Source organism: Nonomuraea sp. NPDC050536, from assembly GCF_044457685.1.
In the GTDB taxonomy this organism is placed as follows: domain Bacteria; phylum Actinomycetota; class Actinomycetes; order Streptosporangiales; family Streptosporangiaceae; genus Nonomuraea.
Genome location: NZ_JBITHD010000015.1, coordinates 1 through 54607, shown reverse-complemented (window position 1 = coordinate 54607; position 54607 = coordinate 1). Strand labels below are relative to the sequence as shown.

At 68.9% G+C, this 54607-nt stretch carries 59 protein-coding genes (1 of these 59 cut by a window edge); 33 read left to right on the top strand and 26 right to left on the bottom strand.

The genetic code is table 11. The annotated features are described in order from the left end of the window. Positions 1-976 carry the 3' portion of a helix-turn-helix transcriptional regulator gene (locus ACIBHX_RS34800; RefSeq protein WP_397071665.1) on the top strand. Its footprint begins 44 nt before the window's first position, so 976 of the gene's 1020 nt are visible here — the last part of the coding sequence; its start codon lies beyond the left edge, outside the window; it ends in the stop codon at positions 974-976. A gap of 4 nt (positions 977-980) precedes the next feature. On the opposite strand, the gene ACIBHX_RS34795 is transcribed toward ACIBHX_RS34800, so the two are convergent. Further along, positions 981-1589 carry a hypothetical protein gene (locus tag ACIBHX_RS34795; RefSeq protein WP_397071664.1) on the bottom strand — a complete coding sequence of 203 codons (609 nt, stop codon included), beginning with the start codon at positions 1587-1589 and terminating at the stop codon, positions 981-983. Between the two features lie 104 nt (positions 1590-1693). Further along, a complete protein-coding gene (locus tag ACIBHX_RS34790; RefSeq protein ID WP_397071663.1) occupies positions 1694-3571 on the bottom strand; it encodes a potassium transporter TrkA in 1878 nt (625 codons plus the stop codon). Between the two features lie 190 nt (positions 3572-3761). Here ACIBHX_RS34790 and ACIBHX_RS34785 point away from each other — a divergent pair, with 190 nt between their 5' ends. The 3 genes from ACIBHX_RS34785 (at position 3762) to ACIBHX_RS34775 (ending at position 5289) form a co-directional block, all read left to right on the top strand. Continuing rightward, the gene (locus ACIBHX_RS34785; protein ID WP_397071662.1) at positions 3762-3992 is read left to right on the top strand and encodes a hypothetical protein; all 231 of its coding nucleotides are present in this window, start codon (positions 3762-3764) and stop codon (positions 3990-3992) included. 174 nt (positions 3993-4166) lie between these two features. After that, positions 4167-4922 carry a hypothetical protein gene (locus tag ACIBHX_RS34780; protein WP_397071661.1) on the top strand — a complete coding sequence of 252 codons (756 nt, stop codon included), beginning with the start codon at positions 4167-4169 and terminating at the stop codon, positions 4920-4922. 166 nt (positions 4923-5088) lie between these two features. Continuing rightward, the gene (locus ACIBHX_RS34775; RefSeq protein WP_397071660.1) at positions 5089-5289 is read left to right on the top strand and encodes a hypothetical protein; all 201 of its coding nucleotides are present in this window, start codon (positions 5089-5091) and stop codon (positions 5287-5289) included. 63 nt (positions 5290-5352) lie between these two features. On the opposite strand, the gene ACIBHX_RS34770 is transcribed toward ACIBHX_RS34775, so the two are convergent. Together ACIBHX_RS34770 and ACIBHX_RS34765 are read right to left on the bottom strand one after the other, a co-directional pair. Beyond that, positions 5353-6300 (bottom strand): alpha/beta fold hydrolase, encoded by a 948-nt coding sequence (locus ACIBHX_RS34770; RefSeq protein ID WP_397071659.1) that lies wholly within the window; start codon positions 6298-6300, stop codon positions 5353-5355. A 202-nt stretch (positions 6301-6502) separates the two neighbouring features. After that, positions 6503-7021 carry an ROK family protein gene (locus ACIBHX_RS34765; protein WP_397071658.1) on the bottom strand — a complete coding sequence of 173 codons (519 nt, stop codon included), beginning with the start codon at positions 7019-7021 and terminating at the stop codon, positions 6503-6505. A gap of 22 nt (positions 7022-7043) precedes the next feature. On the opposite strand from ACIBHX_RS34765, the gene ACIBHX_RS34760 reads away from it, so the two are divergent. The 7 genes from ACIBHX_RS34760 to ACIBHX_RS34730 are packed head-to-tail and all read left to right on the top strand — an operon-like array spanning position 7044 to position 10384. Then, positions 7044-7583: a substrate-binding domain-containing protein gene (locus ACIBHX_RS34760; protein ID WP_397071657.1), complete on the top strand. Its 540-nt coding sequence runs from the start codon at positions 7044-7046 to the stop codon at positions 7581-7583. A gap of 55 nt (positions 7584-7638) precedes the next feature. After that, on the top strand, positions 7639-8613 hold the full coding sequence (locus tag ACIBHX_RS34755) for an ABC transporter permease (RefSeq protein WP_397071656.1): 975 nt from the start codon (positions 7639-7641) through the stop codon (positions 8611-8613). Next, positions 8610-8891, top strand: coding sequence for an ATP-binding cassette domain-containing protein (locus ACIBHX_RS34750; protein ID WP_397071655.1), 282 nt, complete (start codon positions 8610-8612; stop codon positions 8889-8891). The genes ACIBHX_RS34755 and ACIBHX_RS34750 overlap by 4 nt, the downstream gene beginning before the upstream one ends. Further along, positions 8822-9328: a TIM barrel protein gene (locus ACIBHX_RS34745; RefSeq protein WP_397071653.1), complete on the top strand. Its 507-nt coding sequence runs from the start codon at positions 8822-8824 to the stop codon at positions 9326-9328. Before ACIBHX_RS34750 ends, ACIBHX_RS34745 begins: the two co-directional genes overlap by 70 nt. Then, complete coding sequence (locus tag ACIBHX_RS34740) at positions 9325-10014, top strand: nucleoside/nucleotide kinase family protein (protein ID WP_397071652.1); 690 nt, start codon at positions 9325-9327, stop codon at positions 10012-10014. Before ACIBHX_RS34745 ends, ACIBHX_RS34740 begins: the two co-directional genes overlap by 4 nt. 17 nt (positions 10015-10031) lie before the next feature. Then, a complete protein-coding gene (locus tag ACIBHX_RS34735) occupies positions 10032-10199 on the top strand; it encodes a hypothetical protein (RefSeq protein WP_397071651.1) in 168 nt (55 codons plus the stop codon). Next, complete coding sequence (locus tag ACIBHX_RS34730; RefSeq protein WP_397071650.1) at positions 10196-10384, top strand: hypothetical protein; 189 nt, start codon at positions 10196-10198, stop codon at positions 10382-10384. The genes ACIBHX_RS34735 and ACIBHX_RS34730 overlap by 4 nt, the downstream gene beginning before the upstream one ends. Here ACIBHX_RS34730 and ACIBHX_RS34725 read toward each other — a convergent pair. Further along, positions 10351-10917, bottom strand: a complete 567-nt coding sequence (locus tag ACIBHX_RS34725; RefSeq protein ID WP_397071649.1) for a hypothetical protein — start codon at positions 10915-10917, stop codon at positions 10351-10353. The genes ACIBHX_RS34730 and ACIBHX_RS34725 overlap by 34 nt on opposite strands. Before the next feature lie 168 nt (positions 10918-11085). Between ACIBHX_RS34725 and ACIBHX_RS34720 the strand changes: the two genes are divergently transcribed. After that, positions 11086-11628: a LuxR C-terminal-related transcriptional regulator gene (locus ACIBHX_RS34720; protein WP_397071647.1), complete on the top strand. Its 543-nt coding sequence runs from the start codon at positions 11086-11088 to the stop codon at positions 11626-11628. Positions 11629-11701: 73 nt separating this feature from the next. Here the strand turns inward: ACIBHX_RS34720 and ACIBHX_RS34715 are convergent, their stop codons facing one another. After that, entirely contained in the window at positions 11702-13195 is a 1494-nt protein-coding gene (locus tag ACIBHX_RS34715) for an MFS transporter (protein WP_397071646.1), read from the bottom strand. Beyond that, on the bottom strand, positions 13192-13869 hold the full coding sequence (locus ACIBHX_RS34710) for a dihydrofolate reductase family protein (RefSeq protein WP_397071644.1): 678 nt from the start codon (positions 13867-13869) through the stop codon (positions 13192-13194). The genes ACIBHX_RS34715 and ACIBHX_RS34710 overlap by 4 nt, the downstream gene beginning before the upstream one ends. A 212-nt stretch (positions 13870-14081) precedes the next feature. Between ACIBHX_RS34710 and ACIBHX_RS34705 the strand changes: the two genes are divergently transcribed. Continuing rightward, positions 14082-14342, top strand: coding sequence for a response regulator transcription factor (locus tag ACIBHX_RS34705; RefSeq protein WP_397071643.1), 261 nt, complete (start codon positions 14082-14084; stop codon positions 14340-14342). Positions 14343-15041: 699 nt separating this feature from the next. Then, on the top strand, positions 15042-15773 hold the full coding sequence (locus tag ACIBHX_RS34700; protein WP_397071641.1) for a class I SAM-dependent methyltransferase: 732 nt from the start codon (positions 15042-15044) through the stop codon (positions 15771-15773). 20 nt (positions 15774-15793) lie between these two features. Here the strand turns inward: ACIBHX_RS34700 and ACIBHX_RS34695 are convergent, their stop codons facing one another. After that, positions 15794-17266 carry a flavin monoamine oxidase family protein gene (locus ACIBHX_RS34695; protein WP_397071640.1) on the bottom strand — a complete coding sequence of 491 codons (1473 nt, stop codon included), beginning with the start codon at positions 17264-17266 and terminating at the stop codon, positions 15794-15796. Positions 17267-17351: 85 nt separating this feature from the next. Between ACIBHX_RS34695 and ACIBHX_RS34690 the strand changes: the two genes are divergently transcribed. Next, positions 17352-18368: a LacI family DNA-binding transcriptional regulator gene (locus ACIBHX_RS34690; RefSeq protein ID WP_397071639.1), complete on the top strand. Its 1017-nt coding sequence runs from the start codon at positions 17352-17354 to the stop codon at positions 18366-18368. Here ACIBHX_RS34690 and ACIBHX_RS34685 read toward each other — a convergent pair. Next, complete coding sequence (locus ACIBHX_RS34685; RefSeq protein WP_397071638.1) at positions 18325-19020, bottom strand: TetR/AcrR family transcriptional regulator; 696 nt, start codon at positions 19018-19020, stop codon at positions 18325-18327. The two genes, ACIBHX_RS34690 and ACIBHX_RS34685, sit on opposite strands and share 44 nt — an antisense overlap. 113 nt (positions 19021-19133) lie before the next feature. Between ACIBHX_RS34685 and ACIBHX_RS34680 the strand changes: the two genes are divergently transcribed. From ACIBHX_RS34680 to ACIBHX_RS34655, 6 genes are read left to right on the top strand one after another with little or no spacing between them, the layout of a single operon-like run. Then, positions 19134-20777 carry an amidohydrolase gene (locus tag ACIBHX_RS34680; RefSeq protein ID WP_397071637.1) on the top strand — a complete coding sequence of 548 codons (1644 nt, stop codon included), beginning with the start codon at positions 19134-19136 and terminating at the stop codon, positions 20775-20777. Positions 20778-20794: 17 nt separating this feature from the next. Then, positions 20795-22399 carry an ABC transporter substrate-binding protein gene (locus ACIBHX_RS34675; protein ID WP_397071636.1) on the top strand — a complete coding sequence of 535 codons (1605 nt, stop codon included), beginning with the start codon at positions 20795-20797 and terminating at the stop codon, positions 22397-22399. Continuing rightward, complete coding sequence (locus ACIBHX_RS34670; protein WP_397071635.1) at positions 22399-23355, top strand: ABC transporter permease; 957 nt, start codon at positions 22399-22401, stop codon at positions 23353-23355. Before ACIBHX_RS34675 ends, ACIBHX_RS34670 begins: the two co-directional genes overlap by 1 nt. Next, positions 23352-24194, top strand: coding sequence for an ABC transporter permease (locus ACIBHX_RS34665; RefSeq protein ID WP_397071634.1), 843 nt, complete (start codon positions 23352-23354; stop codon positions 24192-24194). The genes ACIBHX_RS34670 and ACIBHX_RS34665 overlap by 4 nt, the downstream gene beginning before the upstream one ends. Continuing rightward, positions 24194-25195, top strand: coding sequence for an ABC transporter ATP-binding protein (locus ACIBHX_RS34660; protein WP_397071633.1), 1002 nt, complete (start codon positions 24194-24196; stop codon positions 25193-25195). Before ACIBHX_RS34665 ends, ACIBHX_RS34660 begins: the two co-directional genes overlap by 1 nt. Then, positions 25192-25965, top strand: a complete 774-nt coding sequence (locus tag ACIBHX_RS34655) for an ABC transporter ATP-binding protein (protein ID WP_397071632.1) — start codon at positions 25192-25194, stop codon at positions 25963-25965. The genes ACIBHX_RS34660 and ACIBHX_RS34655 overlap by 4 nt, the downstream gene beginning before the upstream one ends. A gap of 171 nt (positions 25966-26136) precedes the next feature. On the opposite strand, the gene ACIBHX_RS34650 is transcribed toward ACIBHX_RS34655, so the two are convergent. The 3 genes from ACIBHX_RS34650 to ACIBHX_RS34640 form a co-directional block, all read right to left on the bottom strand. Further along, entirely contained in the window at positions 26137-26769 is a 633-nt protein-coding gene (locus ACIBHX_RS34650; protein WP_397071631.1) for a hypothetical protein, read from the bottom strand. Positions 26770-27051: 282 nt separating this feature from the next. Beyond that, positions 27052-27681 carry a response regulator gene (locus ACIBHX_RS34645; protein WP_397071630.1) on the bottom strand — a complete coding sequence of 210 codons (630 nt, stop codon included), beginning with the start codon at positions 27679-27681 and terminating at the stop codon, positions 27052-27054. Then, a complete protein-coding gene (locus ACIBHX_RS34640) occupies positions 27681-28829 on the bottom strand; it encodes a sensor histidine kinase (RefSeq protein WP_397071629.1) in 1149 nt (382 codons plus the stop codon). The genes ACIBHX_RS34645 and ACIBHX_RS34640 overlap by 1 nt, the downstream gene beginning before the upstream one ends. A 148-nt stretch (positions 28830-28977) precedes the next feature. Here ACIBHX_RS34640 and ACIBHX_RS34635 point away from each other — a divergent pair, with 148 nt between their 5' ends. From ACIBHX_RS34635 to ACIBHX_RS34620, 4 genes are all read left to right on the top strand, one after another. Next, positions 28978-30024 (top strand): FtsX-like permease family protein, encoded by a 1047-nt coding sequence (locus tag ACIBHX_RS34635; protein WP_397071628.1) that lies wholly within the window; start codon positions 28978-28980, stop codon positions 30022-30024. Further along, positions 30021-30689, top strand: coding sequence for an ABC transporter ATP-binding protein (locus tag ACIBHX_RS34630; protein ID WP_397071627.1), 669 nt, complete (start codon positions 30021-30023; stop codon positions 30687-30689). Before ACIBHX_RS34635 ends, ACIBHX_RS34630 begins: the two co-directional genes overlap by 4 nt. A 276-nt stretch (positions 30690-30965) precedes the next feature. Beyond that, positions 30966-31301: an Lsr2 family protein gene (locus tag ACIBHX_RS34625; RefSeq protein ID WP_397071626.1), complete on the top strand. Its 336-nt coding sequence runs from the start codon at positions 30966-30968 to the stop codon at positions 31299-31301. A gap of 481 nt (positions 31302-31782) precedes the next feature. Continuing rightward, the gene (locus ACIBHX_RS34620) at positions 31783-33093 is read left to right on the top strand and encodes an aspartyl protease family protein (protein WP_397071625.1); all 1311 of its coding nucleotides are present in this window, start codon (positions 31783-31785) and stop codon (positions 33091-33093) included. A 43-nt stretch (positions 33094-33136) separates the two neighbouring features. Here ACIBHX_RS34620 and ACIBHX_RS34615 read toward each other — a convergent pair whose 3' ends face one another. The 5 genes from ACIBHX_RS34615 to ACIBHX_RS34595 form a co-directional block, all read right to left on the bottom strand. Continuing rightward, on the bottom strand, positions 33137-33538 hold the full coding sequence (locus tag ACIBHX_RS34615; RefSeq protein ID WP_397071867.1) for a DUF6463 family protein: 402 nt from the start codon (positions 33536-33538) through the stop codon (positions 33137-33139). Positions 33539-33700: 162 nt separating this feature from the next. Beyond that, positions 33701-34876 (bottom strand): globin domain-containing protein, encoded by a 1176-nt coding sequence (locus tag ACIBHX_RS34610; RefSeq protein ID WP_397071624.1) that lies wholly within the window; start codon positions 34874-34876, stop codon positions 33701-33703. A gap of 100 nt (positions 34877-34976) precedes the next feature. Continuing rightward, a complete protein-coding gene (locus ACIBHX_RS34605) occupies positions 34977-35414 on the bottom strand; it encodes an RrF2 family transcriptional regulator (RefSeq protein ID WP_397071623.1) in 438 nt (145 codons plus the stop codon). Continuing rightward, positions 35405-36985 carry a WGR domain-containing protein gene (locus tag ACIBHX_RS34600; RefSeq protein WP_397071622.1) on the bottom strand — a complete coding sequence of 527 codons (1581 nt, stop codon included), beginning with the start codon at positions 36983-36985 and terminating at the stop codon, positions 35405-35407. The genes ACIBHX_RS34605 and ACIBHX_RS34600 overlap by 10 nt, the downstream gene beginning before the upstream one ends. 153 nt (positions 36986-37138) lie before the next feature. Beyond that, positions 37139-37525, bottom strand: a complete 387-nt coding sequence (locus ACIBHX_RS34595) for a TraR/DksA family transcriptional regulator (RefSeq protein ID WP_397071621.1) — start codon at positions 37523-37525, stop codon at positions 37139-37141. A 230-nt stretch (positions 37526-37755) separates the two neighbouring features. On the opposite strand from ACIBHX_RS34595, the gene ACIBHX_RS34590 reads away from it, so the two are divergent. From ACIBHX_RS34590 to asnB, 3 genes are all read left to right on the top strand, one after another. After that, positions 37756-38391, top strand: coding sequence for a TetR/AcrR family transcriptional regulator (locus ACIBHX_RS34590; protein WP_397071620.1), 636 nt, complete (start codon positions 37756-37758; stop codon positions 38389-38391). Between the two features lie 78 nt (positions 38392-38469). Next, on the top strand, positions 38470-39681 hold the full coding sequence (locus tag ACIBHX_RS34585) for a cytochrome P450 (protein WP_397071619.1): 1212 nt from the start codon (positions 38470-38472) through the stop codon (positions 39679-39681). A 141-nt stretch (positions 39682-39822) separates the two neighbouring features. After that, the gene (gene asnB, locus ACIBHX_RS34580; RefSeq protein WP_397071618.1) at positions 39823-41661 is read left to right on the top strand and encodes an asparagine synthase (glutamine-hydrolyzing); all 1839 of its coding nucleotides are present in this window, start codon (positions 39823-39825) and stop codon (positions 41659-41661) included. 95 nt (positions 41662-41756) lie between these two features. Here asnB and ACIBHX_RS34575 read toward each other — a convergent pair whose 3' ends face one another. The 3 genes from ACIBHX_RS34575 to ACIBHX_RS34565 all read right to left on the bottom strand — a co-directional run bounded on the left by ACIBHX_RS34575 (position 41757) and on the right by ACIBHX_RS34565 (position 43645). Further along, the gene (locus ACIBHX_RS34575; RefSeq protein WP_397071617.1) at positions 41757-42185 is read right to left on the bottom strand and encodes a cupin domain-containing protein; all 429 of its coding nucleotides are present in this window, start codon (positions 42183-42185) and stop codon (positions 41757-41759) included. A 32-nt stretch (positions 42186-42217) separates the two neighbouring features. After that, positions 42218-42973, bottom strand: coding sequence for an SDR family oxidoreductase (locus ACIBHX_RS34570; protein WP_397071616.1), 756 nt, complete (start codon positions 42971-42973; stop codon positions 42218-42220). A gap of 273 nt (positions 42974-43246) precedes the next feature. Beyond that, complete coding sequence (locus ACIBHX_RS34565) at positions 43247-43645, bottom strand: VOC family protein (RefSeq protein WP_397071615.1); 399 nt, start codon at positions 43643-43645, stop codon at positions 43247-43249. Positions 43646-43737: 92 nt separating this feature from the next. On the opposite strand from ACIBHX_RS34565, the gene ACIBHX_RS34560 reads away from it, so the two are divergent. Then, positions 43738-44739: a helix-turn-helix transcriptional regulator gene (locus ACIBHX_RS34560; protein ID WP_397071614.1), complete on the top strand. Its 1002-nt coding sequence runs from the start codon at positions 43738-43740 to the stop codon at positions 44737-44739. A gap of 76 nt (positions 44740-44815) precedes the next feature. Here ACIBHX_RS34560 and ACIBHX_RS34555 read toward each other — a convergent pair whose 3' ends face one another. The 5 genes from ACIBHX_RS34555 to ACIBHX_RS34535 all read right to left on the bottom strand — a co-directional run bounded on the left by ACIBHX_RS34555 (position 44816) and on the right by ACIBHX_RS34535 (position 50069). Next, positions 44816-47200: a cellulase family glycosylhydrolase gene (locus ACIBHX_RS34555; protein ID WP_397071613.1), complete on the bottom strand. Its 2385-nt coding sequence runs from the start codon at positions 47198-47200 to the stop codon at positions 44816-44818. A 176-nt stretch (positions 47201-47376) separates the two neighbouring features. After that, positions 47377-47865, bottom strand: coding sequence for a hypothetical protein (locus tag ACIBHX_RS34550; protein ID WP_397071612.1), 489 nt, complete (start codon positions 47863-47865; stop codon positions 47377-47379). A gap of 384 nt (positions 47866-48249) precedes the next feature. After that, complete coding sequence (locus ACIBHX_RS34545; protein WP_397071611.1) at positions 48250-48558, bottom strand: hypothetical protein; 309 nt, start codon at positions 48556-48558, stop codon at positions 48250-48252. Between the two features lie 290 nt (positions 48559-48848). Further along, positions 48849-49289: a hypothetical protein gene (locus ACIBHX_RS34540; protein WP_397071610.1), complete on the bottom strand. Its 441-nt coding sequence runs from the start codon at positions 49287-49289 to the stop codon at positions 48849-48851. Between the two features lie 327 nt (positions 49290-49616). Further along, a complete protein-coding gene (locus ACIBHX_RS34535; RefSeq protein ID WP_346114098.1) occupies positions 49617-50069 on the bottom strand; it encodes a VOC family protein in 453 nt (150 codons plus the stop codon). Positions 50070-50563: 494 nt separating this feature from the next. Here ACIBHX_RS34535 and ACIBHX_RS34530 point away from each other — a divergent pair, with 494 nt between their 5' ends. The 3 genes from ACIBHX_RS34530 (at position 50564) to ACIBHX_RS34520 (ending at position 53072) form a co-directional block, all read left to right on the top strand. Then, entirely contained in the window at positions 50564-51184 is a 621-nt protein-coding gene (locus ACIBHX_RS34530) for a transposase (RefSeq protein ID WP_397071609.1), read from the top strand. Between the two features lie 374 nt (positions 51185-51558). Further along, a protein-coding gene (locus tag ACIBHX_RS34525; RefSeq protein WP_397071608.1) for an IS5 family transposase occupies positions 51559-52381 on the top strand; the annotation gives its coding sequence in 2 pieces (ribosomal slippage) (positions 51559-52142 and positions 52141-52381; 825 coding nt in all). 85 nt (positions 52382-52466) lie between these two features. Further along, entirely contained in the window at positions 52467-53072 is a 606-nt protein-coding gene (locus tag ACIBHX_RS34520; RefSeq protein WP_397071607.1) for a hypothetical protein, read from the top strand. 366 nt (positions 53073-53438) lie between these two features. On the opposite strand, the gene ACIBHX_RS34515 is transcribed toward ACIBHX_RS34520, so the two are convergent. Further along, on the bottom strand, positions 53439-53861 hold the full coding sequence (locus ACIBHX_RS34515; RefSeq protein WP_397071606.1) for a nuclear transport factor 2 family protein: 423 nt from the start codon (positions 53859-53861) through the stop codon (positions 53439-53441). Between the two features lie 382 nt (positions 53862-54243). Here ACIBHX_RS34515 and ACIBHX_RS34510 point away from each other — a divergent pair, with 382 nt between their 5' ends. Beyond that, on the top strand, positions 54244-54423 hold the full coding sequence (locus ACIBHX_RS34510) for a hypothetical protein (RefSeq protein WP_397071605.1): 180 nt from the start codon (positions 54244-54246) through the stop codon (positions 54421-54423). Positions 54424-54607 lie beyond the last annotated feature (184 nt).

Sequence of the window (54607 nt, the reverse complement as noted above, 5' to 3'; positions counted from 1 at the left end):
AGAGGCCATCTCCCGGATCATCGGACGCCTCGTGCCGCACGACGCGCTCCGCCTGGTCGGCCTGAATCCGGCGGCCGGAGTCGGCCTGGGCGTCTTCAGCTTCTGGCACGAATACCAGCAAACGCTCATCAGCGATCTGGTGCTCAACCGGTACCTGCACGGAGACCCGTGCCCGCCACCGGCGCTCGCCCTGCTCAGCGAGCCGGTCGCGGTCGTGGGGGCAGGAGGCTGCGGCAACAACGGCATGCGGCGGCTGCTGTCCTCCCACGGCGTGGGGAGCGAGCTCCGGCTGCTGATCAGGGACAAGCACGGGCCATGGGGCCTGCTCGGCCTGCTGCGCGCGGAGGGCGCCAGGCCCTTCCGCGTGGAGGAGAGCAGGCAGGCGCAGCGGCTCGTCCCCGCGTTGGTGACGGCACTGCGCGGCTACGTCACCGCCGGCCCGCTGACACCCACCGTCCCCACCCTGCCGACCGGTGTCATCACGGTCGGGCCCGACCATTCCGTCAGGTCGATCTCGCCCCAGGCGCGGGCCTGGATGCAGCAGATGTGGCCGGGCGCGGGGAGCGGCGTGCCGGACTGGATCGCCAACGCCTTCTGGATGGGCCTGTCCCTGCACGCGCGCGCCCACGCCCGCGACCCCCGCGCCTGGCCGCCGCTGCTCTGCGCACCGGCGGCCAACTTCGGGCGCTGGGTCCTCATCCACGGCCAGCCGCTGGACGAGAACGGCGACAGCGACGTCGCCATCCTCATCCAGGCGGCCGGCGGCAGCCTGCTGCTGCCGTCATTCTGCGACTGGTACGGCATCACGGCACGCGAGCGCCGCATCCTCGAGCTCCTGTACGGCGGCGCCGCCCCGAAGCAGATCGCCCGAGCCCTGGACCTGTCCACCTACACCGTCAACGACCATCTGAAGTCGCTTTACGGCAAGACTGGCGCCCAGGGCAGGGACGAGCTCATCGCGGCCATCTCCGGCTGACATCTCAGACGAAGACCTTGACGACATTGCCGATCGCCTGCCCAGCGGCGACCAGCTTGATGATGTCGTCGAGGAAGGGCACGAAGTCGGCGTTGACCCTGGCCTCCCAGTGCCAGGACCAGCTGCGGTACAGGTCGCCCCAGTGGTCGTGCATGAAGGTGTTGATCTGGGACTGGCCCCAGTCGTCATCCCGCGAACCGGACTCGAAGGTGCCGTGCACCCGCCCGGTGTGCCCGAAGGTGTAGAGGTTGCCGACGGCGTCCTTGACCACCCAGACCATGGCCGTGTCGTAGCTGATCGCGCCGGACACGTGGAAGTGCCCGCTGAAGTTCCACGAGCCGGTGTCGCTCAGGCCCAGGTTGGCCCAGCCGCCCACGGCCACGCCGTCCTTGAACCCGATGCTGGCGTTCCAGGGGCCGAGCATCTGGGCATCCATCGCCACCGGCAGCCCGATCCCGGACGCGGCGGCGACGCGCTGGCCGAGCCCGCCCTTCACGGGTGACTCCGGCATGTGCAGCGAGGCTCCGACGGAGGCGCGCACCTGTGACGCGGTATCCCAGTCGTGAAGGGCGGCGGCCAGACCATTTGCCTCTTCGGCGGTGAATTGTGACATTTGAGATTTCCTCTCCGAGTTTCCGCGCGCGGCCATTCCGCGGCCATTTCAGGATCGGAAATCGAGCGGGTCAGAGAAATCCCCAACCTTGGGGATGGCCGGTGTCAGTCTTCGGCGAGGACGATGACCAGGTCGCGGCGGCCGAGTGTGACCGGTTCGGATTTGCCGGGGTTGAGGACGACGCCGTAGTTGGGCGGGGCCGTGGATTCGGCCTGCAGGCGGTAACCGATGGCGGTCTCACCGCGCATCCGGGCCGAGGCGACGAGGGTGGCGAAGCTGACCGTGACCCCGGGCTGCACGTAGTCGGTGGCGGGCTTGAGGTAGATCTCCGAGCCGTCGGAGTCGAACAGGTAGCGGAACACCGCGCCCAGCTGCGGGTTCTCCGAGAGCTGCGTCATCAGCAGGCTGATCAGCTTGTCGCTGACCACGAAGTCGTCGGCCTTGGTCACCTGGGCCAGGCGGCGGTTGCGGTCGTCGTTCATCTCGCTGACGATCGGGAAGCGCTGCCCTGTGCGCGAGGCGATGTCGCGCAGGTGCAGCAGCGTCACCAGCGTCCGCGAGTCAGCGTGCTGCGCGTCCAGCCGGTCGTCGGCCAGCACGATGATGTGGTCGAACACACCCGGATCCAGCGCCTCCAGCGTGAACCGGGCGGTGGTGTCGCACTCCTTGACGTTGACGGCGAGGTTGCGCAGGCCGACCGTCAGCCGCTCCAGGTGGTCGCCGTCCTCGATGGAGCCGGCCGCGATGTTCAGCGTGGAGCCCGGCGCCACATACTGGTCGATCTCAGCGACGATCTTCGGGGCTCGGCTGTTCCAGCCGACCAGCAGCGTGCGCTCAGGAGGTGCCGGCTGGCGGGTGGGGTGAGCGATCGCCTGTTCGACGACGGGTGGGAAGCTGCGTACCAGCCGGATCGTGGAGTCGTCCTCGGCCACGACGATCATCTCGTCGCCCTGCTGGATCTCGGTGTCCATCGGCGGGTTCAGCACCACGGACCCGTCCGCGCGCCGGATCCCGATCAGGCAGGCGGTCTCGTAGGCGAACAGCGCCTCCCCGTACGGGAATCCGGCCAGCTTCGGCTCGGTGCGCATGTAGATCTCGTCGCCGCCGAAATCCAGCAGGTCGGTGCACACCACCGACAGCCCCGACTGGCGGGAGGTCTGCACGATGAGCCGCGAGGCGATGTCGTCGGTGTCGACGACCTGCGCGTACCCGCCCCCGGCCAGTTCGGCGGCCTCCAGGTTGTTGGTGTCGGTGACCGAGGCGATGATCGGCGGGCGCCGCCTGCGCCAGTTCCGGTTGGTCAGCCCCAGCAGCGTCTTGATGACATGCGCGTCCGGATCCTCACCCTGCGGGGACAGCACGATGATGGAGCGGGCGGTATCCAGGCTGAGCAGGTCGAGATCGGTCGGCTCGATGGGGCTGCCGCTTCGCACGACCACGCGGGTCTTGCCGGTATCCCCGACCCGGGTGCGCAGTTCCTCCTCCATCTCCAGCATGTCGCGATCGCCCAGGATGACGATGCAGGATTTGGCCTCGCTCGCGTTCGCCTCGACCAGCTCGGGGATGATGGTGAAGATCTGGTCCGACCAGCCGATCAGGGCGGTGTGCCCGACCTCCACGACGCGCGAGCGGCCCTTGCGCAGCTCGGTCAGCTTGTTGTCCAGGCCGGTGGTGAGCACGCCGACCAGGCTGGAGACGATGAGCAGGCCGCCGATCGTGACGGCGAATCCGAGGACGGTGAAGATCCCGCTGCCCTCGTTGTCGCCCGCCACGGCACCCGGGTCCATGGCCCGCATGAGGCTGCCCCACAGCGCGTTGTACCAGCTGTCGTGCACGTCCTTGTCCGCGAAGGCCATGGACAGGACCCCGAACGCCACGACCATGACGACGGTGGCCAGCGCGAGCCAGCCGATGAGAGCGGGCGTGCCTCTCGACATGCTTTTGTCGAACCAGTAGCGCAGACGTTCTCGTCGTGTGGCCATGACAACCCTGTCCTGTTGGCCCGGCCACTGCGGATCTGCTCGGCGCACAGCTGGACGTGAGAGCTGTGGAGGTGACCAGGGGGCCACAAATATTAGCAGTTGCAACAATTGTCGCCTTGGTACTTTCCCGTCCATCACGAAGAGATCACGACGTGTGGGCGATCGAGGCTCGCATGGGACGTTTGTCCGCATGAGCCAGGCCCCGCTTGCCTTCAACGCCGCCCAGCTGAAGAACGCCCGCCTGAACGCCGACGAGGTGAGCGAGCGGCTGGAGCGTCTCACATCCCTGGACCTCCAGCTGGAGCCGCTCGGTCTGGGACTGGTCGGATACTTCGCCGCGGTCAAGCACAACGAGATCGCCCGATCGTTCACCGACGGGCTCGGCGTGAGCGCGGCCTCCGCCGGGGAGATCGCGGAGTAGATCAAGGGCACCGCCGACCGCTACATCCAGGCCGACAACGCCAGCGTCCAGGCACTGCTCGCACTCGCCGGACGCGCCCCCTCACAGGACGACCCGATCCTCCAGGCGGGGCTGCGCGAGGACCTGCGGGGCACCCTCAAAGCCGACTTCCCGCCCAGGTGGGCCTCGTCCGGGATGCTGCCCGGCCTCGGCTATGCGGCCAGCTCTTGGTACCGGCTGGACAAGGACCAGCAGGCCGTCAAGGGCGTGCTGAAGCTGCTCGACGAACGGGACACGCGCCTGGTCGGCAGGGTCTCCGGCCAGATCGGACGCCGGACGTACTTGATGGACGGCACCAGGGCGGACGGCTCCCCGGTGCCGAAAGCGGAGTTGGTGACCGACCTGGAGCGCCTGAGCGCACGCACCACGACGCTGTTGAAGATCGCCAGCGGGGCGTGCGTCGCCGTGGGCATGTCCTACCTGCTGTGGCTCACCACCTATGTGCCCAGCGACGCCGCGGTCGACAAGGTCATCCATGGCTGGGCCGACGCGGCTCTCGAACTCAGCGCGCTGTTCGGCGCCGGCGACCCGATGGGGAGGCAGGCGCTGGCCGCCGCCTGGGACAGCGACGTCAGGGACGCGGCGGACAGGAAGATCAGGGACTTCATCACCTCCGGCATCCACACTGCCGACGAGGCCGCCAGCTGGGCGATCGCCCTGGTCAACGCGGTCAAGACAATGGAACGCCTGCAGAAGCTCGCCTTCGCCATGACCGTCGCGGAGCTGGTGGTGCTCCTGATGCTGGCGGGCCTCGCCAAGATCAACCCCCAGGCCTGGACTCTCACGCAGGTCATCGGCCAGCGGATCAACATCTTCATCATCGGCATGCACACCACCATGACGGTCCTCACCGGGTCGCTCATGCGCGAGATGCTGGGACGGACTTCCTGAGGTTCCTGCCCGAGGCGCCCCCCGGCCGGGGGCGCCCCGATTCCCGCGCGGTCGCTAGAACTGCGAGACCGTCAGCACCACCGCGTAGTGCGAGGACGCCGTCGACCCGAACCGCCGGTTGTTGACCACGGCGCCGTATCCCGCACCGCTGGCCCAGTTGAGGCACATGACCGGTGGCCGGGAGCCGAAGTCCACCCGGCCGATCATCTCGGTGAACGCGCTGGACTTCCGCAATGCTGACGACGAGTTCGAATGGCAAGGCACCGTGCGAGACCTGCGCGGCCGCCTCGGGCCCGTGGCCTTCGACGCCCAGTGGTCCTCAGGCCAAGCCGCGACCACCGCCGAAGCCCTCCGCTGCTGCGGCTAGCGAACGGCGCCTCCGCCGCCTCCCGCGCCAAGACCACCCGACCTCTCAGTGCCGCCCGGCTCTTCACCCTCTGATCTCGGCGGCTACCTCCTGGATCGCGTTCACGACGAGCCGCGGGCGGGCGTAGTGGACGTAGTGGTCATCGGTGTCGGCCACCACGTGCCTGCCTCGGCTGGACAGGGCGGCGAGCTTGGCGTGGAGGGCCTCGGTGGCGGGAGGCTGCCCACTGGCGGAGATCACCGTGACGGGCCGTGCACCCCAGGGCGTGCCGTCGCCGGGCAACGCGCGTACCTGCGCGGCGCTTTCCATGATCGACATGGACTCGGCACGTGCCGCGGTCATGCTGGCCGCGCCGTACAGGACGGGAGCCTGGCGGCGCAGCTCGGCGGGGGCGTCGGCCGGGAGCAGCGCGCCGGAGAAGGCCCGCACGATCCCGACTCTGGCCGCCCACTCGTACGCCGCGAACTGTGCGATCAGGATCGGCCGGCCGACGCTGTCGGCCTGGTCCTCGACGCTGGGGTCGACCAGGACCAGCCCTGCCGTCTCGCCCGGCCACCGAGCCGCGAAAAGCCGCGTGATGTGCGCGCCGTAGGAGTGGCCCACCAGCAGGTACGGCCCCGCCTCGCCGGCCGCCCGCAGCAGCGTGTGCAGCTCGTCGGCGGCCCGCTGAGCGGTGTGCGGCCCGTCCGACGGCTCGCTCCAGGCGTAGCCCGCCCGGTCGTAGGTGCAGGCCCGCGCCGACCGGGCCAGTTCCTCTCGCACCGCGGACCAGCTCGCGCCGGGCTCCCCGATGCCCGCCTCGAAGACGATCGTCGGGCTCCCCGACCCGGTGCAGTCCAGGTGCAGCCGATGGCCGCCGACATCCACCAGCCGACCCGGCATGGGAATCCGCCGTGCGTCATCCCGCTCGGCGAACGCCTCGTAGCCGAACCCGGCAACCGAGAGCAGCACGAGCACCGCGAGGAAGCCGATCAGGATCCGGCCGAGCCAGCGGCGTTTGTTCTTGGTCACGGTGCAAAGCTAGAGAAAGACCCGGTGGCCCTTCATCGGCATCACGGACGAATCCCCCGTAGGGGCGCAGTCCCAGCCCACCTCCTCCCCACGGAGGACCCGATGCGCGACCTGCCCACCTGGACATCCGCGGCTCGACCGGCGAAACGATCACGCGTTAGTCCGCTGGGGGCGGTCCAGTTCCCGGTCGCGGAGCGCGGGCCTAGACCACCGCTCCGTCGATGAGTTCCTGGACGCGCTCCGGGGTGTAGATCCCGTCCACGAGGAGCTGCGCGAGCCCGAGGATCCCCGCGTGGGGGTCGAGGTCGCTGCGCGCGATCTGCAGGTTGCGGGTCGCGAGCGGCAGGGACCGCCGGTAGACGATCTCGCGGATGCCGGCGAAGAGTTGCTCGTCCGTGTGGGCGAGCTGGCCGCCGATCGCGATGACGCGCGGGTTGAACAGGTTGACCGTGTCGGCGATCGCGCCGCCGAGGATGCGGGCGGCGCGCCTGGCGAGCCGTACCGCGACGAGGTCACCACCGCGGATCAGGCGTACGGCGTCGTTCACGGTGGCGACGTCGCGGCCCGCCTCGCGCAGGTCGCGCACCAGGGCCCAGCCGCCGGCGTAGGCCTCGACGCAGCCGGAGTTGCCGCACCGGCAGGCGGGCGCCTCGCTGACGTCCTCGACGGTGACCTGGGTGTGGCCGACGTCGCCTGCCGCGCCGTCGGCGCCGCGGTGCACCTGCCCGCTCGCGATCAGGCCGGTGCCGACACCGGTGCCGGGCGACGTCGCCGTGATCGGCGGTATCGCCGGAGATGTCACCAGCGACGCCCGGATCAACGGATTCCAGCAAGGGATCGGCCGCAAGCTCAAGGTCGTGCAGACCGTCGCCGCCGACTGGGACCGCCAGACCGCGCTTACCGCCGCGACGGACATCATGCGGTCCAACCCCAACCTCAAGGGCTTCTTCGCCGCCAACGACGACATGGGTTTGGGCGTGGCACGGGCCATCGCCAACAACAACAAGACCGGCCAGATCAAGGTGATCAGCGTCGACGGCATCAAGGACGCGCTGCAGGCGGTCCAGGCGGGGATGCTGGACGGCACCGTCTCGCAGTACCCGTACGCCATCGGGCAGATGGGCATCGAGGCCTGCCAGGCCACCACGGGCGGCAAGACTGTCCCGCCGAGCGTGAAGGCACCGGTCGCGATGATCACCAAGGACAACGCCGCGAAGGCGCTGGCCACCACGCCCAAGCCGTTCGAACCCTACGACGACCCGTTCAAGAACCTCATCCAGTAGCAGTACTCACCGTCGCGGCGTGCCGCAGGGCATGGCGCGACCAGAAGGACATCCCATGGCAAACGCAACCCTCGCGGCACCCGAGCGCGAGACCTGGTCCGCGAGGCTGAAGGATGCCGGCTTCTGGGCCGACTGGGCGGCCCTGGTCGGGCTGCTGGTGCTCGTCGTCGTCTTCCAGATACTGAACCCGACGTTCCTGAGCGCGGGGAACATCGCCTCCATGCTGGTCGCCGCGGCGATCCTGCTCATCCTCGCGGTGGGCCAGACCTTCGTCATCGCCACCGCGGGCATCGACCTGTCGATCGCCTCCGTCATGACCCTGGGCGCGGTCGCCTTCGGCCAGTCCTACGCGGCGGGGTGGGGGCTGCTGGTCTCGTGCCTGATGGCGTTCGTCGCCTCGGGCCTGGTCGGCGCGGCCAACGGCGTGATCATCGCCAAAGGGAAGATCACCGACTTCATCGTGACACTCGGTACGCTCTCCGCGGCCTCCGGCCTGGCGCTGATCCTGTCCGACGGCAAGCCCGTGACGATCATCGATCCGGGCCTGCTCAAACTGGCGACCGGCGGCATCGGCATCTTCGGCTGGTCGGTCATCATCGCGGCGGTGGTCGCCCTGCTGGCGCACGCGGTGCTCTTCCACACCCGCTTCGGCACGCACGTACTGGCCACCGGCGGCGCACCCGAGTCGGCGATGGCGATGGGCATCAGCACCCAGCGCATCAAGATCGCCGTCTATTCGATCAGCGGCGTGCTCGCCGGGCTCGGGGCGACCCTGCTGGTCGCCCGCATCGGCGCGGCCGAACCCGCCGCCAACACCGCGTTCCTGCTCAACTCCGTGGCCGCGGTCGTTCTCGGCGGGGTCAGCCTCTTCGGCGGCCGGGCGACCATCGTGGGGCCCGTCATCGGCGCCCTGCTGCTGATCGCCCTGGTCAACGGGCTCACCCTGCTCGGCGTCTCGCAGTTCTACCAGCCCCTGGCCGTCGGCATCGTCGTGGTGCTGGCCGCACTCCTGACGAGGTTCCAGCGATGACCGTCCAGCCCGAACCCCGCTCGCCCGACGGCGACCTGCTGCTCAGGACCGAGCACGTCTCACTGTCCTTCGGCAACGTCCGTGCGCTCGTAGACGTCTCCATCACCCTGCGCCGCGGCGAGATCACCGCCCTCGTCGGCGACAACGGCGCGGGCAAGTCCACGCTGGTGCGCTGCATCTCCGGAATCCATACGACCGCCCGCTCACCGTGGGCGGGCGCCACAACGTGGTGTCGGTCCTGCGCCGCCTGGCGCAGGAGGCCCAGCAGTACGGCATGACGCTCGGCCTGGAGATCTGCAACCGGTACGAGACCAACGTCATCAACACCGCCCGCGACGCGCTCGTCCTCGCCGACGACATCGGTGAGGACAACGTGCTCATCCACCTCGACACGTACCACATGAACATCGAAGAGGACGATCTCATACGGCCCGTGCGAGAGGTCGGAGATCGGCTCGGCTACGTCCACATCGGCGAGAACCACCGCGGTTACCTCGGCTCAGGGCATCTGGACTTCACCTCGTTCTTCCACGCACTGGCGGACATCGACTACGGTGGCCCGATCACCTTCGAGTCCTTCTCCTCGGCGGTCGTGATGGAGGGTCTGTCCAACAACCTGGCCATCTGGCGCAACCTGTGGTCCGATGGCGAGGACCTGGCACGGCACGCCCACACCTTCATCACCGACCACCTCCACACGAGCCGGACACGATGACGACTCTTGACGAACTGGCCGACCGGGCCCGCTCGCTCGTCCTCGGCGAACGCCGCGCGCTGCTCGGCGTCGCGGGCGAACCGGGGTCCGGCAAGAGCACCTTCGCCCAGCATCTGGTCGCCCTGCTACGACGGACTCCCCCAGCCGGCCTGCCGCCGCTGGACTGGGTGGCGTACGTGCCGATGGACGGCTTCCACCTCGCCGACGTCGAGCTCGACCGGTTGGGGCGGCACGACCGCAAAGGGGCTCCCGACACCTTCGACGCGGCCGGCTACGCGGCCCTGCTCCGCCGCCTCCACGAGGACGCGGACGAGGTGGTCTACGCACCCGCCTTCGAACGCGACCTGGAGCAGCCGATCGCGGGCAGCATCCCGATCCCGCGTGCCGCCAGGCTCGTCGTCACCGAGGGGAACTATCTGCTTCTCGACCAGGGCGACTGGGCCCGCGTGGGGGAACAGCTCGACGAGGTCTGGTACTGCGAGCTCGCCAGGGACGAGCGCGTGGCCCGTCTCATCGCCCGCCACAAGCTGTTCGGCAAGGACCACGACACGGCGGTGGCCTGGGTGCTGGGCACCGACCAGCGCAACGCCGACCTCATCGCCACCACCCGGTCACGCGCCGACCTGATCGTGCCCGAGGAAGTCCTCCGCTCGATCGACGACCGCGACCGGGCAATGATCGACTAGCCACGGCCACCGCGCCGATGTACGGCAGGCGCACACGCAAGCCGCGGCGCACGGTCGGTGGCGGGCACGGTCTAACGGTTGACGACCACCTGCTCCTCGACCACCTGCTCCTGTCCGGCACCGGCGACCCCGACGACGGCCACAGCGGCGACCAGCGCGGCTACCACACCCGCCCGCCAGGGTGAAGGGCGCCTTCGCCTGGCACGTCGGCGGCAACGGGTGGTCGCTGGCCACCCTCGGCAGGTCGCTGAGCGACGGGGTCGTGGTCTTCTGGGTCAGCGACCACGCCGGCCAGAAGCTGGGGGACGCCGCGCAAAACCTGACGGAGGGAATCGCCTATCGGGCCAGGCGGGCGGTGCGGCGGCGGTAGTAGTGGACGGTCACCAGGGCGAGCAGGGGGCTCCAGGCGGCCAGCGGCCAGTACATGACGTTGAAGATCACCGTCTGCCAGCCGTGCGTGATCATCGCCGCGGGATCGCCGTTGATCTTCAACCCGCGACTGATCATCGTCATCGCGTACGGGAAGATCAGCAGGACGAGCGCGCCCAGGCCCGCGGGGATGACCGCGGCCATGAGCGGCACCTGACGGCCGCGCAGCACCGGCACCCAGCGCGGCCACCTCTCGCCCCATTCGCTGACCAGCCCGACGGCGAGGAAGGCGGCCGCCTCGCTGACCACGCTGAGCAGCAGGATGTACCACCACCCACCGTCCAGGCCCTCCAGCCTGCCAGGAGGCGTGGGGCCGAACTCCAGCAGCGGCAGGTGGAAGATGAACGTGGCGATTCGCCACAGGCTGGAGGGCAGCACGGCCAGCGGGATGGCATAGGCGGCCAGTACGGCCCAGCGGGGCACGCCCGCTGCGGTCCGGCCATGGAGTCTGCTCCAGAGATTGTGCCCGGCCATGGGATTCTCCTCGAACGAAAGATCAGAGGTCTACGTCATCGAGGATCACGCCCTCCCGAAGGCCGGGCATCCCCTGTGCGAGGGAGTGGCTTCCCCACACGGAGGGAGCAGAGCTCATCGGTCGACGGTCAGCTCGGGGCGTAGGGCCAGGAGTGCGCCGAGGACGGCGTGCAGGCGGTCGAGCGCGCCGCCGGCCTCCAGCCCGACGTGGTCGTGATGGACGTGAGCATGCCGGGGCTCAACGGCATCGAGGCCACCAGGAGCATCGTCGACGACAGCCCGCACATCGCGGTCGTCGTGCTGACCATGTCGGAGGAGGAGGCCACGCTGTTCGCCGCGATGCGCGCGGGCGCGCGGGGCTACCTGCTCAAGGGCGCCAACCAGGCGGAGATCGTCCGGGCGATCACCGCGGTGGCGCACGGCGAGGCGATCTTCGGCCCCGCCATGGCACGCCGGGTCGCCGAGTTCTTCCAAGCCAACGCCACGGTCGCGAACGATCCGGTGTTCCCGCAGCTGACGCCCCGCGAGAGGGAGATACTCGCGCTGGTGGCGGCCGGGCGGTCGAACGCGCAGATCGCCTCGGCCCTGTTCTTGTCGCCGAAGACGGTGCGCAACAACGTCTCCAACATCTTCGCCAAGCTGCACGTCGCCGACCGTGCCGAGGCCATCGTCAGGGCACGGGAAGCAGGATTCGGACGGGCGGCAGGGTAAGCACATTCCGCGCGTGACGGGCAGGCTTGGGAGCCTGCCCGGTCGTCCGCCTGCCGAGTCGTTGTAGGCAGCGTCATTCCTGCTTCGACGGCCGGACGGTGAGCGCGCGGAAGGTGAGAACCAGGACGACGGCCATGATCGCGACGCTGGTCAGCGCCGCGGTGTGGAAGCCCGACGCGAACGCGTGCCGTACGTGGTCAAGCAGCCCTGCGTCGTCGCGGTCGGCGGCCTGCTTGAGGCCGTCCACCCAGGATCCGTCAGCGTGGCCCGCGTCGGAGGTGAGGCGGGCACGGTAGGCCAGCGTGCCGATGCTGCCCAGCACGACCAGGCCCAGCGCGATGCCGATCTCGTTGGCGGTCTGCGCGAACGAGGCGGCGGACCCGGCCCGATCCTGGGGCGCGTGCGAGATGACGTCGTTCATCAGGAACGGGAAGGCCGCTCCACACCCGCCGGTGGTCAGCACGGTGCCGCCCGCCAGCACGACCAGCCCTGACGGGCCGTCCGGGATCACCGCCAGCAGGGCGAACCCGGCCGTCATCAGCACCATGCAGGCCGCGACGATCCGGGCCGGCGGCAGCCGCCGGCCGAGCCACGGCCCGAGGTTGGCGGCGACGATCATGGAGATCATCTGCGGCAGCAGCCACAGCGCCGCCGTCAGCGGCGCGAGCCCCTGCGCCGACTGAAGGTAGAACGCCACGAACATCGAGGTCCCGCCCATGACCAGCGCCGTGAGCAGCAGCACCACCATCGTCCTCGACACTCCGGTACGGCGCAGCAGTCCGAGATCCACCAGCGGGTGCTCGAGCCGGCCCTGGCGGCGCACGAACATCACGCCCAGCGCGAGCCCGACGCCCGCGGCGGCGACCGGCATCCAGCCCCAGCCGTCGTTGACGATCGCCTTGAGCGCGTACACCACCAGCAGGATGGATGCCAGGCACAGCGCGGCGCTGCGCACGTCGGGACGACCGGGATTCTCGGCGCGGAACTCCGGCAGAACGCGCGGCGCGGCGAGCACCGTCAGCACCATCACCGGCACGCCCATCAGGAAGACCGAGCCCCACCACCAGTGCTCGACCAGCACGCCGCCGATCAGCGGCGCCACCGCCATCCCGCCCAGGAAGCAGGTCATGTAGGCGCCCATCGCCGACACCGACGCCTTCGGATCGGGGTAGATCCGGCCGATCAGCGCCATCGACGCCGGCATGATCGCGGCACCGGCCACGCCCATGACCGCCCGGGTCGCGATGATCATCCACGGTGCGACCGAGAACGCGGCGATGGCCGAGGCCAGCGCGAACACCGCGGCACACACGATGATCAGCTTCCGGCGGCCGATCCGGTCGCCGACGGTGCCCATCGTGACCATGGTGCCGCCGACCATGAACCCGTAGATGTCGTTCATCCACAGCAACTCGGTCGGCGACGGGCTCAGGTCCGCCGCCAGCCGGGGCAGCGCGATGTTGAGCACGCTGATGTCGATCGCGATGAGCAGGGACGGCAGCGCCAGCAGGGCCAGCGCCACCCGGGGGTCGCGCGTACGGCGGATGGTCTCGACGGCCGATGTCATGACGCCCTCCTGCTGAAGATCACGTGCGAGACGCCGCGGGGCGAGGCGGTCGTCTCCACCTCGAAGCGCTCCTCGACGCCCTCCAGGCCGTCCCAGAGCCGAACGCCGCGGCCGAGCACGATCGGCACGACGACGACGTGGAGCAGGTCGACCAGGTCGGCGGCCAGGAAGTCCCTGACCACCGTCGGGCCGCCGCTGACATGGACGTCCAGCCCGTCAGCCGCCTGCTTCGCCTCGGCCAGGACATCCTGGGGCGAGGCGTCACGGAAGTGGAAGGTCGTCCCGCCGGCCATCTTCAGCGACGGCCGTAGGTGGTGAGTGAGCACGTAGACCGGCGTGTGGAAGGGCGGGTTCTCGCCCCACCAGCCCTGCCATGACTCGTCGGCCCACGGGCCGCGCTGCGGGCCGAACTTGTTGCGGCCCATGATCTCCGCGCCGAAGCCGCGGAATCCCGCCTCGATGAGGGCGTTGTCGATGCCGCGGCTGCCGCCGGGGCCGCCGCCCTGCAGTTCGTAGGCCATCGCCGTGTCGGAGAACCACTCGTGCAGGCGGATTCCCGCGTGCCCGAAGGGCGCCTCCAGCGCCTGGCCCTCTCCCGTGGCGAAGCCGTCTATGGACACGCCGAAGTTGTGGACGCGCACGAGCTGGCGTCTGGTCGTCGGTGATGCGGTCATGAGTGAGCTTCCCTTTCTGGTTACCAAGAGAGTCGGCGCGGGGTGGCGATTCTTGACAGTGCGGGGAGAACCGGCACGGCAGGATGTGCAATCCGCAGCGCCGCCCCCGGGCGGCGCCCTGTCCACCCGGCACAGCCGTGGCACGTTCGTGGTGGTCGCCGAGCTGGCCCACGATCCGGACCAGCCCTCACCGGGGCAGCGAGGAGACGGCCGTGGTGCGTGTGATGATCGCCGAGGACACGGGGATCCTCAGGGAGACTCTGTCGGCGCTGCTGGCTCTGCAGGACGACATCGAGGTCGTGGCCGAGGTCGCCTCCGGGGAGGCCATCGTGCCCGCGGCGCTGCGCCATCGCCCCGACGTCGTGGTCGTCGACATCGACCTGCCGGGCGTCGACGGGCTGACCGCGACCGCCGAGCTCAACGCCCGCAACCGCATGGACGCGGTCCGCATCGCCGAAGCCGGTTGGCTGTAGCTCGCCGCCGCGATCGGATCCGGGACCACTGGTCGGCGTGCCCCATCAAGACCTCTGAATGTCGAGTGAAGCGAGCAACTCCACTACGCCCGGAGGTCTTTCTCGTGTCACCAAGATCTCGACCAAGTACACCCAGGCCCGCCACTTGCGGAACGCTCCTGGCGGCGGTTCTGCACAGGTGTGCGCCTGGGCTAGTTGGTGCAGTCCTGGTTCTTGAGTTCCATGCTCACGCTATAGATCTTGTTGTTGTCGAGGAGGAAACGGTAGGACGCCTTGGGATTGCCGGGGACGCGGGCGTAGAGGTTGTCCTTGCTCCCGCTGGCGGAGGTGTCCAGCTTCGGGTACGCCTTGCGCAGTTGCTTCCTGGTGGAGCCGACCCTGATGCCCTCAGGGGTTTCACGCCCTTGGGCGCGCCGATCATCGCCACGCCGAGCTTCTTGGAGATGTAGATGCCTACGGAGTCGCGACCTGTCGGGTGCGCTTTCAGGTCCCAGCCCGAGCAGGGGCTGTCGCCCCCCTTCAGGACGATCTTCCCGGTCGCCTTGGCCTGCTTGACGCTCATCCCCAGCCTCACGCCTCCATACCCGTACGGCCCGAGGGTTTCGCTCCGGTGAGCGGCCGTGCCGGCGGCGGCCCTTGGTGAGCGGGTGGCCGGAAAATTAGGTCGCCGAGCATTCGGCTGAATCGTAGGGTGCAGGCGTGCATCCTGCCGATTTCTACACGGGCATCGTCGCCGAGCTGTACGGGCCGCTGAAGTCCGTCGCCCAAGATCCAGAGCCGTACGCGGCCTTCGTCCAAGAGGCAGGTTCCCCGGCTCTGGAACTGGGGTGCGGGGACGGCGATCCTCTGCTCGACCTGCGGCGGCGCGGCCTGGACGTCGAGGGCGTCGACGCCTCGGCGGACATGCTGGACCGGTGCCGCCGCCGGGCGCGCAAGCAAGGCGTCGACGTCGTCGTCCACCACCAGCGCATGGAGTCGCTCGATCTGCCACGCCGCTACCGTGCGATCTTCCTTGCCGGCCCGACGTTCAACCTGCTTCCCGACGACTCCACCGCGCTGGCGGCCCTCCACCGCATCCGCGACCACCTCGACGTGGGCGGCACCGCCCTGGTGCCGCTGTTTATCCCGTCGCCCACACCTGCCGAACGGATCGGCGAAGTACGCACCGCTACGGCGGACGACGGTGCCGAGTTGCGTGTCTCGGTGTTGTCGGAGGAGCGTAGCGATTCCGCGCGGACGCAGACGACGGTGTTGCGTTACGAGCGCTACCGCGACGGTGAGAGCACCATCGTGGACCGCCCCTGGGTGCTGCACTGGTACACCCGCTCAGGATTCGAGAGCCTTGCCGCGGCCGCCGGCCTGATCGCGGTGTCGGTCCTGGAGACGCCCGACGCCTCCGACCTGCAATTCCAGCTGCAAGCCGCCGGTTGAGACATCGTCCAACGTCACGTTCAGATCTGCCCGAGGATCTCGCAGGCCGCGCGCTCACCGGACGCCACCGCGGCGTTCAGGGTGGCGTTGTCCACGTCGGTGTGCTCACCGGCGAAGTGGATCCGCCCCTCCTGGACCGCCTCGTATCCCGCGATCGAGGTGTACTGCCCGGTCCGGTAGTAGTGGTAGCCGCCGAGCTGCCAAGGAGCGCGTGACCAGTGGTCCTCGTAGGCCTTGCCGGTATAGGCCGCCGTGGTGCCGGGGTACATGTGCTCGATCTGGGACAGGAACCAGTTCACGTCCGCGGCGGGCGCCGGTCCGTGGGTAGCGCCGGTGAGCGTGTCGCGGGCCACGTTCCCGCCGGGGAAGACGACCTGCAGGGCAGGTGTGCCCGTGGCTCCCGAGACGGTCGAGCCGTCCCATGCGGTCTGGTAACCCTGCGGGCCGGTGTTGGTGATGCCGTTGTAGCCGAGGGAGGGCCAGGTCTTCCTGGACAGCTGGACGGTGATCTTGCCGCTCTGCCCCATGCCCTGCTGCCGGACCGCGGTCAGCTTGAGCGGCGACAGGCTCGCCCCTGCCAGGTCCACGTTGCGGAGCGTGCTGAACGGCAGAGCCAGCACCACATGGTCAGCCAGTACGGTGACCGTACTGCCGCCGTGGTCGAACGTGCAGGTGTAGCTGTCGTCGTGGTTGCGGCGCAGCGCGAGGAGCTGGTAGCCCTGCTGGACCGTCCCGGCAGGTAAGCCGCCGACCATGCCACTCACGATCTGGTCGTTGCCCCCGACGATGTGGTACTTCTCGTCGAAGCCGTGCCCCCCGTCGAACGTCTTCGACTGGCCCAGGAAACTGATCATGCCGAGCGCGGAGCTGTCGGCGGGTTCACCTCCGGACTGCAGCTGGAGCGACTGGATCACCTGGCCGAGCCGGGACCCGGGATCGAGCCCGATCTCGTCGAGGTAGTCCAGGCAGGACAGGTGGTCCAGCCGGTAGGCCTCGGCGTTGTAGCGGTCGTAGCGCGCGGTCCCGGCCGCCAGGTAGGAGGAGTGGAAGGCGCTGTATGCCTGCTCGACCCAGTCCTGCTGCTGCTGGACCCCGGTGTAGAGCGCGCCGTCGATCCAGGCGGCGTAGTCGCCCGCGAGCGCTCCGCCGTACACGCTCTCGCGCTGCAGGCCCAGATCGCCGGCGAGCCGCAGGATCTCGTTGTCGGTCGAGCTGATGAACGACCCGCCGCGCTCGGCGACCAGACCGCCGTCGAAGAAGCCACGCAGCGACCAGCAGCGGCCGCCGACGTGGGTGGTGTCCGCGTCGTACACCGTCGCGCGGACCGGCCGGGTGCCCGTCCAGAGCCGGTGCGCGCAGCGGAGCCCGGCGAGCCCCGCACCGACGATGACCACGCGCGGATCGGTGGACGCCGAAGCCCGGGAGGCCATCGGCAGAGTGGCGGTCACAGTGGCGGCGGTGGCGATGAATCCGCGTCTGGTCAGCGTACGCATGGGTCCGTGCTCCCTCTCGTCGTCGGATTGGAGTGGAGCCTGAGTGAAAGAACGTTCTTTCACAAGACCTGGCACGATCTGGGCCATGGAGCACTCACCGAGGGTGCGGCTCGTCGACGTCGCCGTCGCGGCCGGGGTGTCGACGAGCACCGTCTCCGCCGCGCTGAACGGGACCGGCCGCCTGTCCGACGCGACGCGCGAGCTGGTGCGCGAGGCCGCGCTGCGCCTGGGATACCGGCCGGACCCCACCGCCCGCCTGCTGCGCGCCGGTCACACCCGGCTGATCGGGCTGGCGGCGCGCGAGTACGTCGGGACGCCGTGGGTCTACGCGGAGCACGCCTACTTCGCGCAGCTCATCACGGGCGCGGTGCGTGCCGCGCACCGCAGGGGCTACGCCATCGTGTTCCTGCCGACCCTGTCCAGGAACGACTACTGGCTCGACATCCCCCTGGACGGCATCTACCTCGTGGACCCGGTCGCCGACGACCCGATGGTCGGCAACTGCGTCGCCGCGGGCATCCCCGTGATCGCCAACCTCCCGCACGCCGAGGGCCTGCTGCCCTGGGTGGGCTGCGACCACGACGCCGCCATCCGGCAGGGCCTCACCCACCTGTACGACGCCGGCGCCAGGAACATCGCGGTGATCGCCGGGGAGTCCACCGCCCAGTTCCACCGCGCGTCGGTCCGCACCTGCGAGAGCTGGTCAGCCGAGCGCGACCTGCCCTCCTGGATCATCCGGACCCCGGTGCCGGGCAGCCGGGACGTGCTCGCCGCCGTCGAGCGGGTGCTCTCCGCGCCGCGGCCGCCCGATGCGATCTTCACGCTGGTCGAGGCGAGCACCCCGCTCCTCGTCGAGACGATCAGGCGGCTCGGCAGGTCGATCCCCGACGACCTGCTCCTGCTCTGCACGACGGAGGATCCCGCCTCGGCGCGTACCGATCCCGCGGTCAGCACGCTGAGCTTCCGCCCCGCGGAGACGGCCGAGGCCGCTATCGCGCTGCTCGTCGAGGGCCACGCGGGCGCGCCGCTCGCCGCGGAGCTGCACGTCAGGGCGTCCTCTACCCCTCACGGACCTCGGCGGCGCGCAGCTCGATCGCGGTGATCAGCGCCTCCACCCGCACCCGGAAGATCTCCTCATGGCTGACCTCGGCGAGTTCGGTGCCGAGGTCGGCGATGTGCGGGAAACGGCCGGGGTCCGCCAGCCGGTACTCCTTGCCCCACGAGGACTCGTCGGCGCTCCTGACCTCGGGCTCGACCAGCATCAGCGCGGCGTGCTGCCCCACGTAGGCCAGGATCGAGTCGCCGACCATCCGGTAGTACACGGCGGCGTCGGCGCCCCGAAGGCCCGCCTCGACGACCGCGCCCAGGATGAACTCGACGATCCGGAACTCGTTGACCCGCCGGGTCGTGCGGCTCGCCGTGGTCGAGGCGACCACCGGATACTTCAGCGCGATCTCCAGCGAGCTCCAGGCCAGCGCCCGCAGCCGGTCCTTCCAGCCGAGACCGTCGGGAACACCGTCGAGCATCTCGCCGAGGGTCCGGTCGGCCACCAAGAGCAGCAGCTCGTCCTTGTCGCGAAAGTGCCGGTAGATCGCCGTCGGGTCCGCACCCAGCTCCTCGCCGAGCCGCCGGACCGTGAACGCGTCCGCACTGCCCCTGGCCGCGATGCGCAGGCTGGCTTCGACGATCATCTCGGGCGAGAGCTGGCTGCCCGAGCGTTTGCTGCGGGCCTGCGCGGCGGGTGACTTCGGCATAGTGCGGCCAGTGTATCGATCCGGCGATCAGCGAGCGCAACACCATTGACAACAGTGTTGCGCTGACTGTTCACTCCTCCTCGATGACGTCGAAGTTTCCAGGGGATGCACCGATGACGAACGTTGAGGCGATCTTTGTTGGCGGCCGGGTCTTCACCGGGACCGAGCCGGAGCCGGTGAACGCCGCGGTCGCCATCGGCGGGGGCCGCATCGTCGCGGTCGCCGACGAGGCGTCGATCCGCGCCCTCGGAGACGGCGCGGAGGTCGTCGACCTCGCCGGCGGGCTGCTGCATGCCGGGTTCCAGGACGCCCACGTTCACCCGGTGGTGGCCGGGGTCCAGATGCTGCGGTGCGACCTGTCGGCCGAGCACACCGTCGAGGGCTACCTCGAGGTGATCGCCCGCTACGCGAAGGCCCATCCCGAGGCCGCCTGGATCTGCGGCGGCGGCTGGTCCATGGACGTCTTCCCCGGCGGCACCCCCACCCGGGGGATGCTCGACGAGGTCGTGGCCGACCGGCCGGTCCTGCTCACCAACCGCGACGGCCACGGCGCCTGGGTCAACAGCCTCGCGCTGCGCCTGGCCGGCCTCGACCGGGACACGCCCGACCCGGTGGACGGACGGATCGAGCGGGAGGAGGACGGCACCCCGGCAGGGACCCTGCAGGAGGGCGCCATGACCCTGGTCAGCGACCACGTCCCCGCGGCCACGCCGCAGGAAGCGCACGCGGGCCTGCTCGCGGCCCAGGACTACCTGTTCTCGCTGGGGGTGACCAGCTGGCAGGACGCCATGATCGGCGCCTTCCACGGCAACCCGGACAACCACCAGGTCTACCTGCACGCCGCCGCCGAGGGATCGCTCCAGGCCAGGGTGGTCGGGGCGCTGTGGTGGGACCGCGAGCGCGGTCTCGACCAGATCCCCGAGCTCGAGGAGCGCCGCCGCGATGGCAGGGCGGGCCGGTTCGCGGCCACGACCGTGAAGATGATGCTGGACGGCATCGCGGAGAACTTCACCGCCGCGATGCTGGAGCCCTACCTGGACGGCTGCGGCTGCGCCACGGCCAACGCCGGCCTCGACTTCGTCGATCCGGCCCTCCTGTCCGAGGCGGTGACCGCACTCGACCGGCTCGGCTTCCAGATCCACTTCCACGCCCTCGGCGACAGAGCCGTACGGCAAGCCCTCGACGCCCTGGCGGCGGCCCGCGCGGCCAACGGCGCGAGCCCCAACCGCCACCACCTGGCACACCTCCAGGTGGTGCACCCCTCGGACGTCCCCCGCTTCGCCGAACTCGGCGCGGCGGCCAACATCCAGGCCCTCTGGGCGGCGCACGAACCGCAGATGGACCAGCTGACCATCCCGTTCCTCGGACCGGAGCGGGCCGCCATGCAGTACCCCTTCGGTGATCTGCAGCGGGCGGGCGCGCGGCTGGTCGCGGGCAGCGACTGGTCGGTGAGCAGCCCCAACCCGCTGTGGGGCATCCACGTGGCGGTCAACAGGATGCTCCCGTCCGGCGGCTCCGGCCGGCCCTTCTTCCCCGAGCAGTCCCTCACCCTGTCCCAGGCGCTCACCGCCTACACCGCCGGGAGCGCCTGGGTGAACCACCTCGACGAGGTCACGGGCACGATCGAGGCGGGCAAGCTCGCCGACCTCGTCGTCCTGGACCGCGACCCCTTCCTGGGGCCGCCGCGGGAGATCGGCGCCACCAGGGTGCTGCGCACCTACGTCGAGGGCCGTCTCGTCCACTCCCAGCCCGCCTGAACCCCCGGAGGAGACCCATGTCAGTTCCCCGCATCGCGGCGCTGCTGCTGGCTCTGACCGCCACCGCCTGCTCCGCCACCTCCCCCACGGCCAAACCCGCGGCCGCCGGCTACCAGCTGACCGAGCGAACCTCCGCCCCGAGGGCGGACCTGGACTCCTTCACCTGGTCGCTGTTCGCGGAGCCGCAGTCGCTCGACTATGCCTACGCCTACGACTACCCGCCGAACCAGGTCCTGGCCAACCTCTGCGAGAGCCTGCTGCGCTGGAACCCCGACCTGACGACCTCGCCCAGCCTGGCGACGGCCTACAAGAACGCGACTCCCACCACGTGGGTGTACCAGATCCGGCCGCACGTCCGCTTCCACGACGGCACCGTACTGACCGCCGCCGACGTCGTCGCCTCCCTGCGGCGCCATCTCGACCCCGGCGTGGGCTCCTACTGGACGACCGCCTACCGGAACGTCAAGTCGGTCGACCAGACCGGCCCGCTGCAGGTCACGGTCACGCTGAAGAAGCCCGACTCGACGTTCAACAAGTACATGGCCGCCTCCCCCGGCACGATCGAGTCGGCCGCCACCCTGGCCAAGCGGGGCAAGGACTACGGCAACCCGGCCAAGGGCGTGAACTGCACCGGCCCCTTCGCCTTCGACTCATGGACCGCCGGCCAGTCGATCACGCTCAAGCGGTTCGACGGCTACTGGGATCCCAAGCTGAAGGCTCGGTCGGAGCGGGTGAAGTTCGTCTTCCTGCCCGACCCGAACACGCGCATCAGCGCCTTCCAGACCGGCGAGGTCGACGGCGGCTGGATGCTGCCGCCCAACGCCTACGCCAAGCTGACGGGCACGCCGGCAGGCACGCTCTACTTCGGCCGCAACACCACGGTGGCCAACGAGGTCGTCAGCAACCTCAAGGGCCCGCTCGGCGACGCCCGGGTACGGCAGGCTCTGCTGATGGCCATCGACCGCAAGGGCATCGTCAAGGCGGGCGTAGCCGGGGTCGGTGACGTCGCCGAGTCCCTCGTCACCCGCAACACCTGGGGCGAGGCTTCGGCCGACGCCGTCAAGGGCCTGCCGGCCTACCCCTACGACCCGGCCAAGGCCAAGGCCCTCGCCCAGCAGGCCGGGGTGTCCGGCCAGAAGGTCGTCATCGCGACCAGCCCGCTCGACTCCGAGACGACCATCATCACCCAGGCCGTCGCCCAGGCGGCCACCGCGATCGGACTGAAGCCGGAGATCGACTCCATCGCGGCGGACAAGTACGGCACGCTGTTCACCGACCCGGCCGCCCGCAAGGGCATCGACCTCTTCCTGACGTTCTGGTACACCTCGATCACCGACCCGCTCGACATGTACGGCGGGCTGCGCACCGGCAGCTTCAGCGACTACGGCGACTGGTCGAACCCCGCCTTCGACGCTGCCGTCGACCGGGCCACAGCGGCCTACGACCCGGCCACGCACGCCGCGGCCACCGCGCAGGCGCAGGAGATCGCCATGCGGGAACTGCCGTGGCTGCCGCTCTACAGCTCGCCGGTGAGCGTCTTCCTGGGCAAGCGGATCACCGGCGTCCAGCCGTCGATCGCCTACCTGTACTACCCGTGGGCCGCAGAGATCGGGGCGAAGTGATGGCCCGGGTACGTTTCCTCGCGGTCAAGCTGGCCGAGCTGGTGGTGACGCTGCTGGTCACGTCCTTCGTCGTGTTCTCCTCCACGTATCTCGCCCCGGGCGACCCGGCTGGGTTCCTGGTCAGAGGACGGAGCGTCAGCCCCGAGGAGCTCGCGGCGATCCGCCACCAGTACGGCTTCGACCAGCCGTTCCCCGTGCGCTACTGGCAATGGCTGGAGGGCGTGCTGCACGGGGACCTCGGCCGGTCCTACCTGTTCCATCAGAGCGTCGCCGACGTCATCTGGGCGCGGCTGCCCTCCACACTGCTGCTCGTGGCCGTGTCGACGGCGCTGATCGGCCTGGCCGGGATCGGAGCGGGCGTGGTCGCCGCGCTCCGGAACGGGACGTGGGCCGACTCGGCGGTGCTGCTGCTGGTGACGATCGGCGCGGCGGTACCCGCCTTCGTGGCGGCGATCGGGCTGAAGTCGGTGTTCGGCGTGGAGCTGGGCTGGTTCCCGACGATCGGGTACGGCGCCGGGCCGCTGGACCGGCTCCACCACGTCGTGCTGCCGGCCACCGCGCTGTCGGTGACGTTCATGGCGCTGGTGACCCGGGTGACCAGGACGGCGATGCTCGACGAGCTGGGCCGCGAACACGTCGAGGTCGCCCTGAGCCGCGGGATGCCGCGCCGTACCGTGGTGCGACGCCATGTCCTGCGCAACGCCCTCGGCCCGATCGTCACGGTCTCGGGGCTGCTGGTCTCGGGGATGCTGGTCAGCACGGCGATCGTGGAGAGCGCCTTCGGCATGTCAGGGGTGGGATCGCTGCTGGTGCAGGCGGTCGACCAGCTGGACTTCCAGGTCGTACAGGCGATCGTGCTGCTGGTGGTCGTGGCGTTCGTGGTGGTCAACCTCCTCGTCGACCTGGTTCATCCGCTGATCGACCCGAGGGTCGCCGCGGCGGGGAGCGCGCGATGAGCCTGGCCGCCCGGACTCCGGGCGTCCGGCTGGGCGGCAGCCGCCTGTTCCGCGGCTGCCTGGTCGTCCTGTCGCTCTTCGTCGGGGTGTCGGTGCTGGCGTCCTGGCTCGCGCCGCATGATCCGACGATCGGCGACTTCGCCGACACCTTCGCGGATCCGAGCCTCGTGCACTGGCTCGGCACCGACCAGGGCGGGCACGACACCCTCTCCGCGCTGATCATGGGATCGCGCACCAGCCTGATCGGCCCGCTGGGGGTGGTGCTCGGCTCCACCGCGCTCGGCGTCGGCGTGGGACTGTTCTCCGCGTGGCGGGGCGGCTGGGCCGACACGCTGATCGGGCGGGTGCTCGACGTCCTGTTCGCCTTTCCGGCTCTGCTGCTGGCGATCCTGGCGGTGGCCTTGTTCGGCAAGGGCCTGACCGCGCCGATGCTCGCGATGGCGGTCGCGTACATGCCGTACACGGCTCGGCTGGTGCGCGGGCTGGCGCTGCAGGAGAAGGCCAGGCCGTACATCGCCGCCTATCAGGTCCAGGGCCACGCCGCGGTCTTCGTCGCGCTGCGGCGGCTGCTGCCCGGCATCGCGCCGACCGTGCTCGCCCAGTCGACGGTGAACTTCGGCTACGCCCTGCTCGACCTGGCCGCCCTTTCCTTCCTCGGCCTGGGCGTCCAGCCGCCGACGCCGGACTGGGGAGCGATGATCAACCAGGGGCAGGCCGCCGTGCTGGAGGGCAAGCCGCTGTCCGCCGTCGTCCCGGCGCTCGCGATCGTGCTCGTCGTGGTCGCCTTCAACACCGTCGGGGAGCACCTCGGCGACCGGATCGCGAGGGGACGGCGCTGATGGCCTTGCTCGAGATCGAAGACCTGCACGTCGAGCTGCCGGGTACGGCGAGGCCCATCCTGGACGGGGTCAGCCTGACCGTGTCCGCGGGAGAGTTCGTCGCCCTGGTCGGTGAGTCCGGCTCGGGCAAGTCGGTGACGGCCCGGGCCGCCCTGGGCCTGCTCCCGCCAGGCGCGCGGACCGCGGGCCACGTCCGCGTCGGCGGGACGGACCTGCTCACGTCCGACGCCACGACCCTCCGCGACATCCGCACCGCCACCGCGTCGATGATCTTCCAGGACCCGCGGGCGAGCATCAACCCGGTGCGCCGCGTCGGCGACTTCCTCACCGAGTCCCTGCGGCGCAACCACGGCTGGCCTCGCGCCCGGGCGAACGCCCGCGCCGTCGAGCTCCTCGCCGCGGTCGGCCTGCCCGATCCGGCACGGCACCTCACCCAGTATCCGCACGAGCTGTCCGGCGGGATGCTCCAGCGCGTCATGATCGCCGGAGCTCTCACCGTCGAGCCCGAGCTCCTGCTGTGCGACGAGCCCACGACCGCCCTGGACGTGACCACGCAGGCCGAGATCCTCGCCATCCTCGGCCGGCTACGGCGCGAGCGGGGGCTCGGCGTGCTGTTCATCACCCATGACGTCGACCTCGCCGCGGCCGTCGCCGATCGCGTCTATGTGATGTACGCGGGCCGGATCGTCGAGACCGCTGCCGCCATGGACCTGTTCGGCAGGCCACGCCACCCCTACACCTCTGGTCTGCTCGGCTCGACTCCGCAGCTCGAAGGCCCGGCGATCCGCCTGACCCCCGTTCCCGGGGCGCCGATGAGCCTGCTGGAGAGCGCTCCTGGGTGCGCCTTCGCCGCCCGCTGCCACTTCGCGGAACCAGGCACGTGCGACGAGACGCCGCCCACGCTCCAGCCGTACGGCCCCACGCTCGCCGCCTGCCACCGTGCCGGGGAGCTCACCGACCTGCCGGGCGCGCCCGGCTCCCAGAAAGGCAGGGTCACGTGACCGGCGCCATCCCGCTGCTCCAGGTCGACCACCTGCGCAAGAGCTACGCGAAGGTGCTCGCGGTGGACGACCTCTCCTTCCGGTTGGAGCCCGGGGGCGCGCTCGGCATCGTCGGGGAATCCGGATCCGGCAAGACGACCACCGCCCGGATGCTCGTCGGCATGGAACGCCCCGACGGGGGCCGGATCCTGGTCCACGGCGCCCCGCTGGCGACCAGGGTGCACGGACGCGCGGCGCGCCTGGCCAGGGCGAAGGCCGTCCAGATCGTGTTCCAGGACCCGTACCTGTCACTCGACCCGCGCATGACCGTCGGCGCGGCCATCCACGACGTCCTCCACCTGCACCGTACGGCCGGCCAGGTCGGCGACCTGCTCGCCCGGGTGGGCCTGGGTGACAGGGAGGCCGCCCTCCTCCCCCGCCAGCTGTCCGGAGGGCAGCGCCAGCGGGTGGCCATCGCCCGCGCGCTGGCGGCCGAACCCGCCGTCCTCGTGCTCGACGAGGCCGTCTCGGCCCTGGACGTCTCCGTGCAGGCCCAGGTCCTCAACCTCCTGTCGGACATCCGGCGTGACACCGGCATCGGCCTGATCTTCATCAGCCACGACCTCGCGGTCATCCGCTACGTCTGCGACGAGGCCCTGGTGATGCGCCGCGGCCAGACCGTCGAACACCGCCCCATCACCGACCTTCTGACCACCCCGCACCACTCCTACACCCGCCTCCTCCTGTCATCCGTCCCCCGCCCAGGCTGGCACCCCGAGACTCTCAGCTAGAGGCGACGGCAGCGCCCGCGCGCCGTGTGGTTCGAACAGGGTGCGGGCCGCGCACACCGCGACCCAGATCATCAGGTACGGCACGCCGGCGACGGTCACCACGCCACGGTCGCGATGACCGCGGTGAGCAGGATCCGGGCACCATCGTCAGCGCGCATACGCGTGGTGTTCTCAGCCGAGTTCGAGAGGGCTGCTGATTTCGAAGTTCTCGTCAAGAATGGCGACGAGGCGGTCGGCGGCTCGCGGGGTGGTCTCGCTTGCCCATTGGTGGACGAGGCCGAGGAAGCCCTGCAGTCGCAGGTGCACCGTGGCCAGAAGGGCGGGCAGATCGTCGAGGTGAATCTCCACCTCATGGTTGGGCGAATGTAGCGCGCGTGGGTCTGACTCCTGCTGGAGCCGGACGACTCCGGCGAGGTATTCGAGATCGGTGCCGGGATCGTGCCCGAGCCAGATGTCCTTCTTATGCAGGACGTTCCGCCACTCCCGCCAGCTTTCCAGGCCGCAACAGCAGCCCGGCAGGATCTCCGCATTGGCGGTCGCGTCCCTGACACGTAGTCCGCCCGGGGCGAGGAGCGCTTCCGCTTCGGCCAGATGCCGGTCCAGTAGGTCGTGGAGATCGCTGATCGGCGCGGTCGGGATGTCGCCGTAGCGGAAGATGACCGCCATCGCGGTGCCGACCTCGGCCTGGCTCATCTGGCCGGAGAGGGCAAGGAAGCGATCTTTGGCCGGTTCAGCGACCGGCCAGGCGGTGAAGCCCGTTGTCGCGCCAGTCTCCAGAACGGCATCGATGACGATCACGTCCATGATTATCGTGGCTTGCGATCACCCTGGGCCCGGGTAGGCCGCCGCTTCCACCAGCGGAGGATCACCGTGGCTGGATGTTGGTCGCATCATCCCCGGTCGAGGCCATGCCGCTGTTGACGGCCAGCCCGCTCACGAGGAGGCTGAGCGCCAGAACGAGTGCTCTGATCATCGCATTCCCTTCAGTTGGGGCGTGCGCGTCAGTATGAATCCGGGTTCCGCGACTGATCGTTAGCCGGAGCGCCAAGGGTTCACCCGTACGAGTGACGCCAAGGCCAAAACTCCTCAGGGAGACCGGATGAGGCCGCGCTTGGTGGCCGCCGCGACGGCGGCGGTCCGCGAATCGACGCCGAGCTTGGTGTAGATGTGCACGAGATGGGTTTTCACCGTGGTCTCGCTCAGGAACAGCCGCCTGCTGATCTGGCGGTTCGACAGTCCGGCGGCGACGTGGCCGAGCACCTCCAGTTCCCGCGGGCTGAGCGTGGGCTCGCCGGTGCGTACCCGGCCGAGCAGGCGGGAGGCGACGCTGGGCGCCAGAGCGCTGGCGCCGCTCGCGGCGGAGCGGATGGCGGCGTGCAGGTCGTCGGAGGGGGCGTCCTTGAGCAGGTAGCCGGTGGCGCCCGCCTCGATCGCGGCCACGATGTCGGCGTCGGTGTCGAAGGTGGTGAGCACCAGGACCCGCGGGCCGCCTGGCGTGACGATCTGCCGGGTTGCCTCGCTACCGTGGATGCCCGGACCGAGCTGGAGGTCCATGAGCACGACGTCGGGTGCGAGCTCCCTGGCCGCCTCGACGCCCTCCTCGCCGGTGGCGGCCTCGCCGACCAGCTCGAAGTCGGGCTGCCCGGCGAGCATCGCACGTAGGCCGGAGCGGACCACGGGGTGGTCGTCGACGAGCAGGATCCGGATCGGCGCCATCACTCACGCGCCCAGGCCAAGGGCAGGGTGGCGGCGACAGCCGTACCCTCTCCTGGTGCGGACTCGACGGTGAGCGCGCCGCCCAGCGCGGCCGCGCGCTCGCGCATGGCGCGCAGGCCGTAGCCGGTGACGGTGGCGTCGAAGCCGCGGCCGTCGTCGTAGATGTCAAGCACGATCATGTCCTCCAGGTAGGTGAGGGTCACGTTGGCGTGCTCGGCTTGCGAGTGGCGGCTGACGTTGCCCAGCGCGCCCTGGGCGATGCGCAGCAGCGCGAGATCGTAGTCGGCGGGGAGCGGGACCGGCGTGCCCGACACCTCGAAGCGGACCTGGGTGCCGGTGCCCGCGGCGGCCGTATCGCTGATCCGGCGAAGCGCGGCGGTCAGTGACGAGTGCTGGAGTGCGGGCGGGGCCAGCGCGCGGACGAAGTTGCGGGCCTCCTCGAGGTTCTCCTGAGCCGCCCGGGCGGCCTCGGCGATGTGCCGTTCCGCGTCGCCGGGTCTCTCCGACAGGTCGCGGCCGGCGGCGCGCAGCAGGAGGATGATGCTGGACATGCCCTGGGCGAGGGTGTCGTGGATCTCCCTGGCCAGGTGCTCCCGCTCGGCGAGGCGGGCGGACTCGCCCTCGGCTCGCAGCAGCTTGTTCCTCGTGCTGACGAGGTCGTCGATGAGCAGGCGGCGCTGCTCGCTCTCCGCGTAGAGAGCCTTGTAGACCAGGGCCATCAGCGTGGCCACCACCGCGCCGATCGTGGGCCCGATCACCTGCGGCGCGGTGACGGCTCCCGCGTGCCAGCTGGTCGCGGCGATGGCGGCGGCGGTGAGCAGTACGACGCCGGGCAGCGCGACGCGCAGCGGCAGCACGTGCAGGTAGGCGAAGAACAGCGGGAAGACCAGCCAGGCGAACTGCGGTGACCCCAGCACGAGTACGGCCCAGCCGAACGTCACCACGGCCAGCCAGACGCGTCCCAGCACGAGGTCCCCGATGCGGAGCCCGACGGCGTACAGCGCCCCGAGCAGGACGCCGCCGATCACCAGCGGCACGCGGCCCTCGTGCCCGACGCTGGCGACCGCGACCACCAGCAGCGCCGCGAAGGTGCCGTGAATGGCCCAGCGGAGCAGCCTGAGTGCCGGAGGGAACGGAGAGTCCATCATCGACCTCGAGGGTAGGCGAGCCCCTCCGGTGTGCGGGTCGTACAAAAGATGTATTTGCGGGCGACCGAATGAGGGAAGCCGCGCGGGCATGCCGGGCAGCAGGCTGGAGCGCGTTCGTTTCGACAGCTATACATCGGGGGTTCGCGCCGTGTTCGTGGCGCTCAGAGATCTACGTTTCGCCAAGGGAAGATTCGCCCTGATGGGCGCGGTCGTCCTGCTCATCACGCTGCTGGTGACGATGCTGTCCGGCCTGACCGCAGGGCTGGCACGGGAGAACATCTCCTCGATCACCGGCCTGCCCGCCGACCAGATCGTCTTCTCCGGCGACCAGAAGCCCGCCTTCGCCGACAGCCGTATCACCGAGCCGCTCTGGCGGGAGTGGCAGCGGGTCACCGCCGTGGAACGGCTCGGCATCACGATGGGCCGCCTCTCGCAAGGGGGTGCCGCCGCGATCTTCGGCGTCGAGCCCGGCGGCCGCCTGGCCGCGGCGGCCGGGCCCGTGGGCAGCGGCAACGTCGTGCTGTCCGCCGCGCTCGCCGAGGAGAGCAGGCTGGCCGTCGGAGACCGGGTGCAGCTGTACGGCCGCGACTTCACCGTCTCCGGCACCAGCGCCGCGGCCTCCTACAGCCACACCCCCGTCGCCTGGATCGGCATCGACGACTGGCTGCCGATCGGCCGCCAGTCCGGAGCCGACACCGTGGCCACCGTTCTCGCGGTGGGCACAGGACAGGACTTCTCCGCCGCCGACGACCGGCTGGGCACCACGACCGTGCCGCTGGCCGACGCGCCCGCCGCGATCGGCTCCTACTCCTCGGAGAACGGCTCCCTGCAGCTCATGCGGGGGTTCCTGTTCGCGATCTCCGCGCTGGTCATCGGTGCCTTCTTCACCGTGTGGACGATCCAGCGGCGCGGGGACGTCGCGGTGCTGAAGGCGCTCGGCGCGAGCAACGGATACCTGCTGCGCGACGCGCTCACCCAGGCCGTGCTCGTGCTGCTGCTGGGCGCGGGGATCGGCGGCGCGCTCGGCGCAGGCGCGGGCGCGCTGGCCGAGGGCACGGTCCCGTTCGTCCTGTCGGCCGCCACCACCGTCCTGCCCGTCGCCGTGATGATCCTGCTCGGCGCCGCCGGCGCGGCGCTGGCCATCCGCAAGATCACCTCCGTCGACCCGCTGACCGCGCTGGGAGCGTCCCGATGACACTGAAGCTCGCCGACATCGTGCTGACCTACCCCGACGGCGACGGTACGGTGACCGCGCTCGACCGCGTCGAGCTGGCTGTCGCGCCCGGCGAGTTCACCGCCGTGGTCGGCCCCTCGGGTTCGGGCAAGTCGAGCCTGCTGGCTGTCGCCGCCACCCTGGTCACCCCCACCGCGGGAAGCGTGGCCGTGGCCGGGCACGAGGTGACGGGCATGAGCAGGGAGGCGAGGACCCGCATCAGGCGCGAGCACATCGGCATCGTGTTCCAGCAGTCCAACCTGCTGGCCTCCCTCACCGCGCTCGACCAGCTGCTCGTCATGGCCGACCTGTCCGGCCACTCGACCAAGAAGGCGGCGGCCAGGGCCCGCGACCTGCTACGGGCCGTCGGCCTGGAAGACAAGCGGGATCGGCGGCCACACCAGCTGTCGGGCGGCGAGCGGCAGCGGGTCAACATCGCCCGTGCGCTCATGAACGAGCCCGAGGTACTCCTTGTCGACGAGCCGACCAGCGCGCTCGATCACCAGCGCGGCGCCCAGATCGTGGCCCTGCTGGCCGACCTGACCCGGCGGGAGGGCCTGGCAACCGTACTGGTCACGCACGACCTGGCGACCCTGTCGGCGGTGGACACCGTACTGACGATGACCGACGGCAGGCTAGGAGCGTGAGGAGGCGCGCCAGAGCTTGACGATGTGAGTGCCGAGTCGCGGGCGGCGTGCCAGGAACCCTGGGCCCTGGACAGCGGCACGCGCGAACCCCCGTCACCAGAGTGCTTGGGGCTAGGCTCCCTTAGCTGTCTCGCTAGACTCATGGCGCATTCATGCGAGGCCAGGACGGCCAGTCAGTCGTAGCGGCCAAATTTCTGGAAAGCCGGTAGATGGTTTGATGCCCACATGAAGGCGCTACAGTACTGCTAACGTGTAGCGAAATTTGGAGTACCAGCTATGGCCAAGCAGATTGTGACGACCTTCGTCGATGACATCGATGGCACGGAAGCCGAAGGAACAACGTCCTTCGCCATCGACGGCACGAATTACGAGATCGATTTGTCCGGTGGAAACCGCGACAAGCTGGAGAAGGCCTTGGCGCCCTACATCAACAAGGCGCGCGCCGTCCGCGCAGAGCGCACCCGTGGCCGGCGACTGGCCAGCGCAGGTCGTGCGATGAGCCGCGAGACGTCCGCGGAGATCCGGCAGTGGGCCAAGGCCAACGGCCTGCCGGTTAGCGAGCGGGGTCGCATCGCCTCCACGATCGTGGAGCAGTATGAGGCAGCCCACTAGGGAACATCGATCCATGAGAAGGACTCCCTCCATGACAAAGGGAGTCCTTCGTCGTTTCGTGATGTTGTCGGATTTGTACTGAACTTCCATCGACACTCAGGCAGGAAGTCATCAGCTGATCCATCCAGGCCGGCTCAGCAGGTGATGCACGTGCGTGACGGCGGCAGACGTATAAAACCTCTATTGCCTTGACTGTGCCGACGCTTCACGGGTTGGTGAAGTCGACCATCCTCAAGATTTGGAATGATCACGACCCCAGCGTTTCCGCCACTCAACCTACGGCCACACAGGGAAATGCACAGCACATGGCGCAATGGCGCGTTCCACTTCGATCTGTACCGCAGTGGTGACCACCTCTTACGCGCCGATGGAGAACTGATGTGAGCCGCCTGCGAAGCATCGACCACAGCCTTTCGGCGACCGGAGTGCGTGCGGGAGCGGAAACGGCCAGGAAACACGGCCGGAGCTTCAATGGGCAGCCATGACCATAGATCGACGGAGTTTCCTGGCGCAGGCGGGTCTGACGACCGGCGCCGCGATGCTCGCACTGTTGCCGGGCGAGTCCGCGTCGGCCATTTCGCCCCTCGGCGGCGATCCCGACCAGCTCTTCAAGGCAGGCAAGTTCGTCCAGGCCGACCGGGCCTACGCGCGTCTGCTGCGCGAGAATCCGGCCGATGCGCGGGCGCTGGCGCAGCGCGGGCGCATCGCGTTGCTGTCCAACCGGTTTGAGCAGGCGGACCGATTCCTGGCGGAGGCCGTACGGCTGGCTCCCCGCGACGCCTTCGCCAAGCGGCAACTCGCCGAGTGCCACATCCGCCAGGACGACCTGCCACCCGCGGTGCCGCTGCTGCGCGGCACCGGAGAGGAGACCGACGCCGCGTTCGCCGACCAGTACGCGAGCGTGACCGGCGCCCCCTACCGGCTCCAGGGTGCGCAAGCGACCCGGCTTCCTTTCGTCTGTGTCGATCCGCTGCCCTGCGTCCGGGTCTCGGTGAACGGTGCCGAGCCGCAGCCCTTCCTCATCGACACCGGTGCCACCCTGGCCCTATCCAGCGCGACGGCCGAGCAGGCCGGTCTGCGCGCGGTGTCCACCAGCACCACCCATCCCGCCGGGCAGACCCTCACCACCTACCACGGCGTCATGCGATCGCTTGGACTGGGCGACATCACGCTGGGTACCGTCCCCGTGGTCTGGTACGAACTGCGCATGCCCAGCCTGCCGGATGGCACCCAGCCGGCCGGTGTCATCGGCACCACGCTGCTCTACCACTTCATCGCCACCATGGACTACGCCGGCCAGGCGCTCGTCTTGCGGCGCAAGACCGCCGCGCAGGCGCGCCAGGCCTGGGCGGTGGCCGCGCGAGGGGGCTCCGACCGCCTGCCGCTGTGGCTGGCGGGCGATCACGTGCCCTGCACGCTGGGCAGCGTCAACGACTACGGGCCGCGCGTGGCCTCGGTCGATACCGGCGGCATGGGCATGGGCATCATGATGACCGAGGAGAACGCCAAACGGGCCGGCGTCGAGATCGACTACGACCACCCACAGGGCTCGGGCGGGATGACCTCCTACCCGATCACCCCGGCCCGGATCGGCCTGGGACGGGCGGTCGGCAAGAACGTCCCGGGCGTTGTGGGCGCCTGGCCGTGGCTCGACCTGTTCGGCTTCGAGACAGTCGGCAACTTCACCCACGAGTTCCTCAAACCCCGCGCTATCACCTTCGACTACGCCAACATGAATCTCTACGTCACAGCCAAAGCCCCCACCACCAAGGAGCGGCAACCGAGGCGGTAGCGCAGCGGAGACGGAGAGGAAGCTCGCGAGGTGGCCGAGACGGTCATCCCTGGTGTCGAGGAGTGGGGTTTCGTCTGGCGGTGATGTTCGCCGCGATGAGCAGCCCCGCGGGGACGGCCGCGGAAAGGAATCCGCTCGGTCCGATCAGGCTGACGGCCAGCGCTCCCCAGGCGAGGAGCACCCAGCCGACATATCCGGGTACGTGTTGTCCCTGCCGCCCCGCCCGCGCCACCAGGAGCCCAAGCAGCACCAGCACCACGACGAACCCACCGGGCAGCGCCCAGAACGTCGCCACCGACTCGCTGTCCGCAACGCCGTTGCGGAGGTCCCCGGCGAGCCAGCTGGCCCAGGGCGCGAGGAGGGCGAACATGACGGTGTGTGCCAAAGCGATCAGGATCATGGTTCGGCCGGCCCAGATCGTGAGCCGGCTCGGGCGCGCGGCCAATGCAGGTGGACCGGCGGCGGATGTGGTGCTCATGGTTGCCAGCTTCTCCAGGCCGCGATCTGACGCACTCCCTCACGGGAGGGATGTGGCTCCCCCGCTCGGGGGAACAGCGCACATACGGCGGGGGGTGTTCCTCGCTGGAGGAAGGCGTTCGGGGCGCCGTCAGGCCGCGGCGATCCACAGGTCGGGGCCGAAGACCTCGTAGTGGATGTCGCGGGGGGCGGCGCCTGCGTTGATGAGCTGAGCACGGAGATCGCGCATGAACGGCAGTGGCCCGCACATGTAGACGACGGCGCCCTCGGGAAGCTCGACGTCGGTCAGGTCCATGCGGCCCGTACGGGCGCCGCCGTACTCGCCCTGCTCGTACCAGAAGATGCGCCTGGCCTCGGGCAGCTCGTCGGTCAGGCGCTCCATGTCCATCCGGAGCGGGTGGTCGGCCTGGGAGTAGTCAGCGTGCAGGAGCAGAACCCGCCGCGTGGCGCCGGTGAGGGCCAGGTGCTGGAGCATCGCCGTGATCGGGGTGCAGCCGATGCCGGCGGACACGAGGACGAGCGGCGCGTCGCCGTTGTCGAGCGCCAGGTCACCGTACGGTGCAGACAGGGTGAGCTTGTCACCCTCCTTGACGGTGGCGTGCAACAGCGAGGACACCTCACCCTCGCGGACCCGCTTGACCGTGATGCGGCGCGTGCCGTCCTCGCCGACGCCGGAGAGGGTGTACTGGCGCAGCTGGTGCACTCCGTCGTCCATCCGCGCTCGGACGCTGACGTACTGGCCGGGCAGAGCGGGCGGGACGGGCTCGTCGCCGAGCGGGCGGAGCACCAGGGACATGACGTCGGGCGTCTCCTCGTGCCGCTCGAAGACCTGCCACTGCCGCCAACTGCGGCCGTCCTGGGCGCCGGCGGCCTCGTAGATACGGGCCTCCATGGCGATCAGAGCGCCGGCCATCAACCAGTAGACCTCGTCCCAGGCGGCGGCAACCTCGGGGGTGACGGCATCACCGAGCACCTCGGCGATGGCGCCGAAAAGATACTTGTGGACGATGACGTACTGGTCGTCGGTTACGCCGACTGCCGTGTGCTTGTGCGCGATCCTGGAGAGCAAGGCGTCCGGGCGCTCGTCGGGGTGCTCGAGCAGCATGCCGGCGAAGGCGGCGATGGAGCCGGCCAGAGCCTTGCGCTGCTCGCCGCTGCGCTGGTTGCCCCTGTTGAACAGGCCGTCCAGCAGCTCGGGGTGATCAGCGAACATCGTCTCGTAGAACCTCGCGGTGATCGTGTCGAGCGACTCCCCGACGACGGGGAGCGTGGCGCGGATGACCTCTGCGGTTTCCCCGGACAACATGTGAACCTCCTGGTGCAGGGCAGCGCAAAATCAGCCCCAAGAAAAATTGGAATCTCAGATACATATTAAAAGCGACACCGGCGGCCCCTCCGCCGGGGGGTCACTCAGAGAAGGGCAAGGACAGCAGGACCGGCCCGGTCGGCGACGCCACCAACGAGGCGATCGTCACGCTGTCGAGTGAGGCGTAGAAGGCCTCTTGCGCCTGGCGCAGGGCCGCCCGCAGGCGGCAGGCCGCGCGCAGGGGGCAGGGCGGATCGTCGTCGCAGCCGACCACGTCCCCGGCGCTCTCCAGGCTGCGGACGATCTCGCCGACGGACGCCGCACGTCCTTTCTCGGTGAGCTGAAGGCCGCCGCCTCGGCCCCGCCTGGCCTCCACCACGCCCAGTTCACTCAGGCGCGCCACCGCCTTGGCGGAGTGGGAGTACGGCACCGCCAGCATGTCGGCCACCACGCGGGTGGTCAGAAGCTCATCCCGGTACGCCACGGCCAGCCGCATCACGATGCGCAGTGAGATGTCGGTGAAGGCGGTCAGACGCATGCCATAACGGTAGGCGCTGCCGGACACGCATCGAGCATGATCCCGGCGAAGAACTCCTGCCCCGGCCGGACGGAACGCCAGTTGTCCCGCTCGCCCGGCCCCCACACCACGGTCGGCTCATCGGCACACACCAGATCACTCACCACGACCGGCTTGCGGGCCGTACGCGGTCGGGTCCAGGGCGGGCTGACCAGCACCTCGGGCAGGGCCTCAAGCGGAGCGGTGGCAACGGTCGCGGCGGTTACGATCTTGTTGATCCGTTCAGCGGCGGCATCACCGACGCTCGCAAGCACCTCGGCCACCAGGTCGGGATGGGCCAGCACGTGGGCGCGCAGCAGCAAGTCCACGGCCTTGCCACCGGAATTGGCCAGCATCCGCATCGCCCGGCGCGGGAAGCGGGCCGCCGCGCGCAGGAAGGCCGGCTCGGTGTACTTGTGCTCGATCCGGTCGAGGAGGGCCTGCATCGCCGTGTCGGTCGGCAGTTCGGCGAGCATACCCAGCAGCCGCCGCTGGCTTTCCGCGTCGTAGACCTCGTCGAACCATCCAGTCAGCACCGGCACGGCGGCGTCACCCATACCGTCGACGACCGTGGCGGGCAGAGCGAGGGAGTGCATCACGGAGTGACCCTGCACGTGGCTCACGATGAGCGCCGCATGCTCCGGCGTGCTGATCGCGGCGACCAGGCCGCGGGCGAGGGCCGGATTGACGCGGTTCACCTCGGCGCAGTCGGCCGCGACCCAGTCAGTCTCGGTCGGCGCCAGGTAGGAAGCCGCCACCTGATGGTGGAGCCCGCCTTCACGGCTCTCAGCCAGGGCCGCGACGACCTCGGCGTACTCGGCATCCGATGCGGTCACGAGGGCGGCACGGACCCGCGTGGCGACCTCCATCCAATTCCAGCCGAACCAATGGTTGGCGGATTCACCGGCAGCCAGCCGCCGGACTGGCAGAGCCTGATCCAGCGAGGCCAGTTCGGTCACGGCCACTGCCGCGAACACCAGGCCACGTTCGGCCAGCCAGGCTTCGGCGAACAGGGGCAGCAGCGTCCGATCGGCCCATGACAGGGACGCGGCCACCGCTTGGACAACCACGGCAGCGCCCAGCGGCGCGGCGGTGGGCTCCCCGGCCAGGTATGCCGCGCCCGCGGAGGCGATCTCCGGGTCGCGACACTCCGCCAGCGAGTCAAGGATGAGTTGCCGACGCTCGTCCAACCTTGCAGCGAGCTCCTTGGGTGCGCCCGTGTCCAGCCGCTTCACGGCGACCTTCGCTCCACCCCGCCGCGGATGAAGACTGCGCAGCCAAGCGGTCGGCATCGTCAGCCGGTCCTCATCCCCGACGCTGATCACCAGCGGGGCGACCGCTTCGTCTTCCTTGTAGCCCTTGCGTAACTTCTCTGCCACCAGTTTGTCGGCCGCCTCCGCGGCGTCGGCAGCGGAGTCGAACGACTTGACCTGTGCCTGACCGGTTGCGCCCAGCCGCCCGTACCGGATGTTCAGCTCCGTATCGTTCTGACGCACTTCCCAGAACTTCGCCGAACCGGCGCCGACATAGGTCAGCATCCGATCTGCGCTCATGCCGATACCTCCACGCTGTGTTTGATGTAGAGCTCGTCGTTCAAGCGACGGCGTCTCTCCGAGAACTCAGCCTCGTGATCTCCAGCGGCGAGTATCGCGCGCAAGACTGACAAACTGCCGACGACTTCAGGCTTGGGCTGGCGTCGGCGTGGGTCAGCGGCGACGGGAAGCGCAGTGGACGCAGGTCGTAGTAGCCGGGCGGACCATCAGGCGCTCGATGGCGATGTGTTTCCCGCATATCGCGCAGATCCCGTAGGTGCCATCGTCCAGCCGATCGAAGGCGAGGTCCAGATCGGCGAGGTGCGTCAGGGCCTGGTCGCGGAGCTCCTGGACGTGGGCCCGCTCGAAGGCAGTGGACGTTCCCTCGGGGTCGTGCTCGTCGTCGGACGCCGACATCGCCGACGATTCGACGATCGCATCCCAGTCACGGCTCAGTATGGCGACACGGGCCGTCGTCTTCTGACGGTCGGCGTCCAGCAGTTCCCGTATGGCCGCCTGCTCTGAAGGGGAAAGCACGGCTTCTGGGTGATGTTCGGTCATCACAGTTCCTCACCCTCCAACCACGCTACTCGCCACGCACACCCGGGAAGTGCGTCATCGATACGAGCTCTGAAACGCACGGTGTTTGCGGCGAGCCACCACACCGCCAAACCAGAGCGGATAGATCGCCGGCGCGGCCAAGGCCATGACGAGAGTAAGGATGTATACGGGCGGTAGGCGAAAGGCTACGGTGCACTCAATACAGCGCGAGCAGAAAGGGGACGGGCGCGATGTCGAGCGACGATACGGCCTCCGCCCGGCGGGAAGCACGCGGGCTCCGTAAAACCCCGCTGAGCAATCCCGATCGGCGCCGGGAGGTGCTGGATGCCGTCCTCGCGCTGCTGGCCGAGGTGGGCTACGAGCGACTGACCATGGACATGGTCGCTCAGCGTGCCCGAGCCAGCAAGACCACGATCTATCAGCGATGGCCGACAAAGGCCCGCCTGGCGGTGGCGGCCCTGGAGCAGCACCGGCCAGAGATCATTGACCACGACACCGGCTGCCTTGTCGAAGACCTGCGGCACCTGCTCACCGTGTGGTTCGCCGGCTGGACGCAGCTCGACCGCGGATTGGCGATCGCCCTGCTGGAAGGCAGCAGAACCGATGCAGAGCTCGCCCGCCTGCGTCGGGAACGACTGCGCACCCCGCTACGTCAGGCCGCCCAGGCGATCCTGGAACGCGCACGTCAGCGCGGGCAGATCCCCGACGGCGTCGATGCGGAGCTTCTCGTGGAGATGCCGTTGTCGCTGCTGCTCATGCAGGTGCTGATCGAAGGCGAAGAACCCGGCCGTGCGCTTGTCGACCGGGTGGTGGACGGGGCGCTGGCTCCGCTGCTCGGCATGACATCACGTGAACCTGGCCAGTAAGGACAGGGATTGTACGAATAGTACGAAGGCGTACTGTGGAGTTGTGAGCACCACCGCCGGATGAAGCGGAGCCACTCCATGAACGCAGCCCAGCCATTGACCGTGACCTTGCCCACGCAACGCAGCTGCCCGTTCGATCCGCCTTCGCAATATCAGAGCCTGCAGCAAGAGCAGCCCATCGCCCCGCTGGGGTTCCCCGACGGCAGCGTGGGCTGGCTGCTGACCCGGCACAAGGACGTCCGCGCGGTGCTGGCCGATGACCGCTTCAGCTCCGACCGGACAAGGGCTTCCTCCCCCATACGCCGCACCTTGTTCCGCCCCGAGGACAGCCCGGGAATGCTGCTGAACATGGACCCCCCGCAACACACCCACTACCGGCGCATGCTCACCCGCCACTTCACCGTGCGCCGGATGCGCGCCCTGACCCCGAGGATCGAGCAGATCGTCGCCGACCACCTCGATGCCATCCAGGCGGCCGGTCCTCCAGTGGACCTCGTCCCAGCCTTCGCCAGGCCGATCCCCTCGCTGGTCATCTGCGAGCTGCTCGGCGTGCCCTATGCCGACCGGGACGGCTTTCAGCAGCGCACCGCCACCCTGCTCAGGCTCGACACCCCCGAAGACGAGGCGCGGCAGGCCCGCACGGCGCTGCGCCAGTACATGCGCGACCTGGTCGCCGCGAAACGCGAGCAGCCCGACGACGCCCTGCTCAGCACCCTGATCCAGGCAGGGCAGGACCCGCAGACGGCGCTGACGGACGAGGAACTGGCCGGCATCGGCCTGCTGCTGCTGGTCGCGGGCCACGAGACCACCGCCAACATGCTGGCCCTGGGCACGTACACCCTGCTGCGCCACCCCGACCAGCTGCATGCCCTGCGCGAACATCCCGAAAGTATCGAACGCGCGGTCGAGGAGCTCCTTCGCTATCTGACCATCCTGCAGTTCGGCCCGGTCAGGGTCGCCCGCCAGGACGTCGAGATCGGCGGCGAGCGCATCCGCGCTGGGCAGACCGTGGTGCTGGCCCTGGCCGCCGCCAACCGCGACCCCCATCAGTTCGCCCACCCTGACGAGCTCGACCTGGCCCGCGAACCCTCCCAGCACGTCTCCTTCGGACACGGCGTTCACCAGTGCCTGGGCCAGCAACTGGCTCGCGTCGAGATGCACGTCGCCTTCCCCGCGCTGCTGCGGCGCTTCCGCGGCCTTCGCCTGGCCGTAGCGCCGGAGCAGGTCCCGATGCGCGACGACATGTTCATCTACGGCGTGCATGCCCTGCCCCTCACCTGGGACAGCTGAACACGCCATGAAGATCCACATCGGCCGCCTCGGCGCCAGGCAGACCACGACCACGACCGCGCCCGCCGTACGGCACCCAAACAACGACACCCCTATGTAGGAACTCCTCACCCCTGCCAGCGACCGAATCGGAGGGCGACTGTGTGCGGTATCGCGGGATGGATCTCTTATCAGCGGGATCTACGCGCAGAGCAGGCGATCGTGGATGCGATGACGGAGACAATGGCCTGCCGCGGCCCGGACGACCGCGGCACCTGGATCCAGGGCCACGCCGCGCTCGGCCATCGACGGCTGGCCGTCATCGACCTGCCGGGCGGGCGGCAACCCATGAGCATCCAGGCCGCGGGAACCACGACGGTCATGGTCTACTCCGGCGAGGTCTACAACTTCACGGAGCTGCGGCAGGAGCTCGCCTCCCGAGGCCACCGCTTCACCACCGACTCCGACACCGAGGTGGTGCTGCACGGCTATGTGGAGTGGGGCGAGGCCGTCGCCGAGCGGCTCAACGGCATGTACGCCTTGGCCATCTGGGACGCACGCGAGCAGAAGCTCGTCATGATCCGTGACCGGATGGGCATCAAACCCTTCTACTACTACCCCACCCCCGACGGGGTGATGTTCGGTTCCGAGCCCAAAGCCATCCTCGCCAACTCTCTCGCCTCGCGCACCGTGACGCTGGACGGCCTGCGAGAGACGTTCGCGTACGTCAAGGCCCCTGGCCATGCCATTTGGCAGGGAATGCGCGAGGTCGAGCCGGGCACTGTGGTCACCGTCAGCCCGGAGGGCATCCGGACCCGTGTCTACTGGTCGCTGCAGACCCGGCGGCATCCCGACGACAGGGACGCCTCCATCGCCCGGGTGCGGGAGCTGCTGGAGGACATCATCCACCGCCAGCTCGTCGCGGACGTACCGCGCTGCACCCTTCTCTCCGGCGGCCTGGACTCCTCGGCCATGACCGCCCTGGCCGCCCGCCAGCTCGCCGCGGCCGGGGAGAAGATCCGCAGCTTCGCCGTCGACTTCGTCGGCCAGAGCGAGAACTTCATCCCCGACGACCTACGCGGGACCCCGGACGGTCCCTACGTCCACGATGTGGCCAGCCACTCCGCGACCGAGCATCAAGACATCATGCTCGAGTCCGATCAACTGGCCGACCCTGAGATACGGGCCCGCGTGATCCGGGCCCGGGACCTCCCCATCGCCATGGGCGACATGGACGCCTCCCTGTATCTGCTGTTCAAGGCCATCCGGCAGCACTCGACAGTGGCCCTGTCGGGCGAATCCGCCGACGAGGTGTTCGGCGGCTACCAGCAGTTCTTCGACCCCGCAGCCCGCGCCGCCGACACCTTCCCCTGGCTGGTGCGCTTCCGGCAGCACTTCGGCGACGACGACAGCGTCCTCACACAGGACTTCACCAAGGCCCTCGATCTCGCTGCGTACGTACAGGACAGCTACCGCCAGGCGGTGGCCGGAATCCAACGCCTCGACGGCGAAAGCGACTTCGAGTTCCGGATGCGGCAGATCTGCCACCTCCACCTCACTCGGTTCGTCCGCGTCCTGCTGGACCGTAAAGACCGCATGAGCATGGCGGTCGGGCTGGAAGTCCGCGTGCCGTTCTGCGACCACAGGCTGGTGGAATACGTTTACAACACTCCTTGGGAGCTGAAGTCGTTCGACGGCCGGGAGAAGAGCCTGCTGCGCGAGGCCACCGCCGACCTGCTACCCCGCTCGGTATACGAGAGGGTGAAGAGCCCCTACCCCTCCACCCAAGACCCCGCATACGCCGTAGCACTGCAGAACCAGGCCAAGGACCTCCTGAGCACCCCGTCGCACCGGGTGTTCGACCTGATCAGCCGCGAACGGCTCGCCCGGGCCACCGCCAGCACGCCCCAGATCAGCCAGGCGTCCCGGCGCGGCCTGGAGATGGCCCTCAACCTCGCTCTATGGGTCGACCTGTATTCTCCCGACCTGACGCTCAGCTGAGCTGCGGCGCCATCGATCTTGTCCAGGAAGCCGCAGCGTCCTCCGGGTGGCTTCCGGTCGAGGACGTGTCGTCATGGTGTGACCATCGCATCCGCTCAGGACGGACGCGGGGCACGGCGGTCCTGGCGCTGGGCCAGCTCTTCCTCGTCCACCAGGGTGAGCATCGGCTTGCCGGGCTCGCACAGCATGGTGACGGTGAACCGGACCCGGACATCGTCGCGGTTGTTGCCGTCCTGGTAGTGGATGACGTCGCCGCCCGGCTCCCAGAACGCCTCTCCAGCGCGTACGATCCGCTCCGGCTCGCCTTCCAGCTCAAACAGCATCTCGCCCTCCAGCACGTAGCCGAACGCCGGCCCGCAGTGCCGATGCGGCGGAGTGCCCGGGTCGCCGGGCGGATACTCGATGACCACCGTCATCGCGTGCGCTCCCTCCGGGATGAAGGGCGGCACGGCCTCCTGCACCACAGTGAGCGCCGTCTGCCATTTCGGCTTGGCCCCGGTGATCGTCGGGTCGATATCGGGCATGGGATTACCTTTCGTGACGGGGTGAGACACCCCTACCTCTTGGGCGCGGTCCGGCCGGGCCAGTCGCTGTAGCGGATCCGACCGAGGATCGCGTCGTCGCCCGGCACCAGGGAGCGCTCGGTCAGCTCGGATCCGAAATAGTGCGCGTGCGGGTCGGTGACCACTTCGCGCGGGTCACCCCAGGCGGCCAGGGCGTCGCGGAAGAAATCGTCCATCCTGGACTGCTCGGGCCCGGCCACCTCGACCCTTCCGTTCAACGGCGAGCCCACCGAGATCCGGCCGACCGTCTGAGCCACGTCGTCGCCCGCGATGGGTTGGAACAGCACATGCGCGATCCGGACCTTGCCGTCGTCCGTCGCCTCGTCGGCGATGCTCCGGGTGAACTCGTAGAACTGGGTGGCGTGCACGAGCGAGAACGGGATCCCCGACTTCTCGATCAGTTCCTCCTGCGCGATCTTCGCCCGGAAATAGCCGTTCTCTGGCATCCGCTCGGTCCCCACCACCGACAGCGCCACATGGTGACCGACGCCGGCCGCCTTCTCCGCGGCGAGCAGATTGCGCGTGGAGGTCTCGAAGAACTCCAGCACCGCGGCGGGCTCGAAGGACGGGGAGTTCGACACATCGATCACCACTGAGGCGCCCGTCAGCACCTCGGCCAGGCCTTCGCCGGTGAGGGTGTTGACGCCGGTGTTCGGCGACGCCGCCACCGCCTCGTGACCGTGCTCGCCCAGGTTCGCCACCAGCTTCGACCCGATCAGCCCGGTCCCGCCGATTACTACGATCTTCATGACAAGCCTCCCTGCTCCGCCGGCGCCCCTGTTGCCAGCCGGTCGCCGTCCAAGACAGGGCAGCCTCCGGGCTTGTGACAACCGACGTGAGATTCTTTTGACGTCAGTGCCATACCTACCCACTGACCTGCGGCGACACTGAATCGAATGCACCGTCCGGGGTAGCGCCGTGGGTCCTGGCCGAAGCGACTGCGCACGTACGGCCTGGCCGTCCACTTCCAGCACCGCGACGTCGCAACCGGGGACGTGACACGTGGCGGCGGGATCAAGCCATCAGCGAGCGAACTTCTCGATGGCGGCTGGGGTGACAGGGGTGAAGAAGTTGACGAGGTTGCCGTCGGGGTCGCGGAACAGCAGCGCGCGGTTGCCCCACGGCATCGTGGTGGGCTCATTGACGAAGTCCTCCACGAAGACGGTCAGCTTCTGGTGAACGCTGTCCACGTCGTCGACGAGAAACTCGATGATGACGCTGCGGTTGTCGGCCGGGCGGGCGGCACCAGGCGCGAACAGCGGGACGGTGCGGGTGCTGCCGATCGCGAGGGTGCCCGATGTGGTCCTGAGCTCAGCGAAGTCCTCGTTGGCCCAGATGGCCTGCACTCCTGTGGCTCGTTCATAAAAGTCGACGAGGCGGGCGACGTCGCCCGTGATGATGCGGGTCGAGACGAAGTTCATGGTGATCTCCTTGTCCGTAGGGCCGTTCTCCACCGCACGCTAGGACAAATACTGGACAAAAACGGTCCAGTATTCTCGCTAAGTTGTGTGACATGGCTCGACCTACACATCGCGTGCTCACTCTGCTGGAGCTCCTGCAGTCGGGCGGCATCCGGACGATGGCCGAACTCGCCGACCGGCTCGGCGTCGACGAGCGCACGGTGCGGCGGTACGTGGACCACCTGATCGACCTCGACGTGCCCGTCGAGTCGGTACGCGGCCGCTACGGCGGCTACCGTCTCGCCTCCGGCTACCGCATGCCTCCGCTCATGCTGAGCGACGACGAAGCGCTCGCCGTACTGCTCGGCCTGGTCGCGGGTCGGCGAGCCGGCTTGATGACGGCCACGGGCACGGCGAGCGAGACGGCAGCGGCCAAGATCCGGCGGGTGCTGCCCGAGCGGCTCGCCCGCAGGCTCGACACCGTGCTCGAATCCCTCGCCTTCACGGCTCCGCCCGGCGAGTCAGCCGCCCCGGAGACCGCGGTCCTGCTCTCGATCGCCGATGCGGTGCACCATCACCGGCCGATCTCGATCCGGTACACCGCCGCCGACGGCCGGCGCAGCGAACGCACACTGCACCCGTACGGGCTCGTCGCTCATTCGGGCAGGTGGTACGTGGTGGGTGCGGATCCCGCAATCGGCGAGGACCGGACGTTCCGGCTGGATCGCATCGCCGGTGCGAGGACCCTGCCCGGCTCGTTCGAGCCGCCTGCCGGAGTCGATCCGGCCGAGCGCGTCCTGGCAGGGCTCGCCACAACTCCGTACCGGCATGAGGTGACTCTGCGCATCCAGGGGACAGCCGAGCAGATCCACGCCCGACTGCCCGCCAGCGTCGCGATCGTGGAAGAGTCGCCGTCCGCGAGCAGCGTAGATTCGGAGACTGAGCACTGGTCCCGCGTCGAACTGCGCGCGGACCGGCTCGACTGGTTGCCTGCCGTGCTCGCGTCGCTGGACCGACCGTTCGTCATCGAACGACCGGACGAACTCCGCCACCTCGTCGCGGCGCTCGCCAGCCGCCTCGCGCATTCGGCCCGGCGAAGCCCGCCTCGCGTATGACGGACATGTCGTGCCGCATCAGATCGGTGGGAGTGGCCAGGCTCACGATCAACCGATGCTCAACATGTCAATACAGCTAGCGGTTTGCCGTCAGGGTGTAGGCGCCCTGGGTGCAGCCGGTGATGCGCCAACCGCCGGGTGTCTGACGGGTGGCGACGTCCGTGAGGCCGGTGCCGCGGACGACCGGTCGGGTGGCGCCGGGGAACCAGATGTCGAGGCCGCATCCGGTGCCCTCGCCCTGGGCCGTGAGGGTCGCCTGGTCCGAGGTGAGGCCGGTCAGGTGGCCGGGGGCGGAGCGGGGGTAGGGGCGTGAGAGCTCCGCGACGTATTCGGGGGTCGGGGGCAGGTCCTTTCCGGTGGCGCAGTCCTCGATCATGAGGTTGCCGCCGGTCTTGGCGTCGGCTCCGGCGTGGGCGTCGCCGCAGGACTGCTTCCAGACCCAGAACGCGCCGCCGATGCGGTGCCGATCCTCTTGGTCGGTGTATCTCGTGATCGGGGCCGAGGCGGGGTCGCCGAACCAACCCCACTCCCCCGACCAGAGCCCGGCGCCGTAGTACGCCGCCGCCCGGCTCGCCAGGTCGAAGCCGCGCTCGATGCTCGTGATGGTGAGGCCGGTGCCCTGGTCGATGGTGATCGACTCGTTGTAGAGGTGGGGAGCGAAGACGAGCAACCGGTCATCGGTGAAGTCCTTGGGCACCGAGACCTCGAAGCCGAGCCCCGACCAGAGCACGGACGGCTCGAAGAAGACCAGGTGCGGGAAGCCACGCTTCTCGCCCGCCCTGATGGCCTTGATCGCCCGGTTGTAATAGCGGCCGAGCAGGACGCCGGAGGTGATCGGCGGGGCCTCTCCGAAGCCGGGCTCGTTCAGCAGGTCGTATCCGGCGACCATCGGCTCGCTCGCGAACCGCTCCGCCAGCATGCCCCAGGCGGCGACCAGGCGAGTCTGGATGCCGTCCCTGTCCTGGTAGAAGTTGGTGAAGGCGCGGGCGACGGCCGGGGAGATATCGCGTCCGGTGAACTCGCACTTGGGGGCGCCGTCGAAGCGGTCGGCCCAGGTGGGGGCGCCGTCCCAGCCGTGCATCGGGGAACCGTTCTCGCAGGTGGTGCCGGGGGCGGCGTTGACGCCCTTGCCCCAGGCGTCCTGGTGCATGTCGATGACCGTACGCAGGCCGTGCTTGGCCGCGGTCTCGACAGCCCAGGAGATCCTGGCGAGGTAGGCCGGATCGTAGTGGCCAGATTGCGGTTCCAGGGCTGACCAGGACAGGGCGAGACGGATGACGTTGAAGCCCATCTGCTCCATGCCGGCGAAGTCGGCCTCGGTGAGCGACCGCGTCACCGACTTGTCCGGAAATTTCTGGAAGTAGTCTTCGAGCTGGTTGACGTTCACGCCACGCAGCAGCACCTCGTTGCCGTTGGCGTCGACGATCCTGCGCTCGGCTGAGAGCGTCAGGCCCTTGGTGCGTGGTGGCTGCGCGGTGGTGGTGCCAGGCTGCAGGAGCGGTACGGCTAGCGCCGCCACGGCCACGACTGCCGCCAGCCGTACCGGCGCAGTGAAGGCGACCCCTAGATGGCGCGTTGGGAGGAGCGCGACGAAGGTTGCCGTTGCGAGGGCGAGGAGGGCACCGAAGGAGAGCGCGGGAGCGAGGCGGAGCATGATCGCCGGCGCCCAGAACGTGTCGCCGCCCGCCAGGTCGCCGGGGAGCCCGATGGCCACTTCGACCAGGCCCAGCGTCGCGGCCGCTCCCAGCGCGGAGATCCCGGCCACGACGGCCCGCGGCGACGTGGTGCCACTGAGCCAGCGGTCCAGTGCCCAGGTCACCACGCCCAGCAGGGTGACCGCGGCGAGGCAGCCCAGCGGTCCCGCCTCGGGCGCCGGAGCCAGCAGGGAGTCACCGATGGCGTATCCGACGGGTGAGCCGCCCCACCACACCCCACCGACCAACGCACCCAAGATCACGGTCACCCCCGCCGCCACCCACCCCGGCCCCACGGCCGGTCCATTGCCCGATCCTGGGGAGATCGAGCTTGAAGCGGCGGGGCGGCGGCGTAGCAGCTGGGTGAGCCAGGTGGCTGCCAGGACCGGCAGACCGAAGACCGCCGCCTTGACGCCGGTGAAGCCGGTCGACCACGCCAGGTAGACCACATCGCCGAAGGCCATCACCAGCGACATGACCAGCTTGGCCACCATCGCCGACCACACCACCGCTCCCCACACCAGCAGTGCCGTACGCAATGGAGCACGCCCGCGCGCGACCACCCACGCCAGCGCCCCGACCCCCACCAGCAGCAGCGGGACATAGACGGCCGGCGCGGCCACCTGCCAGAGCCCTGCGACGGGTAACAGGTCGGCGCCCGTCCACGTGTACGGCGCGGCCAGCCCCGAAGGGTCCGACACCGCCCCCAGCACGATGACGGCGGCCAGCACCACGACGGCGATCGGCGACAGCCAGCGGTTCCTCATAGTGTCGGCGACCATACATGAGCTCTGTTCACATATGAAGAGCCAGATCCGCAACAGAGCAGAAGATCACCCGGACCCAGGACGCATCCGATCTCGCACTCCCGCAGGATCCGAACGTGCGACCGTCGGAATCGACTGCGGCGTGGGGTGCTGTCCTGGTCGGCTCACAGCGGTAACTACCCGCCGTACAAAGAGACTCGTTCGTCCTTGTCGTGGTCCACTTCCTCCGCCAGGAACAGGTCGCGGCGCCACGGCTCGTGTGCGAGGTTGACGGTCCATTGCTCGTAGTACCACTGGGTGCTGTAGCCGCTGAAGCGGAAGTTGGCCCGGTAGCGCGCACGCTCTCCTGGGTGGAGCATGAACACCTGGCCGGGGTGACGGTTGGTCGGGTACGCGGCCCGCACCGGAGTTCGCCCCACTTCAACCGCTGTTCCAGACAGCTGGAACCGCAGCCCGTTGAGCTGCGCGGGGAATGAATGACTGACGACCGCAACGGTGGGCGCGTATCCCATCCGTTCGTCGACGAGAACATCGTGGACGATCAGCGGCGCATCCGGCATCGGAGGCAGCTCGAACGCCGAGGGAATTTCGCGTCGACGCGTGGCCTCCGCGGCGCCACGCGCTTGCTTGGTCCACCGAATCACGATCCGCTGCACGATCACCATGCCGTCCCCCATCGGATCTGTCGAGCAAGCGTGGATAGTAGCCCAGCCGCATCAGCAGCTCGGATCTTGCCCGTCCTGATCCGTTCAACCCGGACCAACGTGGCCCGGCGGTCCCGGTAGAACGGGCTTGTACGTTGATAGGCCGCCGACGCGTAGCCCTCGCCTCCGGATCAGGTCCCCTGACGAACGCCGCGCAGGATGCGGGCGATCAGCGCCGGCATGGCGAGCACGACGGCCAGGATGCCAACGGCCACTGTCCGCCCCGGCCAATGACGTGCTCTGGTCCACCGGATGATTAAGACTGTCGCCGAAATCACGACCATAGAGTCGCCGATCTGCCGGATATCGGGGACCGACCACACCCACCCACGGCCTTACATTGCCTTACCTGCTCAGGTCCGCCCGGCTCACCAGCAGCGGAATGAGCCGATCGCGCCATGTGGCTAGATGGACGGTGCCGCTTGACATCCCGCCGTGGGCGAACTCCTCCCGAAACACGGACTCTTCCTCCGCCGTCCGCAGATCAACGCCCACCACCGCGAGGAACGCTCTGACCAGCAGTTCCTCGACCTCCTCGGCATCCCCGGGAACGGGCGTCATCGTGAGATGGTCCCGGAGAGCGGCCCACACGTACGGGTCGCCCCGCAACCCCCAGGTGTCGGGTTTAGGAGAGAACAGCCTGGCCATCGTCATGGCATGCATGATCCTGCATCCCGCGGGTCAGTGGGCGGTAGTGCTGCGCCCGCCGGTTCAGAAGATATCGTCCCAGGCCTGGGCAGTGGTGTCGTTGCACCGCCAGATCAGCTACCACCTGGAACGTCCAGGAGTGGCGGGTTGTCTCCGACCACACCCGCCAGCGCCGAGGATGCCCTGATAGCGCCCCGGGAGCACATCGCAGTCATGACGGCTCGGCGCCCCTCATGATTCTGGTGATGTTCTCTGCATGGAAGCCCGAGAGTGGAATTCTCTCGGGCTTCCGACCTTCAGGCCAACAGCTCCCGCCGAGCCTCTGAATATGACTTCTCCGGGGCCAGCAGGGACATCTTGTCAAAGAAACGCAGCCCAGCTTCCTTTAGGGAATTCAGCAGATCTGCCGCTGACGCACTCGACTTCCTGACTTCCTCGCCAATTGTTGCGAAGATCACGATACGTGACCCCGCAGTCCGGAAAGAGAGCTTGATTGGCTGGTCCGGGAAATAAGTTTCCACATAACCCGTCGAACGCACCCGCGTGATCATCTCGGCGATGTAGCACCAGAGCTGGTCAACATAATCCCATTCCTCAAGTCCAATGATCTCCAACCCGTCAATGGATATGCGAATGGCGCCCTCGATGTAATCGAGATCTGACGGAGGAATGCGGCAGGCTTCCGCCTGCACGAAGCCTCCGCCTGGAACCTTCAGAAACGTATCGATTTCTATCACGCTATAGACCTATCCCCGGGCCAGACATCGATCACCTCCGCCGCTAAGGTGCCCGTCGAAGTTACCGTTCCGGAGACGGATATCTCAGCAGCCGGCAGGGGGTATCAAGCACACCGACAACCGACGGTGTTGCACGTGGCGCTAGAAGATAAGTCAGCGAGGTAAAGGCAGACCGCGACCACCTTGTCTTGCCCTCACCAGCGCCGCCGACGCCGCGAGCCTGCCCGCGCCGCCCGCGCCGTGGTGCGACGCCCGCGCCTGGCTAGTGCGAGGATGATCCGCTGACCTCGGCATGCGCCGCCCGCGCCCGTCCCCGGCCGGACGGGATCACGCGGGCGGGTCGGCGTAGACATCGTGCAGCATGCCGGTGGCCTGGCCGACCTCGATGAGGTGCCCGTCCGGGTCGCGCATGTAGCAGCGGATCTCGGCCTTGCGGTCGATCGGCTCGGTGAGGAACCGGGCGCCGAGCGACGTCGCGTGCGTATGGAAGGCAGCGATGTCGGCGACGCGGACGTTCATGAACGCGGTCACCGGGTCGCCGGGCTCGGGCGCCCGCAGCGTGACGTCCGGTTTGTCCGGGGTGGGGCCGCCGCCGGGGTTCATGATGATCCACGTGTTGGCGACCTTCACGATCGCCGGGTTCTCTTCAAGGACAACCTCGCCGCCCAGGACGTCCGCGTAAAACGCGCGCGAGCGGGCCACGTCCCGGACAGTCAGGAAGTGCGTGACTACGAGCCCCTCGACGGGCGCGGGCAGTTGTTCGCGGTCGACCATGCTCATCCCCTCACAGGTTGTGGTGCGCTTTGTGCGCCCAACGTGCGGGGTCGGCTCCAGGGCGTCCCGATCCCAGTGGGCGACCTCGGCAGCGGCCTCGTTGCAAAGTGTCGCGGGTCTCGTGCGAGTCGGCCACTCGCAGCCGCGGCCAGACCTGCCGCCCCATCGCCGTCCCCCTCGGCCGGATCGGTCGTGCGCCGTTCTCGCGCAAGGGGGTCATGCCCGGCCGGACGGGGGGTTAGTCAGGATGCGAACGTCACATCTCCACCACGTGCCACAGGAACTGCCACGCACCAAGTCGGACGAGATCAGCGAGTGGATGCGCCAGCAATCCTCCGGCGAACCCGGCAGGCCACCCTCGGCCTGAAAACTGGTTCTATCACCACATCAGCTAGATGCGGTCGGTACCGCCCTCAGCAGCACTTACAACGCGAAGCTGCCCTGCACCTTCCCACCTGTGCGTCAGGAAGTGCGGAGTCACCGCCACGCAATTACGAAGGGTGATCGAGCGGCTGATCGCGGCTGGCCAGTGGCGCGACGGCGACCCGGACGTGCTCATCGTGACCGACGCCGGCTACGACAGCACCCGCCTGGACTACGTCCTGCGCGACCTGCCCGTCGAACTGCTCGGACGCATCCGATCCGACCGGGTGCTGCGCCTGCCCGCCCCACCGCGCCGCTACGACCCCAAGGGCGGCCGACCGCCCAAGCACGGCGGCGAGTTCGCCCTGGCCAACCCCGCCACCTGGCCCGAACCCGCGGTCACCACCACGACCGACACCACTCACTACGGCAAGGCCGAGACCAGCGCCTGGGACCGGCTTCACCCCCGGCTCACCCACCGCGCGGCCTGGCTCGATCACGAGGGCGAACTGCCCCTCATCGAAGGCACCCTGATCCGGTTGAAGGTCGAACACCTGCCCGGCGACCGTGACGCCCCGCCGGTCTGGCTCTGGTCCTCCAAGACCGGCGCCACCGACGCGGACGTGGACCGCGCTGGCAGGCGTTCCTGCGCAGATTCGACCTCGAACACACCTACCGCTACTGGAAACAGACCCTCGGCTGGACCCGGCCCAAGCTCCGCGCTGCCCAAGCCGCCGACCGCTGGACCTGGCTACTGATCATCGCCCACACCCAGCTGCGCCTGGCTCACCGCCTGACCAAAGACCTGCGTCACCCCTGGGAGAAACCGGCCTCGCCGGGTCAGCTCACCCCCGCCCGGGTCCGGCGCGGGTTTCGGAACCTGCGTCCCGCGCTTGCCCAGCCGGCCGGTGCACCCAAACCCTCCAGGCCCGGCCCCGGACGCCCACCCGGCATCCCCAACCGCCGGCCAGCACCCCGCTTCGACGTCGGCAAAACCGTCAAACGCGGCCGCACCCTCGCAGCACTACAACAATCTGGAGGATAAAGAACAAGCTAAGTGCGTGTTTGAGAAGATCGTTCATATTGGGCGTGGCGGCGTGACGACTGGCGCAGATGCCGTCAGGGTGGCCGGATGCCCCCAGATCGCTACCCCTCGGACCTGACCGACGCGCAGTGGGAGCTGATCGAGCCCTTACTTCCCGAGCTGAACACCGGCGGGCGTCCGGAGAAGCATCCGCGGCGGGAGATTGTCAACTCCATCCTGTATGTGGTGCACTCGGGCTGTCCGTGGCGGTACCTGCCCACCGATCTGCCGCCCTGGCAGACCGTGTACTGGTACTTCCAGCAGTGGGAACAGGCCGGCGTCACCGAGACGCTACTGGCCGAGCTGCGCATCGAAGCGCGCCGCCAGGCCTGCCGCGCCGATGAACCGTCGGCCGGCATCATCGACTCCCAGAGCGTCAAGGGCGCCGACACCGTCGGGCGCGACAGCCGCGGCTACGACGCAGGCAAGAAGATCAACGGCCGCAAGCGGTTCATCATCACCGACACCACCGGCCTCCTCGTCACGGTCGCCGTGATGGCCGCCAGCTGGCAAGACCGCGACGGCGCCAAGACCGCCCTGCTGCCGGCGTACCTGACCACCCCGATCCGGCACGTCTTCGCCGACCAGGGCTTCGCTGGACGCCTGGTGGACTGGGCCCGCGACACCCTGCACCACGTTGGAGATCGTGCGCAAGCCCGCCGACCAGTGCGGCTTCAACGTCATCTCCCGCAGGTGGGTGGTAGAGAGGACCTTGGCGTGGCTGACCGCCTGCCGTCGCCTGGCACGCGACTACGAACGTGACCCCGCTGTCTCCGAGGCGATCATCCGCTGGGCCGCCATCGCCGGCATCGCCCGCCGCCTCACCCGAGGAGGACCCGCTCGACGCCAACCTCGCTACATCTGCGGCTGACGGACCACACAAACGATATTCGCAAAACACGTACTCATCCCCGCACATGTCCTCATTGCCCACCGTGCAACCGCAAGGAGTATTCATGTTCCAGCCTGGCGCCCGCCTGGAGTTCGTCTCCGCTGACGGGCCCATGCGTGAGCCGGTGACCAAGATCGGCGGGCAGCCGGTGTGGTTGGAGGAGCCGCAGTGGCCATTCTCGCGTTTCACTGGCGAACCCATGCAGTTCTTGGGCCAGTTCACGCTCGGCGGCGGCCGCCTGGCTTATGTGTTCATGGGCGATGAAGATCTCTGCGGGCTACCCGAGGGTAGTGAAAACGCGGTGGTGGTCCAACCGGCCGGCCGTATCCCGGACTTCGTGACCGTACGGGCGCAGGCCGAGGGGCCTGCGGCATGCGTGGACCATCTGCCGCGTTTGGCGAAGGGCGACACGTCAGTGTTCCTCGGTGGCCCTGGGGTGGAGCCGGATTGGATACACGATGAGCGGTATCCGGAAAAGGGCTGGACGCTGGTGGTTCAGCTCACGTCGGAGCTGGAGGATTGGCTGCCCATCGACGGACTGACGGAGCATGGGGTATCGGAAGAGATCGCACCTTGCTATTACACCTGGGGCCGAAGCGGGTGGGGGGCAGGTTGGGCCTTCGTCTCGCCGGACGGAAAGGAGGGCCGCTTCCTATGGGATTGCGTGTGAGAAGGCTGCGGCTACCAGATCGTCGGCAGGTGTCGGCGCCCTTGACGCATTGCGAGTCGAGGATGCCCCGCCGGTGTTCGGCTCGGGAAGTAAGGGCTCGATCAGCTCCCACTGCGCGTCGGTCAGGTCCGAGGGGTAGCGATCTGGGGGCATCCGGCCACCCTGACGGCATCTGCGCCAGTCGTTACGCACGCCGAATATGAACGATCTTCTCCAACACGCACTAAACTCCGCCATGTCGTGGCGGAACATGAGCCAGAGCCGTTCGACGATGGGGCAGGCCGCAACGCTCGCGGGCCGTACGGTGCCTGAAAGTGGTCATAAAAACGAGTCGACCGCGACGTTGAGCGGCAGCGCGACGGGTTCTCAGGGTGTGTCTTCTGACTGAGCCGGTGGGGTCAGGACGTCGTTGATCAGCTGGGTGTCGGTGTACTCGGTGATCTCGGCGATCTTGCCGTCGCGCATGCGCATGATCCAGCAATACCGGTTGGGGTAGCGGTCGCCGGCCAGGGTGGTGCTGTGGTTGCGGGCCTCGATGACCACCAGATCGCCCTCGGCGACGAAGCGCTCGGCGCTGACCGTGTTGGGGCCGGTGAACTGCGCGGCCAGCGGGCCAAGGAGTTCCTCGAGTACGGCACGCTTGCCCTGGTACGTGCGCGCCCACGCGGTCGTGCCGACGATCGTCCACCGCACGTCGTCGGCCAGCGTGTCGACGAACGGCCGGCCGTTCCCCCGAGCGGTCTCGCTGAACACGTGCCGCAGCAGTTCCTTGTTCCCCTCAGCGGTCATGCAGCGAACATATCGACTGTCGATCACGGCAGCTACATCAGCTTGTCGAGCAGGTCGTCCACCAGGGCCTCGGCGAGGAACGGCATGCTGTGCCGGGATCGACCCGCAGCTGATCAGCGAAGCCCGCCGAGTCACCGGACGGGTAAACCTCCGCGGTAAACAAAGCCGTGGATATACAACCCGCACGGTATCGATATGCCAATCTCACGGTTGACGAGTATCAGCGAGCGAGCGAATAACTTGTCGTGGACAAGAGTTCCTGACGCCCCCTCGAACTGCCGAGACAGGCCGTTAAGAATTCAGCGAGAAATCGCTCACATCCCTGGGGGCAAGCTGCGACGAGCGGGTGCGGACCCGCCGGGACGACCGAAAGGAAGGTTCGATGCGCGTCGTGACCAGAATGGCCGACCGGCTCCTCGAGCTGATCGCGCCGCATACCGTGGCCCGGGCAGTCGACTGCGGCTACGAGTGCTGCGCCTACGGCAGGGCGAGGTACTGCTGCTACTACTCGGGCGGTGGCCACTCGTGTGGCTCTTGCCATATAGCCGTCTCCTACTGCTAGTGACCGCTGCACACGAGTTCGAACGCTCACGTCGCTGCGGCAGGCCCACACGGTAGCGAGCGCGAGCGGCGTGCTCGGCTTGCCGCCATGACCGCTGCCCGGCCGGGCAGCGGTCGCCTTTCTACTCGGAGGTGTGTTGTGGCCTACTTGATCGCGGTCGTGGTTCTGGTCGGTGTGCTGTGTC

Excerpts from the sequence above, each read along its gene's own strand:
- ACIBHX_RS34585 (WP_397071619.1), top strand. The coding sequence starts at position 38,470 with ATGAACGCAGCCCAGCCATTGACCGTGACCTTGCCCACGCAACGCAGC.
- ACIBHX_RS34510 (WP_397071605.1), top strand. The coding sequence starts at position 54,244 with ATGCGCGTCGTGACCAGAATGGCCGACCGGCTCCTCGAGCTGATCGCG.
- ACIBHX_RS34630 (WP_397071627.1), top strand. The coding sequence starts at position 30,021 with ATGACACTGAAGCTCGCCGACATCGTGCTGACCTACCCCGACGGCGAC.
- ACIBHX_RS34725 (WP_397071649.1), bottom strand. The coding sequence starts at position 10,917 with ATGGCCGGGCACAATCTCTGGAGCAGACTCCATGGCCGGACCGCAGCG.
- ACIBHX_RS34600 (WP_397071622.1), bottom strand. The coding sequence starts at position 36,985 with ATGAGCGCAGATCGGATGCTGACCTATGTCGGCGCCGGTTCGGCGAAG.
- ACIBHX_RS34590 (WP_397071620.1), top strand. The coding sequence starts at position 37,756 with ATGTCGAGCGACGATACGGCCTCCGCCCGGCGGGAAGCACGCGGGCTC.
- ACIBHX_RS34560 (WP_397071614.1), top strand. The coding sequence starts at position 43,738 with ATGGCTCGACCTACACATCGCGTGCTCACTCTGCTGGAGCTCCTGCAG.
- ACIBHX_RS34570 (WP_397071616.1), bottom strand. The coding sequence starts at position 42,973 with ATGAAGATCGTAGTAATCGGCGGGACCGGGCTGATCGGGTCGAAGCTG.
- ACIBHX_RS34695 (WP_397071640.1), bottom strand. The coding sequence starts at position 17,266 with ATGCGTACGCTGACCAGACGCGGATTCATCGCCACCGCCGCCACTGTG.
- ACIBHX_RS34755 (WP_397071656.1), top strand. The coding sequence starts at position 7,639 with ATGGCAAACGCAACCCTCGCGGCACCCGAGCGCGAGACCTGGTCCGCG.
- ACIBHX_RS34645 (WP_397071630.1), bottom strand. The coding sequence starts at position 27,681 with ATGGCGCCGATCCGGATCCTGCTCGTCGACGACCACCCCGTGGTCCGC.
- ACIBHX_RS34795 (WP_397071664.1), bottom strand. The coding sequence starts at position 1,589 with ATGTCACAATTCACCGCCGAAGAGGCAAATGGTCTGGCCGCCGCCCTT.
- ACIBHX_RS34620 (WP_397071625.1), top strand. The coding sequence starts at position 31,783 with ATGACCATAGATCGACGGAGTTTCCTGGCGCAGGCGGGTCTGACGACC.
- ACIBHX_RS34575 (WP_397071617.1), bottom strand. The coding sequence starts at position 42,185 with ATGCCCGATATCGACCCGACGATCACCGGGGCCAAGCCGAAATGGCAG.
- ACIBHX_RS34710 (WP_397071644.1), bottom strand. The coding sequence starts at position 13,869 with ATGACCGCATCACCGACGACCAGACGCCAGCTCGTGCGCGTCCACAAC.
- ACIBHX_RS34640 (WP_397071629.1), bottom strand. The coding sequence starts at position 28,829 with ATGATGGACTCTCCGTTCCCTCCGGCACTCAGGCTGCTCCGCTGGGCC.
- ACIBHX_RS34685 (WP_397071638.1), bottom strand. The coding sequence starts at position 19,020 with ATGCCGAAGTCACCCGCCGCGCAGGCCCGCAGCAAACGCTCGGGCAGC.
- ACIBHX_RS34750 (WP_397071655.1), top strand. The coding sequence starts at position 8,610 with ATGACCGTCCAGCCCGAACCCCGCTCGCCCGACGGCGACCTGCTGCTC.
- ACIBHX_RS34680 (WP_397071637.1), top strand. The coding sequence starts at position 19,134 with ATGACGAACGTTGAGGCGATCTTTGTTGGCGGCCGGGTCTTCACCGGG.
- ACIBHX_RS34780 (WP_397071661.1), top strand. The coding sequence starts at position 4,167 with ATGCTGCCCGGCCTCGGCTATGCGGCCAGCTCTTGGTACCGGCTGGAC.
- ACIBHX_RS34735 (WP_397071651.1), top strand. The coding sequence starts at position 10,032 with ATGTACGGCAGGCGCACACGCAAGCCGCGGCGCACGGTCGGTGGCGGG.
- ACIBHX_RS34565 (WP_397071615.1), bottom strand. The coding sequence starts at position 43,645 with ATGAACTTCGTCTCGACCCGCATCATCACGGGCGACGTCGCCCGCCTC.
- ACIBHX_RS34550 (WP_397071612.1), bottom strand. The coding sequence starts at position 47,865 with ATGGTGATCGTGCAGCGGATCGTGATTCGGTGGACCAAGCAAGCGCGT.
- ACIBHX_RS34605 (WP_397071623.1), bottom strand. The coding sequence starts at position 35,414 with ATGCGTCTGACCGCCTTCACCGACATCTCACTGCGCATCGTGATGCGG.
- ACIBHX_RS34665 (WP_397071634.1), top strand. The coding sequence starts at position 23,352 with ATGAGCCTGGCCGCCCGGACTCCGGGCGTCCGGCTGGGCGGCAGCCGC.
- ACIBHX_RS34690 (WP_397071639.1), top strand. The coding sequence starts at position 17,352 with ATGGAGCACTCACCGAGGGTGCGGCTCGTCGACGTCGCCGTCGCGGCC.
- ACIBHX_RS34515 (WP_397071606.1), bottom strand. The coding sequence starts at position 53,861 with ATGACCGCTGAGGGGAACAAGGAACTGCTGCGGCACGTGTTCAGCGAG.
- ACIBHX_RS34595 (WP_397071621.1), bottom strand. The coding sequence starts at position 37,525 with ATGACCGAACATCACCCAGAAGCCGTGCTTTCCCCTTCAGAGCAGGCG.
- ACIBHX_RS34660 (WP_397071633.1), top strand. The coding sequence starts at position 24,194 with ATGGCCTTGCTCGAGATCGAAGACCTGCACGTCGAGCTGCCGGGTACG.
- ACIBHX_RS34545 (WP_397071611.1), bottom strand. The coding sequence starts at position 48,558 with ATGACGATGGCCAGGCTGTTCTCTCCTAAACCCGACACCTGGGGGTTG.
- ACIBHX_RS34535 (WP_346114098.1), bottom strand. The coding sequence starts at position 50,069 with ATGAGCATGGTCGACCGCGAACAACTGCCCGCGCCCGTCGAGGGGCTC.
- ACIBHX_RS34555 (WP_397071613.1), bottom strand. The coding sequence starts at position 47,200 with ATGAGGAACCGCTGGCTGTCGCCGATCGCCGTCGTGGTGCTGGCCGCC.
- ACIBHX_RS34785 (WP_397071662.1), top strand. The coding sequence starts at position 3,762 with ATGAGCCAGGCCCCGCTTGCCTTCAACGCCGCCCAGCTGAAGAACGCC.
- ACIBHX_RS34650 (WP_397071631.1), bottom strand. The coding sequence starts at position 26,769 with ATGGACGTGATCGTCATCGATGCCGTTCTGGAGACTGGCGCGACAACG.
- ACIBHX_RS34520 (WP_397071607.1), top strand. The coding sequence starts at position 52,467 with ATGTTCCAGCCTGGCGCCCGCCTGGAGTTCGTCTCCGCTGACGGGCCC.
- ACIBHX_RS34790 (WP_397071663.1), bottom strand. The coding sequence starts at position 3,571 with ATGGCCACACGACGAGAACGTCTGCGCTACTGGTTCGACAAAAGCATG.
- ACIBHX_RS34625 (WP_397071626.1), top strand. The coding sequence starts at position 30,966 with ATGGCCAAGCAGATTGTGACGACCTTCGTCGATGACATCGATGGCACG.
- ACIBHX_RS34715 (WP_397071646.1), bottom strand. The coding sequence starts at position 13,195 with ATGACATCGGCCGTCGAGACCATCCGCCGTACGCGCGACCCCCGGGTG.
- ACIBHX_RS34775 (WP_397071660.1), top strand. The coding sequence starts at position 5,089 with ATGACCGGTGGCCGGGAGCCGAAGTCCACCCGGCCGATCATCTCGGTG.
- ACIBHX_RS34610 (WP_397071624.1), bottom strand. The coding sequence starts at position 34,876 with ATGTTGTCCGGGGAAACCGCAGAGGTCATCCGCGCCACGCTCCCCGTC.
- ACIBHX_RS34675 (WP_397071636.1), top strand. The coding sequence starts at position 20,795 with ATGTCAGTTCCCCGCATCGCGGCGCTGCTGCTGGCTCTGACCGCCACC.
- ACIBHX_RS34740 (WP_397071652.1), top strand. The coding sequence starts at position 9,325 with ATGACGACTCTTGACGAACTGGCCGACCGGGCCCGCTCGCTCGTCCTC.
- ACIBHX_RS34670 (WP_397071635.1), top strand. The coding sequence starts at position 22,399 with ATGGCCCGGGTACGTTTCCTCGCGGTCAAGCTGGCCGAGCTGGTGGTG.